Source organism: Streptomyces sp. NPDC048436 (assembly GCF_043200355.1).
GTDB lineage: Bacteria > Actinomycetota > Actinomycetes > Streptomycetales > Streptomycetaceae > Streptomyces.
The window spans coordinates 425,229-480,846 of the sequence record NZ_JBICXP010000005.1; the positions used below are offsets into that span (position 1 = coordinate 425,229).

Genomic DNA, 55,618 nt, shown 5'->3' on the forward strand with positions numbered 1-55,618 from the left:
ATTTTTGGGTTGGGGGCGCGGTTGGGGGGCGCCGGGGGCCGCCCCCCCCCGGCCCGCGGGGGGGGGGGGGGCCCCCCCCCCCCCCCGCCCCCATCTCCGTACGAGAATGCGTGCGCCAGTGCCTACGGCGTCAGCGTCTCGCCCAAGTGGGCCGCCTCCGGAGTGCCCAGCTGCGTACGCCCGTAGTACACGGCGCCCGACGTCGAGACGCCGGAAGCGCCGCTGTCCAGCTGGAGGATCGTGCCGTTGCCCGCGTCCTCGCCGTCCACGCCGATGGCGAGGTCGGCGCGGCCGAAGCCCGACAGGTCCGCGAGCGCGACCGAGGAGCCGAGGCGGTCGGCGGACTCCGTGGAGCCGCTGATGCCCGTGGTGTCCTGGGAGAACGCCTGGGCGCCGGTGCCGGTCAGGCCCGAGGACGAGCCCTTCAGGAGCAGCGAGGTGCCCGCGTCCTTCTTGGCCGCGCCGTCCCGCGTGATGTCCTCGTTCGGGGCGCCCGTGAGGACGTCCGCGTAACCGTCCAGGTCGAAGTCGCCCGCCGAGACGGACCAGCCCATCGCGTCGCCCGACTCGGCGGCGCCCGGGACGCCGCTCGTGTCCTGGTGGACCGTCTTCATGCCGGTCGTCGTGAAGCCCGTCGACGTGCCGGGGACCACGGTCACCTGGCCGCCCGCGAAGGCCCCGGACTCGGCCGTGTACGGCTGGCCGATGACCAGGTCGTCGTAGCCGTTGCCGTTCACGTCGCCCACGGCGAGCGAACGGCCGCCCTTGACGCTCAGCGAACCGACCCTGCTCAGGCCCGACTTGGTGCCCTTGAACCACTGGACCTTGCCGAGTCCGGCCTGGTCGCGGTAGTTGAGGGCCACGTCCGCGTAGCCGTCACGGTTGAAGTCGCCGGATGCGGCGTCGGCGTACGAGATGGCCGTGTCGCCAGACGTCAGGGTGCCGCCCACCTCGTTGCCCGCCTTGAAGCGCGCCGCCCAGGTGCCGCCGGTGCCGGTGGACGCCGCGAAGACGTCCGCCTTGCCGTCCGCGTTGAAGTCGCCGACCGCCACCGCGGAGCCGAACTTGGCGCCGGGGTAGTGGAAGTCGTCCGCGAGCTGCATGTCCGTGCCCGAGGTGAAGTCCGGGCCGTAGAGCATCGTGACGGCGCCACGGTCCTTGTTCGTCGCGTCGTCCTCGCCGGGGGCGCCGATCACCAGGTCCGCGTATCCGTCGCCGTTGATGTCGCCCCAGGCCGTGGCCGCGGCCCAGTTGTCGCCCGCTTCCGAGGCGCCGGGGACGCCGGGGCTCGACTGGGTCAGGGTCTTCTTCGTCGCGCTCACCGGGCCGTCGAGGCCACCGGGGAGGACCGTCAGCGCCCCTACGCCACCCGATGCCTTGGGCGTGCCCGCCACCAGGTCCGTGATGCCGTCACGGTTGAAGTCGGCGGTCGGGAGCGCGGAGTTGCGGCCCGCGCTCGCCGCGTACCGGCGGATCTCGGGGAGCTTGGCGTACAGGTTCTTGCCGGGGCAGGCGGTCGCGAAGCCGTCGCGGTGGCCCGAGACCGTGTTGAGCGACGGGGTGTCGCCCTTCTTCCAGACGCCGGTGTCGTCGGCCGCGGTCAGCGTGACCTTGCCGGTGGGGTCGCCTTCGTACTGGCCGAGTTTCCAGGCCGCGACGCGCGCGACCGACTCCAGGGCGGCGCGGGTCGGCTTGCCCGCGGGCTTGTTCGTGGCCGGGTCGCCCTCGAAGTCGCCGAGGACCGCGATGCCCGCGGACTCGCCGTTGAAGCCGTACGTGTGCGCGCCGCGCACCGGCAGGTCGGTGCCGCCGCCGCGGCCCTCGAAGACCTGGCCGCACTTGTCCACGAGGAAGTTGTAGCCGAGGTCGTTCCAGCCCTCGGTCTCCACGTGGTACGTCATGATGCCGCGGACCAGGGACGCCGACTGGGCGCAGCTGTAGTCGTTCGTGCCGACCGTGTGGTGGACGAAGACCGCCTTGACCTTCTCGATGTACTCCGGCGGGTCCTCGACGAGGGACTCGTCAGCGCCCCAGCCGGCCCGGCTGATCATGGGCGGCTTGGTGACGGTGGACGGCGGAGCCGCCGGAACCGTGGGCTCCGGGTCGGCGGTGGGAGAGCCCGAAGGGGCGGGGGACGTGGGTGGCTCGGAGCCGGTGTCCGTGGGGGCGGGGGCCTCTGTCGGCGCCTCCGATGGTGAGGGTGACGCCGGGGTGCTCGGCTCCGGCTCGCCTGGAGTCGGCGGCACCGTCTCGTCCTCGGCGAACGCCACGGGCGCCATCGCCGAACCGTCGAGCGCCGGGTTCTTCGCCTCCTTGGAGGTCACGCCCGGGTCCACGAGGTTGACCTCAAGTCCCTTGGGCAGCTCGGCACTCGCCGTGCCGTCCGCCGCGACCACGCGGACCTCGACGCCGTCAGACGGGCCCACCCACAGCGGCTCGGAGGCGGCGCGCATGCCCGCTTCCACCTTCTCCGGCAGGTGCAGCTCCAGGTCCAGGTTCTGCCAGCCGGTCCACTTGTCGCTCTCGATGGAGCGCGTACGCACCTGCGCCGTGCCGTCGAGTTCCTTCGTGACGCCGGTCCACGAGACGCCGAGCAGCGAGAACTGCTCGGTCGACGTGCGCGGCAGCTCCCGCTGCTCGGCGCCGTCGGCCTTGAGCGCTATGTCGTGCACGCTCACCGGGCGCTTGTCCCGGGAGGCGTCGTCCGTCGGTACGGCGGACGTGGTGTCCGCCATCGCGTACGTGACGGCCCCCGCGCCCCCCAGTACGACGGCGCCGATCGTCAGCCACGCCCTGCGCTTGAGACTCAGCGGCCTGTACGCATGCGCGTTACGCGCTGATTCGCGCGGTTTACGCGGGCTCAAATGCCCCACCCCTTAGCCGAATTACCGGTTGACCAAAACGAGTTCGTACGACTACCCGACGCACCAAAGGGTTGTACAGGCGCGGGCGGAATGTCGCGTGACGTATGCCGCACTTTTTAGGTGTGACACCTGGGGAGAGCGGTGCGCTGGACCACGTGACAGGTGTGAGCGAGGGGCATGGGTGGGGGCTGTGGTTTCAGTGGTTTCAGTGCGTTCGGTGGGTTCGGTGGCCTCTGTGGTCGGCAAGAGACGCCGGTGGATACGGGGCGTCGCCTGCTGTCTCGTGATGGGGGCGCTGGCGTCCTGCGGTACGCAGGGGAAGGTGTACGAGGGGCTGGTCCAGCGGACGCCGGCGACACCGGTGAAGCCCGCCGCCGAGGAGCGGGGCGATCGGCTCTCCCGGGAGGCCATGGAGTTGCTCCAGGACGCCGAATCGGTGCGTATCGGGGTCGAGATGACCTCGCCCAAGGGGCACCAGGAGATCTCCGTGCACATGGACCGGCGGAGCAACTGCACGGGAACCTTCGACGCCGGGCCCATGAAGAAGGGCGACCTGGTCATGGTCAGCGGCGGGGAGGTCTACTTCCGCTTCTCGGAGGACTCGCTCGACGCGATCCGCGACGCCGCCGTGGCGCGGGGCCCGCAGGTCGCGGCCAGGGCCAGGGAGCGGACGGCACTCGCGCGCGGCAAGTACATGAAGGTGCCCAAGGAGAACGGGCGCCCGGCCGCGGGCACGGAGGCCCTGACGAAGATGTGCGACCTCGACGCGATGCTCAAGCAGTTGGCCGCCGACTCGGGTCCGGAAGCGGGCATAGGCGGTGACGCGCGGGCCCTTCCCGAGAGGCGGTGGCACGGGCAGCGGGTCACGCCGCTCGCCGCGACGGACGGCGGTCAGGAGATGACGGCCTACCTGGCGGCGGGGGACAAGCCGTATCTCGTCGGCATGACGCAGCAGCGGGGCGACGAGCTCATGGAGATGCGGATGTCCGACTACGACAAGCCGGTCACCGCGCGCGCCCCCGACCCGGCCCTGGTTCTCGACCTCGTGGCGCTCGGGATGTGGACCGGGGGCGGCTCGCTGTTCGAGGTCTGAGGGCCTGTGACATTTCTGTGCGGCCCGGCGCTGCTCAGCGTGGGGGCACGGACACGGTGAGCTGTGCCACGCGTGTACGGATGGGAAAGCGTGGGCCGAGGAGGGGAACCCCGTCGCGCGGGAGCGCGGGACGAGGAGCTGGGCGCGGCGGTCGAGCGGGCGCAGGAGGGCGACGAGGCTGCCTTCGCGGTCGCCTACCGCCTGGTGCAGCCCGGGCTCGTCGGCTATCTGCGGGGCCTGGTCGGCCACGACGGTGAGACCGCCGAGGACATCGCGGCCGAGGCCTGGCTGGAGATCGCCCGGGATCTGGGGCGGTTCCGGGGGGACGGGGCGGGCTTCCGCGGCTGGACGGCGACGATCGCGCGGCACCGGGCGCTGGATCATCTGCGGCGCCAGAAGGTGAGGCCGCGGCCGTCCGCGTTCGACCAGGACATGCTGGAGATTCCGGGGCCGCTCAGTACGTCCGCGCAGGCGCTGGAGACGATCTCCACGGAGGCCGCGCTCGACCTGATCGCCGGGTTGCCGCGGGATCAGGCGGAGGCGGTGCTGTTGCGGGTGGTGGTGGGCCTTGACGCCCCTGCCGCGGCGCGGGTCCTGGGCAAGAGGCCCGGGGCGGTGCGGATGGCGGCGTATCGGGGGCTCAGGCGGTTGGCGCGGCAGCTGGGGGCGCCGGGATGAGGGGCCCGGGGGCGGGTTCCTCCTTGCCTCTGGCGGAGATCCTTGCGGAGGCGGTGCGGGGCGGTGGGGTCGACCCTGAGGCCCAGCGGAGGGCGCTAGCGGCGTTCCGCTCTGCGCGGGGGGCGAGGCTGGATCCTCCGCCGACGCGTCCTGCCGATGACTGGCGCCCGGGGGGTGGGTGAGGGGGCCTACGTCGCTTTTCAACCGCGGGCGCGTCGTGGCTGGCCGCGCAGTTCCCCGCGCCCCTGAGGGGCGGCACACGTCGTTGTTTCACCGCGGGCGCGTCGTGGCTGATCGCGCAGTTCCCCGCGCCCCTTTAGGGGCGGCTCGCGTCGTCTTTTGCCTGCACGGTGCGTCGTGGTTGCGCGCGCAGTTCCCCGCGCCCCTGACGGGGCGCCCCCGAAGGGGCGCGAGGAGCTGCGCGATCAGCCACAACGCACCGTCAGCGAAGTCACAAGCGAGGAAGCACCCCCCAGGGGCGCGGGGAACTGCGCGGCCAGCCACAACGTGCCCGCAGGAAGAAAGAAGAGCCGAAGCCTCGGAGAGTGGAGCCAGGCCCCGGGGGACGACACCGGCTGGGCCCCGCCAAGGTGAGCGGCCGGGGTCGCCACCCCCCACAGGAGAGACCCCGGCCGTCACACGGCACGGACCGCGGACGGCCCGTACTCCCTTCAGCGCCGTGGGTGCGTTTTCTGTCACACCGCGTTCTGTCACCCGCTAGTTGCGCGTTGTACCAAACATGGACGTGGGCCCACTTCAGCCCGTACCGTGCTCACTCGCGCCAGGGTGCGGGGGCAGGACCGCAGCCGGTGTAGGCGCATAGGGAGAAGTTGTGCTGGGGGACGACGCGGAACTGACCGCCGCGGTGCTTGCGGCGCAGGACGGGGACGAGGCCGCGTTCCGGACTGTGTACCGCGCCGTGCACCCGCGGCTGCTCGGCTACGTACGCACGCTGGTCGCGGACCCGGACGCGGAGGACGTCACGTCCGAGGCCTGGCTGCAGATAGCCCGGGACCTCGACCGGTTCAGCGGCGACGCGGACCGTTTCCGCGGCTGGGCCGCACGCATAGCGCGCAACCGCGCACTCGACCACATACGCATGCGGGGCCGCCGCCCGGCGATAGGCGGCGACGAGAGCGAGCTGACCGGAAAGCCGGGCGACGCGGACACCGCGGACGAGGCGATGGAGGCCCTGGCCACCGGTGACGCCCTCGCCCTGATAGCCCAGCTCCCGCAGGACCAGGCGGAAGCGGTCGTCCTGCGTGTCGTCGTCGGACTCGACGCCAAGAGCGCCGCCCAGACCCTCGGCAAGCGCCCCGGCGCGGTCCGCACCGCCGCGCACCGCGGCCTGAAACGGCTCGCGGAACTGCTCGGCGCGGAGGGCCCGCCGAGCGAGGGAGCGCTGGACGCCGTTCCGCCCCAGAGGGAGCCGCGCGGGCGCGCGGTGACCCCCGCCGGTGTGACGGATTCTCGTGTCCGGGCGCAGAAGGACATGTGATGGCCGACGAGGACTACAGATGGCTGGACCGCGACGCGGCGGAGCGTTTGCTGAGCGGTGAGCCCATCGACGGCACGGACCATCACGCGCGTGAACAGGCCGCGCAGTTGGCGAAGGCCCTGGCCGCGCTGACCGCGGACGACCGCGCCGGCTCCGTCGTACCCGACGATATTTCGGCTGAACTCCCTGGTGAGGCGGCCGCCCTCGCGGCGTTCCGGGAGGCCCGTGGCCCTGCCGCACGGCCCGCTTCTACGCGCGTGGGAGCGGGCGAAACGGTACGCATCGGGCGCAAGGCCGAGCCCGCCCGCCCCGCCCGCTGGGCCCGCCCCATGCGCTACGGCCTCGCCGCGGTGCTCGCGGGCTGCATGATCGGCGGCGTCGCCGTCGCGGCAAGCACCGGCGTGCTGCCCTCGCCGTTCGGCGACCGGGACAGGCCGGGCCCCGCGGTATCCGCATCGCCCGTCACCTCACCCGAGCCCCTCGCGTCCCCCTCCGGCGGCGGAAGCGACGCCCCGGAGGTGGAGCCCGACGACGTGACCACCACCCCGGAGGAGTCCTCGCGCGAGCCGGGCGGCAGCGCGCCGCCGCAGGGCACCGAGGGCTCCGGTTCCACGTCCAGGGACACCGCGGGCGGCAGCACCAAGCAGCCCGGCTCCGGCAGTTCGGGGCGCGAGGACGAGGCCAAGAACTGGTACCGCAAGGTGGTCTCCGCCTGCCGCGACTACCGCAGCGGAGACCTCCAGGGCGACAAGAGGCGCCGCCTGGAAGAGGCCGCCAAGGGACCGCAGCGGGTGACCGAGTTCTGCGGTCGCGTCCTGGACGGATCGGGCAGTGACCGCGAGCACACCGGCGGCGGCGACGGCGGCACCGGTGGCAGTGGCGGCAGCGACGACGGCGGCAAGGGCGACGACAAGGGCGACGACAAGGGCGACGACGGCGGCAACGACCACGAAGGCAACGGCGGCGCCGACCCCGCCCCGCCGGTCGGCTACCCCACGGTCCCGCAGACGGCACCCGCCCCCACGGCCACGGCCTCGTACAGCGCCCGGCCCGTGCTGCCCGGCAACGGCTCCTGACCTCTGCCGATACCTCTCCTGACCTGCCCGAACGCACCGCCCGCCCCGGGTGTGACGTTTTTCGGAGCAGTGACGCAGTAAGAAGTGAGCCGACTGGTCATCGGCCCGCGCACGAGCCGGGGGTTCCCCCCGTACCTTCGGCTCCGTGCCACCAGCGTGGGCGGGAGACGTTCCCCCGATCCCGCCCACGCTGATTAATCACTTGTAGACCACTACCTTGTCGCCGTTCCTCACCTGCGCGAACAGGCTCGCGATCTTCTTCTTGTCCCGTACGTTCACACAGCCGTGCGAGGCTCCGTTGTAGCCGGTCGCCGCGAAGTCGGACGAGTAGTGCACCGCCTGACCGCCACTGAAGAACATCGCGTACGGCATGGCGGTGTGGAACAGCGTCGAGACGTGGTGCCGGGACTTCCAGTACACGGTGAACGTGCCGTCGCGCGTCGGCGTGTACTGCGAGCCGAAGCGCACGTCCATCGTCGAGACGGTGTGGCCGTCGATCATCCAGGTCAGCGTGCGGCTTTCCTTGCTGATGCACAGGACGCGGCCCGTCATACAGCGCTTGTCGGGCTTCGACGCGGGGATGCCGCCCCCGGAGTAGAGCTCGTACTTCGTCGGCTCGCGCGTCATGCCGACCAGCTTCTGCCAGGTCACGGTGTCCGTCGTGCCCGTACGTGGCAGCCCGCGCTTGCCCTGGAACCCCTTGACCGCGTTGACTGTGGCGGAGCCGTACGAACCTGTGGGATCCGCGAAGAACCAGCTGATCTGCCGCAGCCTGGCCTGCAACTCCCGCACCTCGCCGCCGCTCCGGCCCTGGGCGATCAGGGTCTTGGGGGCGGGCGCCGGCGTCGCGGGCGCCGGCGTTGCAGGCGAGGGCTTCTCCGGCTTCCCGGACCCCGTGTCGGCGCCCGGCGTCGTCTTCGTATCCGTCTTCGTGGGAGAGATCCGCACCGGTCGCGTCTTCCCGTCCGCGTCGGTGGCCTGTGCCTTGCATCCGCCGACCAGGACGACCGCGACCACGGCCCCCACGGCTATCGCACCCTTGTGCACAACGACCCCCGCCATCGCTCGACACACCCACCGGGAATGTTCCCCGTGAGTGACCACCCTTGAACGTTGCCGCATGCTGGTGGGTAACCGCTAGTACCCAGTACCGGCCGAAGGATCACTGGCAGGAGGCGCAGAGCGATGACGCGTGAGTCGGAGTCCGGATTTCCCTTCGAGCCCGTGTACGGGCCCCATGACCTGGAGGGATGGGATCCCGCGACGCGCCTCGGCGACCCCGGCGGCTATCCCTACACGCGCGGCGTCTACCCCTCGATGTATACCGGCCGTCCCTGGACGATGCGCCAGTACGCGGGCTTCGGCACCGCCGTCGAGTCCAACGCCCGCTACAAGCAGCTGATCGCCCACGGCACGGCGGGCCTCTCGGTCGCCTTCGACCTGCCCACCCAGATGGGCCACGACAGCGACGCGCCCCTCGCGCACGGCGAGGTCGGCAAGGTGGGGGTCGCCATCGACTCCGTCGACGACATGCGGGTGCTGTTCGGCGGCATCCCGCTGGACAAGGTCTCGACGTCGATGACGATCAACGCGCCCGCCGCCCTGCTGCTCCTGATGTACCAACTGGTCGGCGAGGAACAGGGAGTTGACGCCGGTGAACTGACCGGCACGATCCAGAACGACGTACTGAAGGAGTACATCGCGCGCGGCACGTACATCTTCCCGCCCAAGCCGTCGCTGCGTCTGATCGCGGACATCTTCAAGTACTGCCGGGCCGAGATGCCGAAGTGGAACACCATCTCCATCTCCGGCTATCACATGGCCGAGGCGGGTGCGACGCCCGCGCAGGAGATCGCCTTCACCCTGGCGGACGGCATCGAGTACGTCCGTACGGCGGTCGCGGCCGGCATGGACGTGGACGACTTCGGGCCGCGTCTGTCCTTCTTCTTCGTGGCGCGTACGACGTTCCTGGAGGAAGTCGCCAAGTTCCGTGCCGCGCGCAGGATTTGGGCCCGTGTGATGCGGGAGGAGTTCGGCGCGCGGAACCCGAAGTCGCTGATGCTGCGCTTCCACACGCAGACGGCCGGGGTGCAGCTGACCGCCCAGCAGCCCGAGGTGAACCTGGTCCGGGTCGCGGTCCAGGGCCTTGGCGCGGTCCTTGGCGGCACCCAGTCCCTGCACACGAACTCCTTCGACGAGGCGATCGCGCTGCCCACCGACAAGTCCGCGCGCCTCGCGCTGCGCACGCAGCAGGTCCTCGCGTACGAGACGGACGTGACGGCCACGGTCGACCCGTTCGCCGGGTCGTACGTCATCGAGAAGATGACGGACGACATCGAGACGGCGATTCTCGAACTCATGGAGCGCGTCGAGGACTTGGGCGGCGCCGTGGCCGCCATCGAGAACGGCTTCCAGAAGAACGAGATCGAGCGCAGCGCCTACCGCATCGCCCAGGAGACCGACTCCGGCGAACGCGTCGTGGTCGGCGTCAACCGCTTCAAGATCGACGCGGAGGAGCCTTACGAGCCGCTCCGCGTCGACCCCGCCATCGAGGCCCAGCAGGCGGCCCGGCTCGCGAAGCTGCGGTCGGAGCGCGACCGGGCGGCGGTGGACGCGGCGCTCACCGCGCTCCGTGCGGCGGCGAAGGGGGACGCCAACGTCCTCTACCCGATGAAGGACGCGCTGCGGGCGCGGGCGACGGTCGGCGAAGTGTGCGACGCGTTGCGGGAGGTGTGGGGGGCGTATGTGCCGTCGGACGTGTTCTGAGCCCCGCGCCAGGCAGCCCGGCCGCCCCGTGCTCACCCGCGCCAGGCCGCCCGGCCGCCCGCGCTCACTCGTGCCAGGCCGCCCCGCCCACGTTGTGGATCATGCGCTGTAGGACCTTGAGGGTCTGGATGTACTCCTCCTCCGTGACGCCCTCGTGGATCTGCGCGCGGAGCTTGTGCTGCCGTGCGCTGATCTCGGCCTGGAGCGCGCGGCCCGCGTCCGTGACGCGAAGGCGGCCACCGGCGTCCTCCGCGAGCAGGCGGCGCTCCCGCAGGGCGTTGATGTCGTGGTTCAGCGGGCCGTCGCCGACACCGAGGTAGCCGCGCAGGGTGGCGAGCACGGCCGCGCGGTCACGGCCCTCGTCCCCGGCCACGAGCTGGCTCAGGATCCACCACTGGGGCTGGGTGACGCCGAGCTCGGCGAGCGTGGTGCGGATGTGGTGGACGACGGCCGAGCCCGCGGCCGATGCCCAGTATCCGATGGGCTGGTCGGGGAGGTCTTCGTCGCTGTGGGAGTACGTGAAAGTGTCCATGCCCGAAAACGTAGGACCTCAAGTCGAGTTGAGGTCAACGCAGTTCGAGGGTGAGCCTGAAGTAGTCCGTCAGGCCCGTCACCGTCGCGTCCACCCCCGCCCAGCCGATGTACCCGTCAGGGCGGACGAGGAAGACGCCATCGCCGTAGGGAGCGTAGGAGTCGATGTGGTGTACGTGCACCAAGTCCGCGTCCAGCGGTGGGAGTTCGGGCGGCGCGCCCACTGTCAGGAGCGTGAAGTGCGGGCCCCTGAACGCGTCGAAGAGCTTTCCCGTGCCGCACGGCCCGTCCGGCGCGCGGTCGCCCGCCCGCAGTGCGTCGTCCGGGAGGCCGGTGCGGGTCTCCACCGCCAGCGAGCTGTCGCGGTAGCCGAGGCCCAGCTGGCTCGTGGCGCCGCCGCGCCGTTCCTCGCCCCGGTGGATGCGGGTGGACAGGCCGAGCATCTGGGCGGCGACGGGCAGCCGCTCGGCCTCGTAGGTGTCGAGGAGGGCCGCGGGAGCGCCGCCGCGCAGCACCGCGCCCAGCTTCCAGCCCAGGTTGTAAGCGTCCTGCACGCTGGTGTTCAGGCCCTGCCCGCCTGCCGGTGAGTGCACGTGCGCCGCGTCCCCGGCCAGGAACACGCGCCCCTCGCGGAACCGGTCCGCGATCGCCGCGCGCGGCCTGAAGTCGGAGGCCCAGCGCACCTCGGTCACCTCGTCGGCGGTGAGATGCGTACGGGCGGCGACGACCTTGCGTACGCCTTCGAGTGAGGTGTCGGGTTCGGTCCCGTCCGTGAACTGCGCCGTCAGCTGGAAGTCCGGCGTACCCGGCAGCGGGCAGATCGCCAGATAGCCTCCGCCGTCCTCGGTGGGCGGGAACATGTGCCAGTTGTCGCGGTCAAGGGTGGGGATGCGGACGTCGGCGACCAGGACCGGGTGCGGGTCCACGGTCTCGCCCGTCATGCCGATGCCGAGCGCCGCGCGCACGGCGGAACGGCCCCCGTCGGCCGCCACGGCGTAGGCGGCGCGGACGGTGCGGCCGTCCGCGAGGTGGGCGGTGACGCCCTCCTCGTCCTGCGCGAGGCCGGTCAGCGCGGCGCCGAACTCGATGTCACGGCCGCCGAGTTCGAGCAGGCGGGCGTACAGGATCTCCTGCGTGCGCCACTGCGGGAGCATCAGTGGCCGGTCGTACGGAGAGTCCTCCGTCGGCTCCTTCACGTCGAACATCCGGTGCTCGCCCTGCTGCTCGCCGTCCTGCCAGACCATGCCGACCGGGTAAGGGCCGCCCGCCGCCTCGGCCGCGTCGATGATCCCGAGGTCGTCGAAGACCTCCTGGGTGCGGGGCTGGATTCCCTTGCCGCGTGAGCCGGGGAAGAGGGCTTCGGCCCGCTCCACGACCAGGGCGGGCACCCCGCGCCGGGCGAGGTCGCAGGCGAGGGTCAGGCCGGTGGGCCCGGCGCCCACGATGAGTACGTCGGTCACGGCAGCCATGACGGATCCGTCCTTAACGCTGTTAAGTTCCATGGTGGGAAGCCTGCGCTTAACGGTGTTAAATTGTCAAGGTGGCTACGACACCCCTGGACCGCACCCGCGTGGCGCGCACCGCCCTGAAGCTCCTGAACGAGACGGGCCTCGACGGGCTCTCCCTGCGCGCCATCGCCAAGGAGCTGGACGTCAAGGCGCCCGCTCTGTACTGGCATTTCAAGGACAAGCAGGCGCTGCTCGACGAGATGGCGACGGAGATGCTGCGCCGCATGACCGAGGAGCTGACGGCCGGCGCGGTGCCGGGCGGCGACTGGTCGGCGGCACTGACCGCCGCCATGCGCGGCCTGCGGCGCCATCTGCTGATGTACCGCGACGGCGCGAAGGTCTACAGCGGCACGCGCTTCACCGACATGTCGTACGCCGCCCCCATGGAGGCCCATCTGCGCACGCTCACCGAAGGGGGCTTCACGCCGCACGGCGCGGCCCGCGCCTGGCTCACGGCGTACAGCTACACGATCGGATACGTGATCGAGGAGCAGTCCATGGGCCCGGACCCCGCGAAGGAGGAGGGCGGTTACGACCTGGAGGCCCGCGCGCGGCGCCTGGCCGCGTATCCGCTCGCGGCGGCGGCAGGCGAGGAGATGTTCCGGGACTACGACGCGGGGTTCGAGAAGGGCCTCACGGCGGTGGTCGCCGGGATCGGGGCGACGATGCCGGCCACGCCGGGCGCCTGATCCTGCGCCTAGTCTTGCCCCATGAACGAAGGCGAGACGTTGGAGCGGCTGGTCCAGGAGCTTGTGGACGCCATAGGGGAGGCCGAGGTCGTCATGGGCGAGGCCATGGACGTGGCCCGCGCGGTGGCGGCGGACCGCCCGGCCGACACCGCGACGGACGGAGTCACTTCCGGGTCATGAGCCCGCCGCGGATGAGCGGCGTGAACCGCTCCTCCACGAACCGGTTCAGGAGCCAGGCCAGCAGCAGCATCGCCGCGATGGTCAGCCCGAAGGTCGCGTACGACGGGAGGCCGAGCCCCCGGTGCAGCGCCCCCACCGCAACCCAGCCCAAGTGCTCGTGCACCAGGTAGAACGGGTACGTCAGCGCTCCCGCCACCGAAAGCCAGCGCCAGTCGACGCGGTGCAGGGCGCCCAGCGCGATCAGCAGGACCGCCGCGAAGCCCGCCGTCACGACGGCGATGATGCCGAACGACGTGCGGTAGGAGAAGAAGTCCGGGTTCGGCGCGTGCCACAGGCGCGAGACGGCGTAGTGCTGGCCGATCAGCCAGCTCACCCCCACGATGCCCCAGGCCGTGAGGTCCTTGCGGTCGCGGTGGACGAGGTAGATGCCGATGCCGCCGATGAAGAAGGGCGCGTACTCGGGCATCAGGACCAGGTCGAGCAGCGGCTCGTTCGCGCCCTCCGCGATCACCGCGGCCAGGGTCCAGACCGCGCAGAACAGGATCACGCGGGCCCTGTTGGCGCCCGGCATGACGACGCAGAGCGCGAACAGGGCGTAGAAGCGCAGCTCGGCCCAGAGCGTCCAGCAGACCCCGAGCACCCGGTCCACGCCGAGCGGTTGCTGGAGCATGGTCAGGTTCACCAGGGCGTCGCTCGGCGAGACCGCCTCGTACGCGACGACGGGCAGCGCGAAGACCGCGGTCACCAGGATGATCGCCGCCCAGTACGAGGGCAGGAGCCGCGAGGCGCGTGAGGCGAAGAACGCGCGCAGCGGACGGCCCCAGCCGCTCATGCAGATCACGAAGCCGGAGATGACGAAGAAGATCTGCACACCGAGGCAGCCGTAGGCGAACCAGTTGTGCGCGGTGGGGAACTGGACCTGCGGCGAACTGCCCCAGGCCTCGCTGATCTCGCCGTCACGGCCGCCGTAGTGGTAGGCCGCGACCATCAGGGCCGCGACGAGCCGCAGCCCGTCAAGGGCTCGGAGCCGTGGTCGCGCACGCCTGGCGACCGCCGGGGCCGCGGGCGCAGGGATCGTGCGCGCGAGGGCGTCCGCCGTGTCTCGCCCCGGGGAGTTCTTCGGGAGCGTCGTTCCGGGAGTGGTCATCCGAGTGCGGTCCGCTTGATGGTGCGCTTGACCGAGCGGGCACGGCGCGCGACCCGGCGTACGGCCGCGTTGCGCGGGATGAACGAGAGCTGCGAGGGCAGCGCTCCGGGCAGGGCGAGTGCCGTGAGGCGGCGCCGTTTGAAGTAGCGCCAGGTGTGCGGGGTGAGGTGCGTCGAGAGATACCGCTCGGCGGCCACGCGCCGGCGCGGGTAGATCTGCGGCTGCATCGCGAAGCCGACGGCGACGAGCAGCTCGCCCAGGTCGTCCGTGGGCATGCCGGGCTGTCGTCCGGTGACCGCGCTCTTGTCCGCGAGGTCGGGCAGCAGCGCGTCCACGATCGTCACCGGGACGCGGTTGCTGTTCTGGTAGGGCGCGAGGCGCTCCAGGAGGGTCTCCGTGCCGGTGCGGGCGACCGGCAGGTTGTACAGCGCGGACGCGGTGAGCAGCGCGGTCGAGAAGCAGCCGATGACCAGGGCGGGGCGCATCCGCTGGTACAGGACCTCGGCGAGGACCGGCGATTCGAGGACGGTCAGCTCGACGCCGATCGCCACGGCCTCCTTCTCCAACAAGCGCGACCAGCGGGCGGGCGCGGTCGGGTGCGGCTTGAACACCACGCGGGTGTGGCCGAGCGCGGCGGCCCCGCGCACCATGCGCACGTGCAGCTCTTCCTCTTCCTCGGCGGTGAGGATGCCGAGGGCGGAGAGGTACTGGCCGAGGAGAAGGGCGGGTTCGTGCAGGTCGGGCAGCTCGTCCTCACCTTCGGCGAGGCGGTCGAGCACCTTCACGAACGCCTCGGTCGGCACGATCTGAGGCTCGACGCCGAACTCGGTCAGGAGCATCGGGGTCAGGCCCGGCACCAGGTCCAGGTGGAGGAGGCGGCGCACCCGCGTGCCGACCAGCGGGTCGATCTTGTTGCGGGTCGGGCCGTAGCTCATCAGGCCGTCCGCGTAGACGTCCACGGGCGCGCCCGTGAAGATCTGCGCGAGCGCGAGCGCGGGGTTGACCTGGATGGACTCGACGGCCAGCTCGATGTCGTCGTCACCGAGGTCCCACAGGAGCCGGATGTACCGCTCCCACATCGGGATGTCGTCCGCGCGGGGCGCCCAACCCCCGGGGTGGAAGGGGGAGATGGCCTCGTTCCAGGAACGTACGTCGTCGAAGCGGTCGCGAAGAGACGCGAAACCCGGCATCTCGTCCACGGAGACGGTCGTCTCCGGAGTCGCCGCGTTGTTGCTGACCAGGAGCAGCCGCCGGTCGGCGGGGCCGAAGCAGTCGGCGTCGATCGCGGCGGCGAGCGTCGCCGTGCCGTACAGCGTGGACGCGAGGAAGATCTGCGTCGTCGCCATTACGCGGCCACCTCCGCCGACACCGGGCGCCGGCGCAGACGGCGCAGGCGCGTGGCCCGCTGTATGTCCATGGAGTCGAGGGCGTCGTCGAGAACGCCCTGCGGCATCCGCTTCAGGGCGGCCGCACTCAGTGACTTCAATTTCCGCGCCACTTGTGGCTCGAACCTTTCGATGGATCCCAGATGGTGGGAAATGATCGCGCAGTAAGTACGGACTGCCTTCGGCAGGAGTTTGTCCGCGTCGCGGTCCTCGGCTGTTTCCCGGACCACCTGGTCGAATGCCCGGATGAAATCGAGCTGTCGTACGTCACCGATCTGGGTCAGTGACGAGGCGACCCCGCGCCGGTAGAACACGCCGAGCAGACCCACCGCGGCGAAGGACTGGGCCTCGCGGTGCAGGCGCCAGATCCACGGCCGGTCCTCCGCGGTGCGAAGCCCGTCCGTGAAATGGAGCAGGCCCTGGTCGGCGAGGCGCCGGTGGTAGATGCCCGCCCAGGCGTAGGCGTAGTCGACGGACGTCGAGCGGTCGGCGGGCAGGATGACGTCACGCGGGGCCATGACGACACCGCGTCTGCCGTGCGGGACACGGTGGATGGTGCGGGCCCGCGCGGTGCACTGCACATGGTCGGTACGGACAAAGTCGCAGCCCAACTCCTCGATGGCAGCGACGAGTTGGCCGTAGTAACCGGGGGCGAGCCAGTCGTCACCGTCCAGGAAGGTGAGGTACTCGCCGCGTGCCGCGTCAAGGCCTGTGTTGCGGGCGGTCGCCAGACCGCCGTTCGTCTCATGACGGAGATGGACGGCACCGGGCAGCTCGCGCGCGGCACGCTCCAGGATTTCTGGAGTCTCGTCCTTCGAACAGTCGTCGACGAGAATGAATTCGAAGTCGTCGCGCGCGTTCGCTCGCAGACTCTTCAAGGTGTCGGGCGCGTATTGCTGCACGTTGTAGAACGGCACGATGACGGAGAGCTTAACCACGTGGGTGACGTTAGGTGTCGGCCCGGCATTCGTCTTGGCCGAAGGTGAGATGCCAGGTGAACGAAGCGTGGCGGAATGGTTAACCGGCCTGCCGGCCGACCGTTTACCGGGCTGATTCGCCATTCGTCGGCGCGCTGTTAACCGTTTGTTGCACCTGAGTTGGGCCGCCAATCTCAATGCCTTCCTAGCGTCCTTCCTGTGCCAGTAAGCAACAGCGGGACGACACGGATCACCGTGCTCGCCGACTCCGACACCCGGTGGAAATGGGGTGCGCTCACCGCGAGCCGCCTCGCCGGTGAGGGCTCCATGGACGAGCCGGGATCACCCCTCCACCTGGACGGACGCCTCCTCCGAGGACGGGCCACGCCCACCGTCCGCCAGCTCGAAGAGGTCGGTGTGCGCGCGGACTCCCTCCGCGAGGTCACGGCCGTCGAGTTCCTGCGCGAGGTGGAGCGCGAAGCACCCGACGTGATCGTGCTCGCCCTGGTGGGCGGCGCGGTCCAGGCGGTGCTGCACGGGCTCGCCAGGATCGCGGGCGCCTCGGGTGAACGGCCCGTCGTCGTCACCGGTTATGTCGGCGTCGTCTACGAGAAGCTCGCCGACGGACTGCTCCTGAGGCACGGCGCGGACGTCGTCCTCGCCAACTCCCGCCAGGACGCGGAGCGTTTCCGCGCCGTGTACGAGGGAGTGGGCGCCGACGCCTCGGGCGTCGTGGAGAGCGCGCTGCCCTTCCTCGGCGGGGCCGCCTATCTCGAAAAGGGCCAGCGGCACGACCCCTACACCGTCGTCTTCGCCGCGCAGCCCTCCGTACCGGACAGCCGCGCCCACCGCACGTACCTCCTGCGCCGCATGGTCCAGCACGCACGGATGCACCCGGACCGCGAGGTCCTGATCAAGCTGCGCAGCAAGCCCGGCGAGCACACCACGCACATCGAGGAACTGCCCTACCAGAAGCTCGCCAAGGGCGAGGACCTGCCGCCCAACTGCCGTCTCGTGTACGGGAACATGGGCGAGGTCCTCGACCGCACCGATCTGCTCGTCACGGTCAGCTCCACCGCCGCGCTCGAATCCCTGCACCGCCGTATCCCCACCGCGGTCCTCACCGACCTCGGGGTGCGCGAGGCGCTCGGCAACCACCACTTCGTCGGCTCCGGATGCCTGGCGTCCTGGGACGAGATCGACGCGGGGCACAGCCCCGAGGCCGCTCCGGAGTGGGTCGTACGGCAGGGCGTCGCGCCCGACGGGACGTACGAGACGGCCTTCGACGCGGCACGTGAACGCGTCGCGAGCCTGCTCGCGCAAGGCCAACTGCCGCCCATCGCCCCGTACTACAGCCTCACCACCGCCCCCGGATACCTTCCCGGCATCCTGGCCCGCCACCACCTCGGCCCGGACGGCGCCCCGCTGCCCGGCGCACCCGCCGCGGACCGCGAGCCGGGGCCCGTGCGCCAGGCCGTCCGCAGCGCGGCACGCGGCGCCTACCGGCACGGGGTGCAGCGCGTGGCCCCCGTCATCCGGCGGATGGGCGAGCTGTGAACCGCGGGCGAGCTGTGAACCGCGGGCGAGCTGTGAACCGTCGGCGAGCTGAGATCCCCCACCCCTCTCAAGGAGTTCCTATGTCCCACTCCGCCCCAGGGAGCGCGCCCGTACGCCGTGTCCTCGCCGTCATCCCGGCCCGCGGCGGCTCCAAGGGCGTGCCCGCCAAGAACCTCGCCCCGGTCGGCGGCGTGCCCCTGGTGGCGCGCGCCATCCGCGAGTGCCTGGCCGCGCGGCTCGTCACGGACGTCGTGGTCTCCACGGACGACCACGTGATCGCCGAGGCCGCCCGCTCGGCCGGCGCCGAGGTCGTCCTGCGGCCCGCGGCGATCGCGGGGGACACCGCGACAAGCGAGGCGGCGGTGCTGCACGCGATGGACGCGCACGAGGCGCTGCACGGCAGGGCCGTGGACGTGGTCCTGCTCGTGCAGTGCACCAGCCCCTTCATAGTCCGCGAGGACGTCGACGGCGTGGTCGGTTCGATCGTGGACGGCGGCGCGGACACGGCACTGACCGTGGCGCCCTTCCACGGCTTCGTGTGGCGCGACGCCGACGACGAGCCCGCGGCCCTTGACGCGCGCCGCACCGGCGAGGTCGGCGGCACCACGAAGCTCGCCACGGCCACCGCCACAGACGGCGGTTACGGCGTCAACCACGACAAGTCCTTCCGCCCGCGACGCCAGGACCGCCCCCAGGACCTCCTGGAGACGGGCGCGGTCTACGCCATGGACGTGGCCGGCTTCCGCGAGCACAAGCACCGTTTCTTCGGGCGCACCGAGCTGGTCCGCACGGACCCCGCGCGCGTCCTGGAGATCGACGACCCGCACGACCTCGCCCGGGCACGGGCGCTCGCGCCGCTCTTCGACGGCGGCCGGGGCGACGCCCTGCCGACCCGCGAGGACATCGACGCGGTCGTACTCGACTTCGACGGCACCCAGACAGACGACAGGGTGCTGATCGACTCCGAAGGACGGGAGTTCGTCTCCGTGCACCGCGGGGACGGCCTCGGCATCGCGGCCCTGCGGGACTCGGGCCTGCCGCTGCTGATCCTGTCCACGGAACAGAACCCGGTCGTCGCCGCCCGGGCCAGGAAGCTCAAGATCCCGGTCCTGCACGGCATCGACCGCAAGGACCTCGCACTCAAGCAGTGGTGCGAGGAGCAGGGCATCGCTCCCGAGCGCGTGCTCTACGTCGGCAACGACGTCAACGACCTGCCGTGCTTCGGCCTCGTCGGCTGGCCCGTGGCGGTCGCGAGCGCCCACGACGTCGTACGCGGCGCCGCACGCGCGGTCACCGCTCTCCCCGGTGGTGACGGCGCGATCCGAGAGATCGCCGCATGGATCCTCGGCCCCTCCCTCAACAAGTAAGGAACGTTCCTGTCATGAGCTCTACGATCTCCAACTCCCGTCTGCGCACCTTCGGTTCGAAGACCGCCGGACCCGGCCGGCCCGTCTACATCACCGGCGAGATCGGCATCAACCACAACGGCGAGCTCGACAACGCCCTCGCCCTGATCGACGTGGCCGCCGACGCCGGCTGCGACGCGGTCAAGTTCCAAAAGCGCACCCCGGAGATCTGCACCCCGCGCGACCAGTGGGACATCGAGCGCGACACCCCCTGGGGCCGCATGACGTACATCGACTACCGCCACCGCGTGGAGTTCGGCGAGTCCGAGTACCAGGCCATCGGCGAGCACTGCAAGAAGCGCGGCATCGACTGGTTCGCGTCCCCGTGGGACACCGAGGCCGTCGCCTTCCTTGAGAAGTTCGACGTCCCCGCCCACAAGGTCGCCTCCGCGTCGCTGACGGACGACGAGCTGCTGCGCGCCCTGCGCGCCACGGGCCGCACGGTCATCCTCTCCACCGGCATGTCCACCCCGAAGCAGATCCGCCACGCGGTCGAGGTGCTGGGCTCCGACAACATCCTGATGTGCCACGCCACGTCGACGTACCCGGCGCAGGCGGAGGAGCTCAACCTCCGCGTCATCAACACCCTCCAGGCCGAGTACCCGAACGTCCCGATCGGCTACTCCGGCCACGAGACGGGCCTGCAGACCACGCTCGCCGCGGTCGCGCTCGGCGCCACCTTCGTGGAGCGCCACATCACCCTCGACCGCGCCATGTGGGGCTCGGACCAGGCCGCGTCGGTCGAGCCGCAGGGCCTGACCCGCCTGGTCCGCGACATCCGCACCATCGAGGCCTCCCTCGGTGACGGCGTCAAGAAGGTCTACGAGTCGGAGCTCGGCCCGATGAAGAAGCTGCGCCGCGTGGCGGGCGTCGTCGCCGAGGCGGACGCGGCCGAGGCGGCCGACCGCGAGCCGGTCGCGGTCTGAGCGGCGGGCTGACGCTCTTAACGGGTCCTCTCAGCGGAACCCCTCACAAGGACAGGACACGGACATACGACGATGAGTCCCCGACCCGGGCCGACGGCCCCCACCGCTGCGGCGCCCACCACCCTGGCGTTCGTCGAGAGCCCTGTGCAGCTCCTGAACGTCCTTGAGTGGGCGCACTCGGCGGGGGCGACCGGCCCGGCCGGGGGTCTCACCGTCGTCGTCCTCTCCCCGAACGACCCGATGACCCGTGGCCAGCTGCGCCGCATGGCCCAGCTGGCCCGCGACGAGGGCCTCACCGTCCGCTGGGAGGAGGCACGCGGCGGCGCGGCGGCTCCCTTCCACACGATCGGCGGCCTGCGGGCCGCGCTGCGCAAGGCGGACCGGATCGTCATAGGCGACCCGTTCTCACGCTACGTACAGCTCCTCCTGACGATCACCCGGGCACGCACCCTGGTGGTCGTCGACGACGGCACCGCCACCATGGAGTTCATCTCCCAGCTCGCCTCGGGCGAACGCCTGGTGCGCTGGCACCGCCGCGGCGGCCGTCCCGGCGTACGGGACCTCGCCTTCGCCCCCGTATCGGCCTCCGCGCGCCGCCGCCTGACCCCCGGCTCCAAGCGCACCGTGGAGGTCTTCTCCTCGATGCCGATCGACTCGGCCCCCGACGGCGTCCGCGTCACCCCCAACACCTTCGACTGGACCCGCTCCCGCTTCGGCCCGCCGCGCGTGGCCAAGGGGGCGGATCTGGTCGGCACGTCGCTGGTGGAGACGGGCGTGGTGGACCTGGACCGCTACGTGGAAGCGGTCCGTTCGCTGTCCCGCGCGCACGGCGCCACCCGCTACTTCGCGCACCGCCGCGAGAGCTCCGAGAAACTGCACCGCCTGGCCGTCGAGACGGGCCTCCAGGTGGTCCGCCCCGACCTCCCCCTGGAGCTGATAGCCCGCCGGGGCCCCATCGGCCGCACGATCCTGAGCTTCCCCTCGACGGTCGTCCACACCCTGCCGCTCGCCCTGGCGGGCACGGAGGTCCGCGTCTCGGTCTGCGACATCGACCCGGCCTGGCTGACGGAGACGGCGTCCCCACGGGCCCAGGGCTTCCTCTCGGGCGTCACGGGAACGGCCCGGGACGTGCACCGCCTGACGTCGGTGGCTGCCCCGACACAGGGGGTCTCGGCTACGGCGTGACGCCCGCCTTGATCGCTGCGATGAGGGTGGCGAGTTGGGGGCGGGTGGTGGTGAGGATTTCCTGGGGGGTGTCGCTTTCCCGGAGGTGGATGGTGTTTTGGGGGCCGGGGGCTATGTATACGCAGGAGGAACCTTCCTCGCTGTAGGTGGACTTCTGCCAGTTCAGCGTCGAGCTCGGCTCGGTCATGGGCGTGCCTTTCACAGGTCCTGGGCGATGCGGTGGATGAGCTCGCGGGACGCGGCAGGTTCCAGGGAGACCTTCTCCATGCGGTCCAGTACGAGTCGGTACTTTTCCAACTGACCAACAGTGTCGATGAGTTCGCTCCCGTGTGCAGTATCGAGCTGGACGGTGTCGAGCGTCGTGACGGGACCGTAGGCGTAGTCGACCCCGTGCCCGGTGGTGGGGAACGACGTGCCCCCGAAGGGGATGACGCGAAGCGTCAGAGCGGGTCGGCGGCTGACCTCGGTGAGGTGGTCGAGCTGGCCGCGTGCCACATCCCGGCCGCCGAACTGCATCCGCAGCGCGGCTTCGTGGACGATCGCGGTATACGGGAGCGGCGTCTCCCGATGCAGTACGGCCTGCCGCTTGATGCGGTGAGAGATGCGGTACTCGATCTCGTGCGGCCGCAGGGCGGGAACGACTTCACGGAAGAGCGCGCGGGCGTGCTCGGGGGTCTGGAGAAGTCCTGGGATGTTGATCACCTGCGCCACGCGCAGCGCGGTGGCGTACTGCTCCATCTCCGAGAGGTCCAGGAGGCGGGCGGGGAGCGTGTTCCGGTACTCCTCCCACCAGCCGCGTGTGCGGTCGGCGGCCATTTCGGCGAGTGAGTCGACAAGGGGCTGGTCGGCACAGTCGTAGATCTGGGCCAGCGTATGTACGCGGTCGGCGCTGACCCCGAATCGATTGGCCTCGATATTGCTGACCTGGGCCTGGGTGGTGCCCAGTGCGCGCGCGGCCTCGACGGCGGTCATGCCCGCGCGCTCGCGCATCCGGCGCAGCTCGACGCCGATGCGGAGGCGGCGGGCTGACGGGGCAGTCCTGGGTGCCATGTCCTCGCTCCGTTTCGTACTTCTGACGGGGTCGTCACCCACACGAGGGCAATTGCTGAAGGTTTTGCTGAGTAATGCAAAACCTTCAGTCCCCACAGTCTACGGTTTGACCAAGCCGCCCAACTGGCCCTGCCGGTAAGCCGGAAGCGCATCGCCCGGTCACTCGCGACATGCCACCGCCCGGCACGGCTCCGAAGGGCGAACCGACCCAGCCGCACAGGAGGCGCCCATGGTCACCGTCACCGTATCCCCGCCCACGAGCCCCAACTGGCCCGCACCCGAGGCCTGGTCCTACGCCCTCCACTTGCCCCACGACCCCCGCGCCCCGCGCATCGCGCGGCAGACGTTGCGGGCGGTGCTGTCCGGGTACGGCCTCGGGGAGCTGGCGGACACCTCTGAAATCCTGACCTCCGAGCTGGTGACGAACGCCTACCGGCATACGGAAGGTCCCGCCGCGCTACGCCTCTGGGGGCTGCCGGGCGGACGCGGCGTACGGGTCGGCGTATGGGACACGGACCCGCACATTCCACCCCCTTTCGCCGGCCCACCCACAGGCTTGCCGCCCCTCGCCGAGGGAGCCGAAGGCGGCCGGGGGCTGCGTCTGGTGGCGGAGTGGGCGACGGCGTGGGGTGGGTTCCCGCTGGGCGATGACTTGTTCGGCCAGCGGGGGAAGGTGCTGTGGGTCGAGTGTCATCGCCCGGGGTTGCCGGGGCGGGGCACGGGGGTGCGCTGCACCGGCGGTTGAATGGGCGCCGGGGCCGCCCGGTTGTCCCGAGGCTGGCGGCTCCGGGCCGGGAGTAAAGGGCGCTCCTGCGTCGCGTCGGCTGCGCCGATGCCCCTTCGGGCCACCCTTGACACCCGTCCCTCCACCGCGCGAGGGAAGACGACCGGACGGCCCGAGGGGCGGGACTCTCGACCACTGCCGTCGGGACATCGGGTCTCACTGTCGGGTGCGGACTGGTTCGTCGAGGTGGCCGGAGGGGTGGAAGGGTGCGCGGTCGCTTCGGGGGTGGGTCCCGGTTTCGTCAAGCGACTGCGGACTGGTTCGTCGAGGTGGCCGCCAGGGGGAGGGGGGAGCGCGGGCGGCCTGGGGACGGCTGCCGGTCTCGTCAGGCGACTGTCGGCCGGACGCAAGGGGTGCAGTAACTTGCGGCCGACATGTGGCGGCTGGCCCTGAGCTGGGTGTCCGGTACCTAATTTCGAGAAGGCGCATTACGCAACGCGTGCGCCCCCCTTCTGCCAGAACGCAACTTCGCCAAAGTAGGTGCGCTGCCCCTGGATGCACAAAAGTCCGCCGCCCCCGCCACCCACACGGCGTGTCGTGGAACTTTCCTGCAAACGGGCTCAAACCTTACCCGTGACGCCCACTCCAGAAGATCCGGTCCGCAGTCGCTTGACGAAACCGGGGCCCTCCCCGAAGCGACCGCGCACCCCTCCACCCCTCCGGCTACCCCCGACGAACCAGTCCGCAGTCGGCACGCAACCGATCGAGGTGGCGGCCCCGGTACCAATTCAGCCGCCGGCCCAGCAAAGCCTCCGCCACCCGCCCCCGCCCCGTGTGACCAGCTCCTTATCTCCTCAAAAGCCGGAGAGTTTACCCACCCCGACCAGCAGCCATGCGCCACGCAGTCAATTTTTCTTACCCTATCGGGCTGAACTTTTGTTGATCGTGGGTTAGTTGGCACCCGCGTCGCCCTACCCTTGAGAGGGTGAACCAACTGATGTCACGAGAGTTCGAGCGAGAGTCCGGGTCAGGGTCCGGGCCGGGGTCCGACGCAGGGTCCGGATCGGCATCCGAGGCGGATCAGCCCGGCGAAGCACCCGGGGCGGTGGCCGCTTCGGCACTGCCCGGCGCGCTCCCGGACGCCCTGCGCTCCGAACTCGTCGCCTTCCGGCGCGACTTGCACATGCACCCCGAGCTGGGCAACCAGGAGTTCCGTACGACCGCGGCCCTCAAGGCCCGCCTCGAACAGGCAGGTCTGGAACCCCGCGTACTGGACATCGGCACGGGGCTTATTTGTGACATCGGCACCGGGCAAGGGGACGCGGGGCGCCCCATGCTCGCCCTGCGCGCCGACATCGACGCGCTGCCCATCCCGGACACCAAGCTCGGCGTCCCCTACCGCTCGACCGTGGCCGACCGCGCCCACGCCTGCGGCCACGACGTGCACACCACCGTGGTCCTCGGGGCCGGTCTCGTCCTCGCCGAGCTCGCCGCCAAGGGTCAACTGCCGCAGCCCGTACGGCTGATCTTCCAGCCCGCGGAGGAGGTCCTGCCGGGCGGTGCGCCCGACGCCATCGAGTCGGGTGTGCTCGACGGCGTGGGCCGCATCATCGGCGTGCACTGCGACCCCCGCGTCGACGCGGGCCGCATCGGGCTGCGGCAGGGCGCCATCACCTCCGCCTGCGACCGGCTCGAAGTCTCGCTCGACGGGGCAGGGGGCCACACCGCGCGGCCCCACCTCACCACCGACCTCGTGACCGCGGCGGCCAAGGTCGTCACCGAGGTCCCGGCCCTGGTCGCGCGCCGCATCGACGCCCGCTCCGGCCTCTCGGTCACCTGGGGACGCATCGAATCCGGGCACGCCTGCAACGTCATCCCGCAGCACGCCGAGCTGTCCGGGACCGTCCGCTGCCTGGACCTCGGAGCCTGGCGGAAGGCGCCCGACCTGGTGCACGGCGCGATCCAGGAGATCGCCGATCTCTACCGCGCCAAGCCCGTGGTGAACTACATCCGCGGTGTCCCGCCCGTGGTCAACGACCCCGCGGTGACGGACCTGTTGCGCGAGTCCATGGAGCTGCGGTTCGGACCGCACTCCGTCGAGGACACCGAACAGAGCCTGGGCGGCGAGGACTTCTCCTGGTATCTGGAGCATGTGCCGGGCGCCATGGCCCGCCTGGGCGTCCGTACGCCCGGTGAGCGCACAGTCCGCGACCTCCACCAGGGCGACTTCGACGCCGACGAGTCGGCGATCACGGTGGGCGTCGAACTCTTCACCGCTGCCGCGCTGCTCGACGGCGCACAGTAGGTGACGGCGCACAGTAGGTAAAGGCCGGTATCGGCCGGTTACGACGGACCCGTTCACCCGGACGTAACCGGCCCTCGGCACGAATAGGTAACGGCAGCGCGAAACCCCGTTCCCCTCCCTTTCTACGCGCGTTACTGTGCGCCGAAATCAGTGCCGTCAACGGTGCTTTGGGGAACGTAAGGGGTGCGTCCTATGCGTCTTCGTCGTGGAACTCGCGGAACTCGCGGATCGAGGCTTTCCCAAGTGGCCGTGGTGGTGGCGTCCCTCGCCCTCGCGGCCTCGGCGTGCGGCAAGACCAGCAACGAGGCATCGCAGGACGAGGGCAAGGACGACAAGTCCTCGGGGTCCTCGAAGTACAACGGCAAGGGCATAGGCCTCGCGTACGACATCGGCGGCAAGGGCGACCAGTCCTTCAACGACGCCGCGTACTCCGGTTACGAAAGGGCGCGCAAGGACTTCAAGGTCGGCGGCGTCGACATGGAGCCGGGCGACGGCGAGTCCAGCGCCGACAAGGTGCAGCGCCTGGAACAGCTGGCGCGGCAGGGCTACAACCCCGTGGTCGGCGTCGGCTTCGTCTACGCCCCCGCGGTGAAGGAAGCCGCCAAGAAGTTCCCGAAGACCACCTTCGGGATCATCGACGACAGCACCGTGAAGGCGGACAACGTCGCCGACCTGGTCTTCCACGAGGAGCAGGGCTCGTATCTGGCCGGTGTGGCCGCCGCCAAGGCGACCAAGGCCGACCACGTCGGATTCATCGGCGGCGTCGACATCAACCTCATCCACAAATTCGAGGCCGGCTTCGTGCAGGGCGTGAAGTCCGTCGACCCGAAGATCAAGATCGAGAAGCGCTATCTGACCGAGAAGCCCGAAGAGGGAGGCTTCTCCAGCCCCGACAAGGGCCAGAACGCGGCGAGCGGTCAGATCGAGGCGGGCGCCGACGTGATCTACCACGCGGCGGGGCTCTCCGGGCAGGGCGTGATCCAGGAGGCCGGTTCGCAGAAGGTGTGGGCGATCGGCGTCGACTCCGACCAGTACAAGCAGAAGGCCCTTGCCAAGTACAAGGACTACATCCTCGGCTCGGCCTTCAAGGACGTCGGCGGCGCGGTCTACGACCTGACGAAGTCGGTCGTCCAGGGCAAGCCGATGAAGGGCGAGCAGCGCTACGACCTGAAGTCGGAGCGGGTCGGCTTCTCCGACTCCAACCCGAAGTACACGGCGATGAAGGACGTGGTCGCCGCCGTGGAGAAGGCCAAGAAGGACATCATCGACGGCAAGGTGACGGTCGAGACCGTTCCGTAGCCGGACCGTACGAAGCCCTGGGGCGCCCCGCTGTGTGCGGGGCGCCCCACGCTGCGTACACGCTCCCGACACCCCGCGGCCACAGCTCGATAACGGACGGGACAGAAGGGTTCTTATGTCAGGTCTACGCGCGTTACGCTGCGGCGAAATCAGCGCCAGGTGAGGCGCTCGTACGTGCTTGTGCTTGCTTGTACATAAGGAGTTCCTCTCTATGCGCCGGGTTTCCAAAATCGCCGCCGCGGGCATCGCGACCGCCGCTCTCGCCTTCTCCGCCACCGCTTGCGGCGGCACGTCCAGCGACGCCGCCGGCTCCAAGAGCGACGGCAAGGGCAAGGGCGTCGCCATCGCGTACGACGTCGGCGGCAAGGGCGACCAGTCCTTCAACGACGCCGCGACCGCCGGTATGGACAAGGCCGCCAAGGACCTGAAGATCGGCAAGAAGGCCGTCGAGCCGACGGACGGCGAGTCCGACGCCGACAAGGCCCAGCGCCTCACCGAGCTCGCCAAGCAGGGCTACAACCCTGTGATCGGCATCGGCTACGCCTACGCCCCCGCCGTGAAGGAGGTCGCCGCGAAGTTCCCGAAGGTGACCTTCGGCATCGTCGACGACGCCACCATCAACGCGGACAACGTCTCGGACCTGGTCTTCAACGAGGAGCAGTCCTCGTATCTGGCGGGCGTCGCCGCGGCCAAGGCCACCAAGAAGAAGAGCGTCGGCTTCATCGGCGGCGTGAACAACAACCTGATCCGCAAGTTCGAGGCGGGCTTCGTCCAGGGCGTCCAGGCCACCGACAAGTCGGTCAAGATCAAGCGCCAGATGCTCACCGAGAAGGCCGAGGACGGCGGCTTCTCCAGCCCGGACAAGGGCAAGGAAGGCGCCAGCGGCCAGATCGAGGGTGGCGCCGACGTGATCTATCACGCGGCGGGTCTCTCGGGTCAGGGTGTCATCGAGGCGGCTGCCGCGAAGAAGGTCTGGGCGATCGGCGTCGACTCCGACCAGTACAAGCAGAAGGCGCTTGCCAAGTACAAGAAGTACATCCTGACCTCGGCGACCAAGGACGTCGCCGGAGCGGTGTACAACCTGACGAAGTCGGTCCAGGATGGCAACGCCAAGGGCGGCGTGGTCCGTGCGGACCTGGCCTCCGGCGGCGTCGCGCTCGCCGACTCGAACCCCGAGTTCAAGGCGATGAAGGACCTGCAGGCCGAGCTGAAGAAGGCCAAGCAGGACATCATCAGCGGCAAGATCAAGGTCAAGACCACGCTGTAACAGCGAAGTCATCGCCGCGGAACGGGGTGTGGGGGACGATGGTTTCCCCCGCGCCCCGTTCGCGCGGCCGACTGCCCAACTCCCGTCGAACCAGGGGCGCTACGCGCGTAGGTGACCCCTTTCCTGAGGATTCCCGAGGAGAGTGCGCCATCGACGCGTCCACCACCCCCGACAAAGGCGGGACCACCGCCCAGGCCGTTGCCGTCGAACTCGACGGCATCACCAAGCGTTTCCCGGGCGTCGTGGCCAACCATGACATCCGCCTGAGTGTCCGCAAGGGCACCGTGCACGCCCTCGTGGGCGAGAACGGCGCGGGCAAGTCGACCCTGATGAAGATCCTCTACGGCATGCAGAAGCCGGACGAGGGCACCATCACCGTCGACGGCGAGCAGGTCACCTTCTCCAGCCCCGCCGACGCCATCGCGCGCGGCATCGGCATGGTGCACCAGCACTTCATGCTCGCCGACCAGCTCACGGTCCTGGAGAACATCGTCCTCGGCAGCGAGAAGCTGCACGGCATCGGCGGCGCGGCCCGCCGCGCGATCGCGGAGATATCCGAGCGCTACGGCCTCGGGGTGCGCCCCGACGCGATGGTCGAGGACCTCGGCGTCGCCGACCGGCAGCGCGTGGAGATCCTCAAGGTCCTCTACCGCGGCGCCACCACGCTGATCCTTGACGAGCCGACCGCGGTCCTCGTACCGCAGGAGGTCGACGCGCTCTTCGACAACCTGCGCGAGCTGAAGTCCGAGGGCCTGTCCGTCATCTTCATCTCCCACAAGCTGGGCGAAGTGCTCTCCGTCGCCGACGACATCACCGTCATCCGGCGCGGCACGACCGTCGGCACGGCCATCCCGTCCGAGACGACCCCCCGCCAGCTCGCCGAGCTGATGGTCGGCAGTGAGCTGCCGACGCCGGAGACCGCCGAGTCGACGGTCACCGACCGGCCGATGATCGAGGTCGAGGGGCTCAAGCTGCTCGCCGGAGGCGAGTCGGGCCGCGCCCTCCTGGACGACATCTCCTTCACCATCCACGAGGGTGAGGTGCTCGGCCTCGCGGGCGTCGAGGGCAACGGCCAGACCGAGCTGATCGACGCGCTCATCGGCCTCAAGCACGCCGACTCCGGTGTCATCCGCATGGTCGGCAAGGACATCACCGCGCTGCCCACGCGCCACCGCCGCGAGCAGGGCGTCGGCTACATCCCCGAGGACCGCCACCGCCACGGCCTCCTCCTGGAGTCGCCGCTGTGGGAGAACCGCATCCTCGGCCACGTCACCGAGAAGCCCAACTCCCGCGGCCCGGGCGGCTTCTGGCTCGACCCCAAGGGCGCCCAGGCCGACACCCGGCGCATCGTCGAGCAGTACGACGTGCGCACCCCGGGCATCGACGTGACGGCCGCGTCCCTCTCCGGCGGCAACCAGCAGAAGCTGATCGTCGGCCGCGAGATGAGCCACAAGCCCCGCTTCCTGATCGCCGCCCACCCCACCCGCGGTGTGGACGTCGGCGCGCAGGCCCAGATCTGGGACCAGATCCGCGAGGCACGGCGTGAGGGACTCGCCGTACTGCTGATCTCCGCGGACCTGGACGAGCTGATCGGCCTCTCCGACACCCTCCGCGTGATCTACCGCGGACGGCTCGTCGCGGACGCCGACCCGGCCACCATCACGCCGGAGGAGCTGGGTTCGGCCATGACCGGCGCCGCGTCCGGACACCTGGAACACGTCGAGTCCGCAGGCGGCTCCGAGGAGGACGAGACCCGATGAAGAAGTTCGACAAGGAGCGCGTGCTCCTCGCGGTGGCCGGACCGGTCATCGCCCTCATCGCGGCCGTGGCACTGACCTCGGTCGTGCTCATCGCGTCGGGCAAGAACCCGATCGAGCCGTACAGCCTGATGTTCGAGCAGGCCACCTTCTCCGACATCCAGGTCCTGATCATCAACCAGGCCGGCATGTACTACCTGGCCGCGCTCGCGGTCGCCGTCGGCTTCCGGATGAACCTCTTCAACATCGGAGTGGACGGCCAGTACCGCCTCGCCGCGATGGCCACCGCCGTCGTCGGCGCTCACGTGGCGCTCCCGGCCCCGCTCCAGATCCCGCTCCTGATCCTGGTCGCCATGCTCACCGGCGCCTTCTGGGCGGGCATCGCGGGCATCCTCAAGACCACCCGCGGGGTCAGCGAGGTCGTCGCGACGATCATGCTCAACGCCATCGCGACGAGCGTCATCGGCTATATGACCCTCACCGAGAACTTCGGCGTCCCGGTCGGCAACAACCAGACCACCGGCGAGATGAGCAAGTCCGGCTGGTTCCCCGGCATCAGCATGGGCGAGTCCGGCGAGATCTACGGCTTCGTGGTCATCGCCGCGCTCGCGGGCGTCCTGTACTGGCTGATCCTCAACCGCACCCGCTTCGGCTTCGACCTGCGCGCCACCGGCGCCTCCGAGTCGGCCGCCGCGGCCTCTGGTGTCAACGCCAAGCGCATGGTGCTCAGCGCGATGCTGATCTCCGGCGCGGTCGCGGGCCTCGCGGGCATGCCGATCCTGCTCGGCGACGTCCACACCTACAGCCTCAGCTTCCCCACCGGCCTCGGCTTCACCGGCATCACCATCGCCCTGCTCGGCCGCAACAACCCGGTCGGCATCGCCTTCGCCGCGCTGCTCATCGCCTTCCTCGACAAGGCGTCGCCCGCTCTCGACTACGCCACCCCGGTCGCGTACGACAAGGAGATCGCGGTGATCATGCAGGGCCTCATCGTGATCGCGGTCGTCGTCTCCTACGAGGCCGTACGCCGCTGGGGGCTCCGCCGCCAGCAGCAGCGCGTCGGCGAGGAACTGGCCGCGGCAGCCCGTGCCGGCGGCAACGGCAACAACGACACCGTGAAGGAGGTGGCTGCCCGATGAGCTCGGCAACCGTGACCAAGCCCCCGGCCAAGCAGCCCGCGCCGGGCCGCCGCCGCATCTCGCTCCCCGTCCTCCTGCTGATCATCGCGGGCGTCCTCGTACTGACGTCCGTGGTCCGGCTGATCACCGACGCGAACGGCATCACCTCCACCGGCCAGATGTCGACCGCTCTGCGGCTCGCCGTGCCGATCGGCCTCGCGGGCCTCGGCGGCCTGTGGGCCGAGCGCGCGGGCGTGGTCAACATCGGCCTTGAGGGCATGCTCATCCTCGGCACCTGGTTCGGCGCGTTCGCCGGATACCAGTGGGGCCCGTGGGTCGGCATCCTCTTCGGCATCCTGGGCGGCGCGCTCGGCGGTCTGCTGCACGCGATCGTCACGGTGACCTTCAACGTCAACCACATCGTCTCCGGTGTGGCCCTGAACATCCTCGCCCTGGGCGCCACCCGCTACCTCTCCACCTTCGCCTTCGAGGGCAAGGAGGGCGGTACGTCGAAGCAGTCACCGCCGGTGGACTCCCTTGGCAGCTTCTCCGTACCGGGGCTCTCCGACTGGCTCCAAGATCTCAACGAGAAGCACTGGTTCCTCGTCTCGGACGTCGCGGGCCTGCTCGGCGGCCTGTTCACGGAGCTCTCGCCGCTCACGGTCATCGCCGTCGCGATGGTGCCGCTGAGCTGGTGGGTCCTGTGGCGCACGTCGTTCGGTCTGCGCCTGCGCTCCTGCGGCGAGAACCCGGTCGCGGCGGAGTCCCTCGGCGTCAACGTCTACAAGTACAAGTACCTCGCGGTGATCATCTCCGGTGGTCTCGCGGGTCTGGGCGGCGCGTTCCTGTCCCTGGTCGCCTCCAACATCTACCTGGAGGGCCAGACCGGCGGGCGCGGCTACATCGGCCTCGCCGCGATGATCTTCGGCAACTGGATGCCGGGCGGACTCGCGCTGGGCGCCGGCCTGTTCGGTTACACCGACAGCCTGAAGCTCCGGGGCGGCGGAACGAACGTCCACGCACTGCTGCTGCTCCTGGCGATCCTGCTGGTCATCGGCGCGGCGTACTTCGTATGGCGCAAGCGTTACGTGCCCGCGGCGATCACCGCGGCCGTCTCGGCGCTGATGTTCGCGTGGTACGGCTTGACCGACGAGGTGCCCAACCAGGTCGTCACGGCGACGCCGTACGTCGTCACGCTGCTCGTGCTCTCGCTCTCCGCCCAGCGGCTGCGGATGCCGAAGGCGGACGGCCAGCCCTACCGAAAGGGACAAGGAACGTGACCGAGACCGACTGGGACGCGCTGCGGGATGCTGCGCGCGAGGCCATGTCCCGTGCGTACGCGCCCTACTCGGGCTTCCCGGTCGGTGCCGCGGCCCTCGTGGACGATGGCCGCACGGTGTCGGGCTGCAACGTCGAGAACGCCTCGTACGGCCTTGGCCTGTGCGCCGAGTGCGGCTTGGTCTCGCAGCTCCAGCTCACCGGCGGGGGCCGCCTCACGCACTTCACCTGCGTGGACGGCAAGGGCGAGATCCTGATGCCGTGCGGCCGCTGCCGCCAGCTCCTGTACGAGTTCGGCGGCGCGACGCTCCTCCTGGACACGGCTTCGGGCATCCGCTCACTGGCGGACATGCTGCCGGACGCGTTCGGCCCGGAGCACTTGAACTGACCGTCGGCTCCTGCCCGTTGTCGCACGACGGGCAGGAGCATCTTCATCTCACGGCTCTATGCGCGTAGAGTTTCGTGATCACCGTTTTAGGCGCGAAGAGGGGTTATGCCATGGACGTCATCTCCGTCATCCGTACGAAGCGGGACCGAGGCGAGCTGAGCGACGCTCAGATCGACTGGGTCATCGACGCGTATACCCGCGGCGAGGTCGCCGACGAGCAGATGTCGGCGCTTGCCATGGCGATCCTGCTGAACGGCATGAACCGCGGCGAGATCGCCCGCTGGACGGCCGCGATGATCGCGAGCGGCGAGCGCATGGACTTCTCGTCCCTGTCCCGCCCCACCGCCGACAAGCACTCCACGGGCGGCGTCGGCGACAAGATCACGCTGCCGCTCGCCCCGCTGGTCGCCGCGTGCGGCGCGGCGGTCCCGCAGCTGTCGGGCCGGGGCCTCGGCCACACCGGCGGCACCCTGGACAAGCTGGAGTCGATCCCGGGCTGGCGCGCGCTCCTCTCCAACGAGGAGATGCTCTCGGTCCTGGACGGCGCGGGCTCGGTCATCTGCGCGGCGGGCGACGGCCTGGCCCCCGCGGACAAGAAGCTGTACGCGCTGCGGGACGTGACGGGCACGGTGGAGGCGATCCCCCTGATCGCTTCGTCGATCATGTCGAAGAAGATCGCGGAAGGCACGGGCTCCCTGGTCCTGGACGTGAAGGTGGGCACCGGCGCCTTCATGAAGACCTTGGAGGACGCCCGCGAACTGGCTTCCACGATGGTCGGCTTGGGCACGGACCACGGCGTACGCACGGTGGCCCTGCTCACGGACATGTCCACGCCGCTGGGCCTGACGGCGGGCAACGCGCTCGAGGTCCGCGAGTCGGTCGAGGTCCTCGCGGGCGGCGGCCCGGCGGACGTCGTCGAACTCACCCTCGCCCTGGCGCGCGAGATGCTGGACGCGGCGGGCCTGAAGGACGTCGACCCGGCGAAGGCGCTGGCCGACGGCTCGGCGATGGATGTCTGGCGTCGGATGATCTCCGCCCAGGGCGGCGACCCGGACGCGAAGCTGCCGGTGGCACGCGAGACGCACGTGGTGAAGGCGCCGTCGTCCGGCGTCCTGACCCGCCTCGACGCGTACGACGTCGGCGTGGCCGCGTGGCGGCTCGGCGCCGGGCGTGCGCGCAAGGAGGACGTGGTGCAGGCGGGAGCGGGCGTCGAACTCCACGCGAAGCCGGGCGCTCAGGTCCGCGCGGGGGAGCCGCTGATGACCCTGCACACGGACACTCCGGAGCGCTTCGACTACGCCCTGGAGGCGGTAGCGGGCTCCTTCGACATCGCTGCCGAGGGCACGGAGTTCACGGCAACGCCGATCGTCCTGGACCGCATCGCGTAGCCCGAAGCCTCGCGCACCGCAAGCACCGGCTCCGCCGAGTTCGCCCTCAATCGCCGGGCGGGCTGAAATTCAGCCCGCCCGGCGTTTGAGGGCTTCCTGTTGCCTGCCTTAGCGGGTGCCGATCACGTCATCGGGTGTTGGTCCCGCCCCGAGCGTCACGGCGTGTTCGGGGCATGCGTAGAGGGTGGTTCCGGGGCCGCTGTTGCTCTGTATGTAGCGGACGGGGATCGGGGCGCGGGTGAGGGTCTTGCACTCGACGCAGAGCGCGACGTGACCCGCAATGACGACGGGGAACAGATCTTCTGCGGTCATACGGCCGCCCCCGCAGCGGCGAACGCGGACCGGGGGAACGGGGCCCCCTCGTATGTGTATGGGTAGTCCACGCCGAGCGCCGCGAGAGCTGCCGCGCGTCGCCGTTCATGAATCAGGCGAAGTTCCATCGCAAATCCGGCTTGTTGCCGGAAGATCGCGGCGGCTTCCTCTTTGGTGGGCCCGGTGAACGGGCGGGACCACGGGTTGACCGGTGAGGGGGCGGGGACGGGCCGCTCGGCGAAGAATGCGGCGGAGTGGCGTCCGGGTCGGCGGGGAGCAAGGACCGAAAAGGTCCATGCGAGGGCTCGGGCGATACGATCACGCATAGTCGTTCAGCTCCTGTAAAGCTGTTCGGCGGAGCCCCGGCGGACCGGTCCTAAGCGGTCTGTCGGGGCGTTTTCATGCCTGACGTTAGAGCAACCGGTATAGCCCCGTCTAGGGCGGTCCAGTCCGGTACAGCAATGACCGGTTGTCTACGCTTCACGTCATGGCAGCGCTCGAAATTGATCACCAGGCACCGGAGCCCCCGTACCGGCAGATCGCTGCCGATCTGACGGGCCAGATCGAGCGGGGAGAACTCGCCGCCGATCGCCCCATCCCCTCGGAGAAAGCACTCACGGACCGATACGGCGTCGCCCGGAACACGGTCCGGTCCGCGATTTCCGTACTCAGGGAAAACGGGCTCGTCTACACCGTGCCGAACCGGGGAACCTACGTGCGCGACCCCAGCGCTTCCGACAACGCATAGCCCCGCCCGAACGCCACGGGAGCAGCGCACGTGGCGAGTTGAAGCTCGCCGAGCGGTGTGCTGACAGATGCCCTTCGCAGTGCCTCGTCCCTATGGCGGAGCGCGCGTGGTGGCGTCGCCGGTGATGACGACGCCCCGGTCTGGCGAAGCGCTATCGGGCGTTCAGCGCGCGCCTGGCTGAGCTGATGGCGTTGTGGGCGTCGGCCCCGTACACCGCTGACTCCCGGAGGGTATTCCAGACCTTCGAGTACAAGGTGATGTTGTCGGCGTCGTCCAACCACATTTCGGCGTGCCAGTCCTCCGCAACAACCAGGCGGTCGTCAAGGACCCAGAAGCCGTTGGCGGGCACGATCTTCACCGGCGCCGTGAACGGGATGACGCCCAGTTCCACCGTGTCCATGCCGATCATGCCGGCGAGGCGGTCGAGCTGGGCGGCCAGCACGGAGGGAGGGCAGATCAGCGAACGCAACGCGGCTTCCCACATCAGGACGTGCAGCTTGCGGCCGGGCCGGTACAGCCACTCCTGTCGCCGCACCCTGGAGCGCACCGCGTCCTCAATATCGCTGGCCCCGCCCAGCAGCTCCGAATAGCGCTGGATGACGTGGCGCGCGTACTCGGGGGTCTGCATCAACCCGGGAATCACCGACTCTTCCCAGATCCACATTTCCGAGGTGCGGTCGATCTCGGCACTCAGTCCCTCATGCAGCGGCTTGAAGCCGTTCGCCAGGGTTCTTCGCCATGACCTGATGTGGAACTCGAACCCAGCCAGCTGGGCGGCCAGCTCGGGGTACACGCCCGGCTGCTCGGTCGCGTCGGCCCACGCCCGAAGGTCCTCGGGGGTAGCCGTCTGCCGGCCGTTCTCCAGCTTGCTGACCTTGGAACCTTGCCAGCCAAGCCGCTGTGCCAGCTGCTGACCGGTGAGCCGACCACCGGGGCACGAGAAGCGCAGTTCGCGCAGGCGTGCGCCCAGCGCCAGCCGTGCGTGCTGATAGTCGGTGCTCACAGGGCGCGCGCTATTCGGCCGTGGCCACCTGCGCGGCGAACTGGTCGAACGGAACAGCGTGGTGCATCGCCGCGTCACGCACGATGGCGTATCGCACGACCTCCGCCGGTTCCGTGATCAGTTCGAAGCTGAGCAGGTTGTCTTGGTCGTCGAAGTGCAGCAGGGCCACGATGCGCGAGTCGAAGATCCAGAAGTCTTCGGCAGGAAGAGCCACCCGGTCGGCGTCCTCGCGCCACAGGTAGCGGATGTCCTCGCCGACAGCCGCGTTGTGGCGGGCGTAGTCGAGCAGGAACAGTTGCCCGGTGGTGGGCGGGTTTGTCGGCGATGCGGACACGGCCGACCGTCTTGCCTGCGTCCGTTTGCGCCTTGATGTTGACGAACCAGGGCTCGTTGGGGTCGCAGGGCGACGAGCCGGTGGCCAGGAACGCCTGGAAGTCGGGGTCCTGTCAGTCGGACGCGTAACCGCGCCGCGTCTCCAGTCGCCAAGCGGTGTGCTCGAAGGTCTCGAAGAGACGCCGGAAGGTGGCCCGGTCGACCAGTTCCGGCACCCGCTCCATTTCCTTCGGCCCCAGTTGACGAGCAATTCGCGCGGGACTGCCACCGCTGCCTCGTCCGGCCCGAAGTGCTGGAGCTGGGCAAGGTCTCCGGGATCGGTCACGGGCGTGCCCTGAACGATGATCTCGCCGGTGCCCTCGTCCGTGTGCAGCGCGGGGCAACCGTCGACCTTGCTGTCTGTCCCGGTGAAGCGCAACTGACGAGTCATGGACGCTCTCCCTTCCAGGGGTCTTGATCCAACAGCATGGCCGGGGCCCCGGCGCGGCACTACAGGGTCGGGCGGGGCCCAGAAGAAAACTCCAGCAATCCGTGTCGCCAGTCGAGAAAATTCGAGAAAACAGCATACCGCCGGACAACTGCCCGCTCCTAGCGTGCCGTTCATGGCAACCAAGGAACAGCAGGGCGTCGACCCCTCTGCGGCGATGGAGTCCCTGAGAACAGCGCTGTACGAAGTAGGGATCGTCCTCCCTTCGCTCAGAGTGGACCCGGCGTCCCCGGCTCTGAACCTCGTTGAGCTGGGGCGCGTGCGCGCCGACGTGGCCATCGGCCTAGCGGAAGCACTTCAGCGAGGGGGCCGTGGATGACGCGGAACGAGAACCCTCCGACGATGTTGAGCCACGGCAAGCTGCCCTATCCGGTGGGAACCCTGGTCGAGGACACCGTCTCGGAGCGCACGGGCCACTTGGTGGGCGTGATCGAGGAGCGCACCAAAGAGGGCCAGAAGTTGGTCAGCCGTCAGGCGTTCATGCGTCCCGAGGGAGGCGGCCTGGAATGGGACGTACCCCTGGAGCGCGTGAAGCCCGTCGAGGGACAGGAGTAATGACGGCGCCCAAGGCCCCAGCACCAGCCCCCGCAGGGCGAGGACCCGCTACCGATGAATTCCCGGCCCCCGGGCAGTCTCCCCCCACATGGAAGCCATCGAGCCCGCAGCCCTGACCCTCACCGGCACCCTCGACCGAGAGGCCACGCGCCGCCTCTGCGAGGAGGCCAGGACACTGCTGCGCGCCACCGGCGCCGACGTCCTCGTATGCGACGTGGCGGACCTGGGGCCACCCGTCCTCGCAGCCATAGACGCCCTGGCCCGCCTCCAACTCACCGCCCGCCGCGCGGGCGGCCGGATCCGGCTGCGGGACCCGGCCCCGCACTTGACCGAACTACTGCACCTCGTCGGGCTTTCCTTCGAGGTTGAGGTGGAGCGGGAGGCCGAACAGCGGGAACCAGCGGGGCGTGTCCAGGAAGCAGTGGAAGCCCGCGATCCGCCCCTCTGAGATCTCGATGACCTGAACCGCCCACGGCGTGAACCCGCCCTTCTCGGGGTCGGGCTTGTAGTGGGCGAAGCCCGGCGTGCCGTTGACCTCGACCGGCACCAGACGGCTGTCGGCGCAGGACGCGCCCATCGTCGACATGAAGCCGGTGATGTCGGCCGTGCCCCGCAGCCACAGGTCGAACGGGGGCATCGTCATGATGGCGTCTTCGTGCAGCAGTGCCGTGAGCGCCGCCATGTCATAGCCCTCGAACGCCGCCACGTACCGCTCGAGGAGCTTCTGCTGCTCCTCGTCGAGTGGGTCGGACGTGGCGGTGTCGTCGCCAGGCCCCTCGGCCAGCGTCGCCCGCGCCCGCTGCAACGCGCTGTTGACGGAGGCCACCGAGGTGTCGAGGAGCTCGGCCGCCTCGCTGGCCTTCCAGGCGAGGACCTCGCGCAGGATAAGCACCGCCCGCTGCTTGGGCGGCAGTTGCTGGAGAGCGGCGACGAAGGCGAGCCGCACGGACTCCTTGGCGACCGCGGCCTCGGCGGGGTCGCTGATGGACGGCAGCACACGCGCGTCCGGCATCGGCTCCAGCCATACGTTGTCGGGCCGTGGCGTGAGCGCGGCCTGGGCCAGCGGGGCCGCGGCCGTCAGGTCCATCGGGCGGGCGCGGCGGTTGCCCGCGTTCAGCATGTCCAGGCAGACGTTCGTCGCGATGCGGTAGAGCCACGACCGCAGGCTGGAGCGGCCCTCGAACTTGTCGTGGCTCCGCCAGGCGCGGACCATCGTGTCCTGCACCGCGTCCTCGGCCTCGAAGGCGGAGCCCAGCATGCGATAGCAGTACCCGGTCAGCTCGACCCGGTGCTTCTCCAACGTGACGTCAAGATCCGACGTCGTACCTGCGATGTCACTCATACCGACCCACCCCTGCGGCTGCCCCGAAAGTCCCGGCACATCGGAAGCTACCGCAGCCCACTGACAACGGCCCCCGGAGTGCGAAAACCCGCAGGCGGGAGTGGTCGTCCGGGAGAGCTCAGTGCGCCGCCACGAGCCCCCGTCGTTCCTGGACCCGCGCCGCGTGCGACCCCCACACGGTGAGCGAGACGACCCCCGTCACCGCGAGGAGCCCGAGGCCCACCGTCCCGGCCCAGCCCCCCGCGTGGAAGGCGACCGCGCCGAGCGTGCCGCCCGCACTGGAGCCCAGGTAGTACGCGGACTGGTAGAGCGCCGAAGCCTGTGCCCGCCCCGTGGTCGCCGTACGGCTCACGGAAGAGGAGGCGACCGCGTGGCCCGCGAAGAAGCCCGCGGTGATCAGGACGAGCCCGAGCAGGACCATGACCAGCGCGTCGGAGAGGGAGAGCAGCAGCCCGCCCGCCGTCGTGCTCACCGCCAGGTACAGCGCCCCGCGCCGCCCGAGCCGCGCCACCAGCTTCCCCGCGCCGGCCGAGGAGACCGTACCGACCAGGTAGACGAGGAAGATCGAGCCGATGATGCCCTGCGGGAGCGAGAAGGGGGCCTCGGTGAGGCGGTAGCCGATGACCGTGTAGATCGCGCCGAACACGGTCATGAACAGGGCGCCGATCGCGTACAGCCTGCACAGGAGCGGGTTGGAGAGGTGCGAACGGATCGTCCGGCCAAGGGCCTTGGGGTTGAGCGACCCGGCCGTGAAGTGGCGCGGCGCGGGAAGCAGCGCGCGGAAGGCGAGGGCGCACAGGACGGCCACGACGCCCACCACACCCACGGCCACGCGCCAGCCCCAGAGCTGCGCGACCCAGCCGGTGATGATGCGCCCGCTCATGCCGCCGATCGAATTGCCCGCCACGAACATGCCGATCGCGGCGACCAGCGCCTTGGGCCGCACCTCTTCCGCGAGGAAGGCCATCGCGGACGCCGGGAGCCCGGCGAGCGCGGCGCCCTGCACGGCGCGCAGCGCGATGAGTACGCCGATGGAGGGCGCGAAGGGAACGAGGAGCCCCACGGTCACGGCGACCGCCAGCGACGCCGTCATCAGCGTCCGCCGCCCGAACCGCTCGGACAGCGCGCTCAGCGGCAGTACGAAGAGGGCGAGCGCGCCCGTGGCCGCCGACACCGTCCAGCTCGCCGAGCTCGCGCTCACGCCGAAGTCGGCGGAGACGAGGGGGAGCAGCGCCTGCGTCGAGTAGAGGAGGGCGAAGGTGGCCACGCCCGCGAGGAAGAGGGCGAAGCTCATCCGGCGGTAGCCGGGCCCGCCGGGCGTCAGGCGCGTCTCGGCGGGCTCGGCGGACTCAGCGGCGGGGGACGACGGCGTGAGGGCGACCGCATGGGTGGCGGACGCCCCGCTACTGGCAGGAGGCATGTGTCGAACGTAGGCACACATGACTCATCCGTCCAATGCATGGATTGGCGATAATCGTTCCCATGGTGCATGAGCGCAGTTCAGGGCGGCGTCTGTCGCAGAGCAGTTACGTAGGAGACATCACGACGGCCACCACGCCGGCGCCCGCCGGGCTGACCCCCGAGTCGTGGTCGGCGCTCCTTTCGCCCCGGCTCGCGTACTTCGCCGGGGTGGCCCGCACGGAGCACGTGACGCGGGCCGCGCAGGAGATGCAGGTGCCGCAGTCGACGCTTTCCCGTGCGCTGGTACGGCTCGAACAGGACCTGGGTGTCGACCTGTTCGCACGGCACGGCAGGACGGTGTCACTGACCCCCGCGGGCCGTACGTTCCTCGCGTCCGTCGAACGGGCCCTAGGCGAGGTGGAGCGGGCCGCGGAGTCCGTGCGGGCGGACGCGGACCCGGCGTCGGGCAAGGTGGCCTTCGGGTTTCTCCACACGATGGGCTCGGAGACCGTCCCCGGCCTGATCCGCGCCTTCCGCGCCGATCACCCCCGGGTCCGCTTCAGCCTCGTACAGAACTACGGCGAGGCGATGATCGAGCGGCTGCGCGCCGGGGAGCTCGACCTGTGCCTGACCTCGCCCGTGCCGGACGCGCCCGACCTCGTGGCCCGGCGTCTGGACGAACAGCGGCTGCGGCTCGTGGTGCCCGACGACCACCGGCTCGCGGGGCGCAAGCGGGTCCGCCTCACGGAGGCCGCCGACGAGGCCTTCGTGACCCTCGAACCGGGCTACGGCCTGCGCCGCATCACCGACGACCTCTGCCAGGAGGCCGGGTTCAGACCGCGGATCGCCTTCGAGGGGGAGGAGGCGGAGACGCTGCGGGGTCTGGTGGCGGCGGGCCTGGGAGTGGCTTTGCTGCCCCCGCCGGCCGTGCCGCGCCCGGGAGTCGTGGAGCTGACGGTGACGGGCCAGAGGGCGGTACGCGAGATCGGCGTCGCCTGGCTGGACGGGCATCCGGATACACCGCCGGTCGCGGCGTTCAAGAAGTTCCTGCTGGGGCGGAGGGGAAGGCTGCTGCCGGAATGAGCCGCTCTCTCACCGCCCCGAGGACCGCCCGAAGCCGGCGGCAAGCGGCATCCGCAGCCCCAGCGGGGGAGGCGCCGCCAACGCGTCCTCCAGGGGACGCGCGTAGGCGTGGCCGAACAGCGAACCCATCACGAAGTCCCCGGCAAGCGCGAAGACTTCGGACTGATGCTGATGCAACCGGTGCCCGTCGGAGTGGACTTCGAACCGGCACACATCGCGGTTCGCCTTCTTCGCCCGCTCCGCGAGCCGGAAGGAGAGTTCGGGATCGGTCCGCTCGTCGTTCGTGCCGTGCACGATCAGGACCCGCCGCCCCACGAGCTGTTTCACCGGCTCGGGCGGCGCCGCCACATCGTCCTCGGGCAGCCAAGGGGCAAGCGCGAGCACGGAGTTGACCGCGTCGTGCCCGCTCGCCCGCAGCGCCGCCCGGCCGCCCATGTCCATGCCGACGAGGCAGATGGAGACATCGCCGTAGAGCCGTACGATCTCGTCCGCCGCCCACCGGGCGTCCCGCGCGAGCTCGGCCTGCGCCCCGTTCCAGCCGCGGCAGCGGTAGTGCACGACATGCGCGGCGAGCCCCTCCGCGCTGCCGTACTGGGCGAGCCTGCGCCCGAGCGCGCGCATCGCGGTCGCCGCGAACGGGGACGGCTTGCGGGCGGAGGTCTCGTGGCCGCCGGGCAGGAGCAGCACCGCTCCGCTCACCGACGATGGCCGCGTACCGATCACCCGCCCGAGCCTGGCCGCGCGCGCGGAATCGGGCGTCGCTTGCTGTGCCATGACAGAACAGTGTCAGAAGCGATGGTGTACGCCACCCGTCCGCCGGGTCACTGTTACGTATCGACCCGCGAGATCCAACCGGTGATCTACGCGCGTAGGCGCTAGAGTGCCGAGATGACGAGCCAGACCACCAAAGCCGGTCAGACGGACCGCGAAACGCCCAGCGCCGAACAGATCCGCCGCGCCCCCAAGGTGCTCCTGCACGACCACCTCGACGGTGGCCTGCGCCCGGGCACGATCGTCGATCTCGCCCGTGAGTCGGGGTACGAGGGGCTGCCCGAGACCGATCCCGACAAGCTGGGGATCTGGTTCAGGGAAGCCGCCGACTCCGGTTCGCTGCCGCGCTACCTGGAGACCTTCGCGCACACCTGCGCTGTCATGCAGACGAAGGAGTCCCTCAAGCGCGTCGCGGCCGAGTGCGCCGAGGACCTCGCCGAGGACGGCGTCGTCTACGCCGAGATCAGGTACGCCCCCGAGCAGCACCTGGAGAACGGCCTCACCCTCGAAGAGGTCGTCGAGGCCGTCAACGAAGGCTTCCGGGAAGGCGAGCGGCGCGCCAAGGCGAACGGCCACCGCATCCGCGTCGGCGCCCTGCTCACCGCGATGCGGCACGCGGCCCGCGCCCTGGAGATCGCCGAACTCGCCAACCGCTACCGCGATCTCGGCGTCGTCGGCTTCGACATCGCGGGCGCCGAGGCGGGCTTCCCGCCCACCCGCCACCTGGACGCGTTCGAGTACCTCAAGCGCGAGAACAACCACTTCACCATCCACGCCGGCGAGGCCTTCGGCCTCCCGTCCATCTGGCAGGCCCTGCAGTGGTGCGGCGCCGACCGGCTCGGGCACGGCGTGCGCATCATCGACGACATCCAGGTCGCCGACGACGGCACGGTGAAGCTCGGCCGCCTCGCCAGCTACGTACGCGACAAGCGCATCCCGCTGGAGATGTGCCCGAGCTCCAACCTCCAGACGGGCGCCGCCGACTCGTACGCCGAGCACCCCATCGGTCTGCTCCGCAAGCTGCACTTCCGGGCCACGGTGAACACCGACAACCGGCTGATGTCCGGCACCAGCATGAGCCGCGAATTCGAGCACCTGGTCGGCACATTCGGCTACACGCTCGACGACATGCAGTGGTTCACAGTCAATGCGATGAAATCAGCGTTCATTCCTTTCGATGAACGCCTGGCCATGATCAGTGACGTGATCAAGCCCGGTTATGCCGAGCTGAAGTCCGAATGGCTGTTCCGTCAGACCGCTTCCACCAGGGCTTCTGTCGGTTCGTAACGATAATTTAGGCATAGCGGGCGCGGCCGGGAACATTAATTCCCGGCCGCGTTTTCGCTGTTTCGCTGTTTGCGGACTGCCCCTTCACATGTTTACGGTCATGGGCCGCTCAAAAGTCCCCGTCATCAAGGACGCATTGAAGATGAAGCAGTCTGCCGTCAAGACTCTCGGTGTCGCCGCTCTCGGCGCCGCCTTCGCCGCCGCGGGTGCGGGTGCCGCCACCGCCGCTCCCGTCGAGCCCGGTGCCGCTGCCGCCCTGGCCACCACTGCCTCGACGCTGCCCCTCGACGGCGTCGCGAGCACCCTGCCCCCCGGTGGCCCCGAGGCCGTCTCCGCCGGTCAGAACGCGGTCGGCAGCGGCCTCACCGCCGCCGCGCCGACCGTCGACAGGCTCGTCGAGAGCACCAAGCAGGACAAGGGAGACCAGGGCGCCGCGGCAGCCGAGCCCGCGGCAGCCAAGCCCGCCGCCGGCCCGCTCGAGGGCCTCCTCGGCGGCCTGCCGCTCGCCAAGGGGCTGCCCTTGCAGGGTCTGCCGCTGAATGGTCTGCCGCTCGGCTGACCTTCGCGCACGTGCGTGTACGCCGATGGGGCGCACCCTTCTTCAAGGGGGCGCCCCATCGGCGTATGCCGCTGTCGGCGTGAACCGCCTGGTCACCGGGTTCACCAGGCCGCTTGCCGGGCCTTGCCCTCGGAGGGGAGCAGGAACCAGAGGGCTATGTAGAGCAGGAACTGCGGTCCGGGAAGCAGACACGAGAGCACGAAGATCACGCGCATCGTGGTCGCCGATGTGCCGAAACGCTTGGCGAGGGCGGCGCACACTCCGCCGATCATCCGGCCGTTGGTGGGGCGGGCAAGGGCGGTCATGGTGGCTCCTTCGTGAACCGTTCGGAATGAGGTCCGGGGGCGTTTCCCCGATGACTCAAAGCTACGTTCACGAAGCGGGCAAAGCGTCGCTCTAGGGTGCGATACCGACCCTGGGAATCGTCGGGGTCGGACCCTGAGAGGTGTCCTCCCGCAGGAGGGCCGACCGGTGGTCCACGTCAGTACGGCGGCGGAGCCTGGCCCGGGCCGCGGGCACCACCGCGAGGTGCGCGAGGGCCACCCCCACGGTGTTCAGGAACAGCGAGTCGATGTCGACGACCTGTCCTGGGACCCCGGTCTGCAGCAGCTCGATGCCGAGCGAGAGCAGCGCCCCCGCCGCGATCGTCCGCACCAGCGAACCGAGCGGCGAGACATGGACACGCCCACCGGCCAGCGGAAGCAGCAGGCCGAGCGGGGAGAGGAGCAGCAGGCTGCCGCCTATCTGCCGGGCCGCCTGGACAGGACCGAGCGCCAGATCCGCCTTGATGCCGGCGAAGGGCTGAAGGTTCGCCGCGCTGACCCAGGGCACGTCCAGTGGACGCAGAGTGAGCCAGCCGACGAACAGGAGATGCGCGACGAGGAGGAATCCTCCGGCCGCGCGGAAGCGGATGGCGGCCCCGTGGCCGCCCGAGCCTTGACGCACGCACCCCAAGACGCGCCTAACGGCAGGATCGGTTCCGCGCGTCTTCTCCCGGTCTGTGGCACTGTCCTGATCGCACAGGGTGACTGTCTTGTTCGGTCACCCCGGCGATCACTCCGGCGATCACCCAGCCGGGCACCTCACCTGCGTCCTCACCGGCGTCCACACCGGCGTCCACACCGGTCACTTCACCGTCTCCGTCGGCGGAGCCACCGTGCCGGGGCGCTGGCGGACCGCCTGCGTGCATTCGTAGCGGCGCAGCGGGTCGTCGCCCGGGCCGCCCAGGAGGACCTCGCGGTCGTCGCCCGCCGCCGCGCTGTCCGCGAACGTGCAGACGATCTGCGCCAGCGCGAACGCCGAAAGAGCCTCCGGTGACGTACTGAACCGCAGCGCGTCCTCGGGGTCGCCCTTGCCGGGGCCGCTGACGGCCGTGCCGCCGCGTACGTCCGTCGCGAAGCCCGCCTGCTTCTCCGGACCCGACGGATCGCGCGCCAGCTCGTCCAGGAGCGCCTGGGCGATGCGGACCCGGTCCGTCGTCGCCTTGTCCGTGGGGATCCGCACCGACCGGTCGACGGTCACCAGCTGCGCCGCGCACACCAGGAAGACCTGCACCGGGACCCCGCTGGTGGACTGCGACGCGATGCTCGACCCGGACATCACGCACGGCACGCGGGAGGGACCTGGACCGAAGTCCGTGGGCACTTCCGTCGAGCGGATCCCGCATCCGGCGAGCGTCGCGGTCAGCGCGGTGGCGAGGAGTGCGGCGCGCAGCCGCCGGCGGTTCATGGTCGATCTCCCTTGACGGCCTCTTCGCCATCCGTGCAGTCGCCGTCATCGGTGTCGTCGGCGTCGTCCGTGTCGCGCGGCAGCCACAGCGTGAACACCGCGCCGCCGTCGGGCGAGTTCGCGGCGGTGATCTCACCGCCGTGGATATGGGCGTTCTCCAGGGCGATGGAAAGACCGAGGCCACTGCCCTCCGAACGCGGCCGGGACGCGCTCGCCTTGTAGAAGCGGTCGAACACGTGCGGCAGTACGTCCTCGGGGATGCCGGGGCCTCCGTCGCGTACCGCGATGACGAGCCTCTCGCCGTCGAGCCGCACCGAGACCTTCACCGGGGAGCCACCGTGCTTGAGGGCGTTGCCGATGAGGTTGGCCAGGATGACGTCGAGGCGCCGCGGGTCGAGCCGCACCGTGATGCCGCGCTCCGCGTCGAGCTCGACCGCGTCGAGCCAGGCGCGGGCGTCGATGCAGGCGGTGATCTGGTCGGCGATGTCCACGGCGTCCAGGACGAGCCTGGCCGTGCCCGCGTCGAAGCGGGTGACCTCCATCAGGTTCTCCACCAGGTCGTTCAGCCGCCGGGTCTCACTGACCACGAGCCGTACGGCGGGCTCGATCATCGGGTCGACCGAACCGGTCTCGGCGTCCAGCTCCTCCTCCAGGACCTCGGTCACCGCGGTGATCGCGGTCAGCGGCGTACGCAGCTCGTGCGACATGTCGGCGACGAAGCGCCGCGACGCCTCGTCACGGGCGCTCATGTCGTCGACCTTCTTCTCCAGGCTCTCCGCGGTCCGGTTGAACGTCCGTGACAGATCGGCGAGTTCATCCGTGCCCGACACCCGCAGCCGCGTGTCCAGCTTCCCCTCGCCGAGCCGCCGCGCGGCGACCCCGAGCCGGTGCACGGGTTTGAGCACGGTGGTCGCCGCGGCCTGCGCGAGCAGCGCGGAACCGATCAGGGCGAGCCCCGTGGCGATCGCGAGCGACCAGCCGAGCGAACTCAGGTCCTTCGCCTCCGGTTCGAGCGACTTGAGCATGTAACCGGTCGGCCCGCCGCCGATGACCTTGGCGCCGCCCACGAGATACGGGGTTCCGTTGTCGACGGTCCGCTGCCAGTACAGGTGGTACGGGCTCTTGTTGCTGGAAGTGAGCGGCTGTTCCTTGTTCACCGTCTTGCGCAGCGACTTCGGTACGTCGGCCAGCGTGAAGGCGTCCAGGTCGGAGTAGCCCACGATGCTGTCGCCGTCGGGGTTCTCCCCGATGAGCAGCACGCTGTAGCGCTGGCTGCTGTTGGCCATCGTCCCCGCGGCCTGCTGGAGTTCGTCCTGCGTCGGATTGGGCGGCAGCGCGCCCGCGCGGGTCTGCATCTCCTGCTGGAAGTCCTTCAGGGCCGCGTCCTGCGCCCGCGTCAGGACCGCCTCGCGGTTCAGCCAGTACGCGATCCCGGACGCCGTCACGGCGGCGGTGAGCGCCACGAGACCGAACACCACGACAAGCCGCAGCCGCAGGCTCGTGAAGCGCAGCCCCGCCATTATCGCCTTGCGCGCCGCGGCCCAGCCGCGGAGCTTGTCCTGCGGTTTGGTCACTGAGGGGTGTCCAGCCGGTAGCCGACCCCACGCACCGTACGGATCAGTGTCGGCGAGGACGGCACGTCCTCCACCTTCGCGCGAAGGCGCTGCACGCACGCGTCGACGAGCCGGGAGTCGCCGAGGTAGTCGTGCTCCCACACCAGGCGCAGCAACTGCTGCCGCGACAGCGCCTGTCCGGGCCTGCGGCTCAGCTCCAGGAGCAGCCGCAGCTCCGTCGGCGTGAGCTGGAGGTCCTCGCCGTTCTTCGTCACCGTCATGGCGGCGCGGTCGATGACGAGCGAACCGAACGTCGCCGCGTCGTTGGCCTCGCGCTCACCACGGCGCAGCACCGCGCGGATACGGGCGTCGAGCACCCGCCCCTGAACGGGCTTGACCACGTAGTCGTCGGCACCCGACTCGAGTCCGACGACCACGTCGATGTCATCGCTGCGCGCGGTCAGCAGGATGATCGGCAACTGGTCGGTGCGCCGGATGCGCCGGCACACCTCGAATCCGTCGATGCCCGGCAGCATCACATCCAGCACGATCAGGTCCGGCCGCTGCTCACTGAGCAGCTTCAGACCGTCCTCGCCGGTGGCAGCAGCAACCACCCGATGCCCTTGGCGGGTGAGCGAAAGCTCAAGGGCCGTACGGATGGCGTCGTCGTCCTCGATCAGCAACAGGGAAGGCACGGACGCCATTCTGTCCCATCGTGCGGGCACAGTTCGACTGTTGGAGTGGTGAGGTAGCGCTCCCACACTTCCTCCCCACAACCAGAAGCGCTGTTGCAGGCCTGTGACAGTCGGCGGACACCGCCATGAAGTGGGTCCGGCAGAGTTCTGGTCACACGGGAAAAGCCAGACTCCACCGACGGGGGGCGCGAGATGAACACACTGCACAGCACCAGCTCAAGCGCAGTAATCACGCGTCTCCACGACGTGGTCCGGACTGCCGAGAGGCACGAGAAGTCCGGTGCCGTGAGCGGGCGGGGGTGCGCTCGCGGCACCGGGCGTCAGCACACGTCGTACATGACGGTGGTTGACACGTTCTCCGGGGAAACCCGCGGGGACAACGGGGGAACTGACGGGGGAGCTCACGGGGGAGCCGCGTACAGGGAGGACACGGGGGAGCGCGCATCGGTCTCGGAGGCGGAGTTCACCGCCTACGTCCAAGAGCGTCGTGCCTCCCTGTACGCAACCGCCTACCACCTGACCGGTGACCGCTTCGAGGCCGAGGACCTGCTGCAGAGCGCCCTCTTCTCGACGTACCGGGCGTGGGAGAGGATCAGCGACAAGGCCGCGGTCGGCGGGTACCTCCGCCGCACCATGACCAATCTGCACATCAGCGCCTGGCGGCGCCGCAAGCTCAACGAATACCCGACCGAGGAACTGCCGGAGACGGCGGGCGACACGGACGCGATGCGCGGCACGGAACTCCGTGCGGTTCTCTGGCAGGCCCTGGCCCGCCTCCCCGAACTGCAGCGGACGATGCTGGTCCTGCGCTACTACGAGGGGCGCACGGACCCCGAGATCGCGGACATCCTCGACATCAGCGTGGGCACGGTGAAGTCCAGCATCTGGCGCTCATTGCGTCGGCTGCGCGAGGACGAGGTCCTCAGCTTCGGCCGTGACCAGGAGGAGTCCTTCGGCGAGTTGGTCGCCTAGGGATCACGGGGGCCGCCGCTCCCGGGGGGAAGCGGTGGTAGCACGGGGGATTCAGGGGGGAAGTAGGTGGCGGGACCGGAAGGCCGGGGGGTCTTTCCGGTCCTCGCTGCTGTGCGGGGGCAGTTACGCGGCTCTGTGCGTGTCCGCGCCGGCGCGTGTGTGCTTACACCGCGCCTGCGCGCGCCTTCACGCAACGGCCGGCCGCCGCGGCGGCGACCCGCCCCAGCGCCTCGTCCTTCCCGCAGGGATACGCGCCAAGAGCGGTCTGCCGGGCCACGATCGCGCGCTCGGCGCGCATGAGCCGCCAGCCGCGCCGCAGCAGGAACGCCACGGACTTGCGGCCCTCGCGCAGATCACGCAGCAGCCGGCGCCGGAACGTGACCGACGGCCGCCCGCGCAGGCACAGCGCGTCCGCGAGGACACCCATCTCACGGCAGCGCTCCACGATGTCCGCCGCGAAGATGCCCTCCGCGATGAAGAGGGGTGTGCGCTCGATGTCCATCGCACTCTCGCCCGTACGCGAACTCGTGGCGATGTCGTAGACGGGAACGCGCGTGCGTCCCGTGCGGCACAGCTGGTCGATGGAGGCGAGGGCGGCCTCCGCGTCCCAGGACGCGGCGGAGTCCCAGTCGATGTCCGTGCTGCCGGGGACCTGTGGCAGTGTCGGGTCGTCGCCCTCCTTGTAGAAGTCGTCGAGACACAGGACGGGCAGTCCTGAACGGACGGCGAACGACGACTTGCCTGAGCCGGAGGGGCCGGCGAGCAGCACGACTCGGGTGGGTATCGGGGGATGGGAACTCACGAGAGAACAGTGTGCGGCATTGAGCCGCCCAGGCGACCCGAAGGGTAGGGCTTTGGTGCCCGCATCACACGTCAACTACGCTACGTGTGCATCTGATTACTCCATACAGATACGGGCGGTACCCATGGCACGGCACGCAACAGCCTCCAAGCAGCTCACCCGCGCCCTGCTGCGCGCAGGTCTGACGGTCACCGTCGCGGGGGTCGCGCTCGGTGTCGGCGGCGCGGCGACGGCGAGCGCCGCACCGGCCGCGGCGCCGCAGGCCTCCGACGATCTGCCGGTGACCGGGGCGGCGCTCGGCCGGGCGCTGCACGAGGCCACGTCGGGCGGTCTCGCGCCCCTCAAGGGGATGCAGCTCAACCCGCTCGCCGGCACGGGCGTCGACCCGCTGGACAACGTGGTGGGCACCCGGATCGCGGACTTCAAGCCGATCTCGACGGCGGCGGTCACGGGGCCGCTGGCCGGCGGCGCCTCCCTGGACGAGCTGCCGCTGGTGGGTTCTGTCACGAGGCTGCTGCCCTGATGCCGATCATGGGCATACACATGGGCGAAGCCCCGGCCCTCCTGGACGGAGGAGGGCCGGGGCTTCGCCGCGCGGGGAGTGGTTCCAGTGGCTCAGTACGAGGAGCCGGACGCGCCCAGTGAACCCGTCGGGTGCCAGACGGTCTTCGTCTCCAGGAAGGCCGTCAGGCGGTGCGTGCCGGGATCGGCCGACCAGTCCACAGGCTGTGGACGGAGGACGCGCTTGAGGTTGTCCGCCGCCGCGATCTCAAGCTCCTTCGCCAGTACGTCGTCGTCCTCGACTCCCGTGAGGTCGATCGCGTTCACGTCCTGGTGCGCGGCGAGCGACGGCGTGATCTCCGCCGTACGGCCGGACAGGATGTTCACGACGCCGCCCGGCAGGTCGGAGGTGGCAAGGACCTCGCCCAGGGAGAGCGCGGGGAGCGGGGAGTCCTCGCTCGCGATCACCACGGCGGTGTTGCCCGTCGCGATCACCGGGGCGATGACCGAGACCAGGCCGAGGAACGACGACTTCTGCGGGGCGACGACCGTCACCACGCCCGTCGGCTCGGGCGATGAGAGATTGAAGAAGGGTCCCGCGACGGGGTTTCCGCCGCCCACGAGCTGGGCGATCTTGTCGGTCCAGCCCGCGTACCAGACCCAGCGGTCGATCGCGGCGTCCACCACGGCGGCGGCCTTCGACTTCGAAAGGCCCTCCGCCTCGGCCACCTCGCGGACGAACTGGTCCCCCCGGCCCTCCAGCATCTCCGCGACGCGGTAGAGGATCTGCCCGCGCAGGTAGGCCGTCTTGCCTGCCCAGCTGCCCTGCGCCTTGCGCGCGGCGACGACCGCGTCACGCGCGTCCTTGCGGGAGGAGAGGGGGGCGTTGGCCAGCCACTTGTTCTTGGAGTCCGTCACCTCGTACACCCGGCCGCTCTCGCTGCGGGGGAACTTGCCCCCTACGTACAGCTTGTAGGTCTTGAAGACACTCAGTCGGTTATCGGACATCGAGGTACGCCTCCAGGCCGTGGCGACCGCCCTCGCGGCCGTAACCCGATTCCTTGTAGCCGCCGAAGGGCGAGGTCGGGTCGAACTTGTTGAACGTGTTGGCCCAGATCACGCCCGCGCGCAGCCGCTCGGCGACCGCGAGGATGCGCGAGCCCTTCTCCGTCCAGATGCCGGCGGAGAGGCCGTACTGCGTGTTGTTGGCCTTGGCGACGGCTTCTTCCGGCGTACGGAAGGTCAGCACCGAGAGCACCGGGCCGAAGATCTCGTCGCGGGCCACGGTGTGTGCCTGCGTGACGTTCGTGAAGAGCGTCGGCGCGAACCAGTAGCCGGACGAGGGCAGTTCGCACGGGGCGGACCAGCGCTCGGCACCCTCCGCCTCGCCCGTCTCGGTGAGCGCGGTGATGCGGGCGAGCTGCTCGGCGGAGTTGATCGCGCCGATGTCCGTGTTCTTGTCCAGCGGGTCGCCCAGGCGCAGGGTCGTCAGGCGCCGCTTGAGCGCGTCGAGCACCTCGTCCTTGACCGACTCCTGTACGAGGAGGCGCGATCCGGCGCAGCAGACCTGGCCCTGGTTGAAGAAGATGCCCGTGACGATGCCCTCGACGGCCTGGTCGATGGGGGCGTCGTCGAAGACGATGTTGGCGCCCTTGCCGCCCAGTTCGAGCGTGACCTTCTTGTCCGTGCCCGCGACCTGGCGGGCGATCGCCTTGCCGACGGCGGTCGAGCCGGTGAAGGCGACCTTGTTCACGTCGGGGTGGGCGGTCAGGGCCGCGCCCGCGTCGCCGTACCCGGGAAGGATGTTGACGACGCCCTTGGGCAGGCCCGCCTGGCGGCAGATGTCCGCGAAGAACAGGGCGCTCAGGGGCGTGGTCTCGGCGGGCTTCAGGACGACCGTGTTGCCCGTCGCGAGCGCCGGGGCGATCTTCCAGGCGAGCATCAGGAGCGGGAAGTTCCAGGGGATGACCTGGCCCGCGACGCCCAGCGGCCGCGGGTTCGCGCCGTACCCCGCGTGGTCGAGCTTGTCGGCCCAGCCCGCGTAGTAGAAGAAGTGCGCGGCGACCAGCGGGAGGTCGGCGTCGCGCGTCTCCTTGATGGGCTTTCCGTTGTCGAGCGTCTCCAGGACGGCCAGTTCGCGGCTGCGCTCCTGGATGATCCGCGCGATGCGGAAGAGGTACTTGGCGCGCTCGGCGCCGGGCAGCGCCGACCACTTCTCGAAGGCCCTGCGGGCGGCCTTCACCGCGCGGTCGACGTCCTCGGAGGAGGCCTGCGCGACCTCGGAGAGGACCTCTTCGGTGGAGGGCGAGACGGTCTTGAAGACCTTGCCGTCTGCGGCCTCCACGAACTCGCCGTCGATGAACAGGCCGTATGACGGCGCGATGTCGACGACGGAGCGGGACTCCGGAGCGGGTGCGTACTCGAAAGGCGTGGAAGTCATAGGTCAGTCCACCGTGACGTAGTCGGGGCCGGAGTAGCGGCCCGTGGCCAGCTTCTGGCGCTGCATCAGCAGGTCGTTGAGGAGTGATGAGGCGCCGAAGCGGAACCAGTGGTTGTCCAGCCAGTCCCCGCCCGCGGTCTCGTTCACCAGGACGAGGAACTTGATCGCGTCCTTGGAGGTGCGGATACCGCCCGCGGGCTTCACCCCGATCTGTACCCCGGTCTGCTCGCGGAAGTCGCGTACGGCTTCCAGCATCAGGAGGGTGTTGGCGGGGGTCGCGTTGACGCCGACCTTGCCGGTCGAGGTCTTGATGAAGTCCGCGCCCGCGAGCATGCCGATCCACGAGGCGCGGCGGATGTTGTCGTACGTCGACAGCTCACCGGTCTCGAAGATGACCTTGAGCCGGGCCGCGCCGGAGGCTTCCTTCACGGCGCGGATCTGCTCGAACACCGTCATGTAGTCACCCGCGAGGAAGGCGCCGCGGTCGATGACCATGTCGATCTCGTCGGCACCCGCGGCGACCGCCTCGCGCACGTCACCGAGCTTCACGCCGATGGCGGCGCGGCCCGCGGGGAAGGCGGTCGCGACGGAGGCGACCTTGACGCCACTGTCGCCGACGGCCTCCTTGGCGGTGGCCACCATGTCCGGATAGACGCAGACCGCGGCTGTTGTCGGCGTGCCGCGGTCGGTCGGATCGGGGTTCACGGCCTTCGCGCCGAGCGCCCGGACCTTGCCCGGGGTGTCGGCGCCCTCAAGCGTCGTCAGGTCGATCATCGAGATGGCGAGGTCGATGGCGTACGCCTTCGCCGTGCTCTTGATCGAACGGGTGCCGAGCGCCGCGGCGCGCGCCTCAAGGCCGACCGTGTCGACGCCGGGCAGCCCGTGGAGGAAGCGGCGCAGCGTGCCGGCCGACGCGGTGGCGTCGGACAGTGCGTGTGCGGTGTTTGCGGGTGCAGTGGGCATGGTCACGAGGGGAGCATATCTACGCGCGTAGCGGCTGTACAGGGGGCGGATCCGTCATGGCACCCGGGCGGTCCGGCAGGACCCGTGGGCCCCCGGCGCCGGGCCTCAGGCAGAATCAGGGTATGACCGACCCCCAGCCCCCCGTGGCGGAGCCCGAGGACCCCAAGTACAAGGACCGGACGTTCCGGTCGTCCGGCGGTATCGCCGGAGGCGTCCTGCTGCTCGCCCTCGGCGGCTGGCTCGGCATCGACGCGATGATCCGGGGCGAGGGCCGCACCCCGTGGCTCGCGCTCGCCGGGCTGCTCCTGGCGGTGCCGCTCGTCGTCGCCTTCACCGTGCGCCCGGCCGTGTACGCCAACGACGACCGGCTCCGCATCCGCAACCCCTTCCGCACCATCTCGCTGCCGTGGGCGTCCGTCTCGGGGCTGCGCTCCGGGTACTCGAACGAGGTCTTCACCCAGTCCGGCGCCAAGTACCAGCTCTGGGCCATCCCGGTCTCCCTCCGCGGCCGCAAGAAGGCTTCCCGGAGGAAGTCACAGGGGGTGGCGGCCGGGGATCCGAGCGGCGGCGCCTCGCGGCGGCCGGGTCAGTCGGCTCAGCCGGAGTCCTTGCGCGCGGCCGGGGACCAGATCATGGACGACCTGCGCGAACTGTCCGAGCAACGCGCCGGGGCACAGTCCGCGCAGGGCGAGCCCGTGGTGCGCTGGGGCTACGAGATCCTCGCGCCGGCTGTGGCAGGGGCGGTGCTGCTCGCGGTGGTTCTCGCCGTCGCTTAAGGGGCCCGGCCGGTCAAGGCGGGCCCATCCACTCACGGCGGGCCCATCCACCTACGGCGGGCCCATCCACGCCAGCAGCATGTGGCCGCCGAACGCCGCCGACGTGACCGCTGCCGCCACCATCACCGTGACGGCGACATGCGTCCGCGCGCGTGCCAGCGCCGCCGCGAGCGGCAGCAGCAGAGGGAACGCGGGGAGTACGAAGCGGGCGCGGGGGAAGTAGACGCCCTTGCTGCCGAGCACGATCAGGAGCAGCAGCCCCGTGAAGACCAGCAGCGGCAGGGGCTGCCGGTCGCCCACCGACAGGACGAACAGCGCCACCGAAGCCAGCAGCGTGGCCGTCACCATCGTCAGGAACAGCTGCGGCCGCTGGACCGCGAGCAGGTCGTACATGACCCGCAGGGTTCCGACGCCGCCGTCCCACTCGTTGCGCCACAGCTTCTGTACGGCGAAGTAGCCGTCCCAGCGACCGAGCCGGAACCCCACCCAGGCGACGTACGAAAGCCAGCCGAGCGGGGCGAGCAGGGCGCCCACAAGGATGCGTACGCGGTTGTGGCCGCCCTCTTCCTGGCATGCGCGCTGCCGTGCGCGCCACAGCGTGAGCAGCGCGCTCAGGGACACCGCTGCCGCGAGCGCGGCACCCGTGGGGCGGGTCAGGCCCGCGAGCGCGGCCAGGGAGCCCGCCCAGATCCAGCGGCCGGTGAGCACCGCGTACAGCGCCCACGCGGTGAGTGCCGTGAAGAGCGACTCCGTGTAGCCCATCCACTGGACCAGGGCGACGGGCAGTGAGCCCCAGAGGGCGGCGAGCAGGACGCCGGTCCTGCGCCCGTACAGGCGGTCGCCCACCGCGAAGATCCCCCACGCGGCGAGGAACGCGCAGCTGACGGAGATCGCGAGCCCCACGCTCCCGCGCGGCTCCGGGGCGATGACGCCGCCCGCCCTGATGAGCAGGGGGTACAGGGGGAAGAAGGCGAGGTTGTTGGCGTCGACCTGGGTGCCCAGGGTGTGCGCGTAGCCGTTGCCGGCGATCTTCAGGTACCAGTCGCAGTCCCAGGACTCCGCGAGCAGATGCCACACGCCCCGGTGCTCCCCGCGCGACCAGAGGACGAGGACCAGCAGGCCGAAGAGCCGTACGGCGCCGTAGGCGAGGAGTGCGGGTGCCGCGTACCGGAGGGCGCGTGCGGGGCGGTTCGGGCGGGGGGACGGGGGGATGATCCGGGGCGTGGTGGCGGGCGGCGCCTGGGCGGTCGAGGTCTCAGGGGTCGGTCCGTACGGCACTGCGGCGGCTCCCGGAACGTGATCGTGCGCTGCCGCCCACCCTTCCTGG

The 55,618-nt window shown here is 70.2% G+C and carries 54 protein-coding genes and 1 pseudogene; 30 read left to right on the forward strand and 25 right to left on the reverse strand.

Annotated elements, in window-relative coordinates; translation table 11 throughout:
* Positions 1-122: 122 nt before the first annotated feature.
* Entirely contained in the window at positions 123-2,873 is a 2,751-nt protein-coding gene (locus tag ACGFX9_RS20480; protein WP_393473490.1) for an FG-GAP-like repeat-containing protein, read from the reverse strand.
* A 226-nt stretch (positions 2,874-3,099) separates the two neighbouring features.
* Here ACGFX9_RS20480 and ACGFX9_RS20485 point away from each other — a divergent pair, with 226 nt between their 5' ends.
* The 4 genes from ACGFX9_RS20485 to ACGFX9_RS20500 all read left to right on the forward strand — a co-directional run bounded on the left by ACGFX9_RS20485 (position 3,100) and on the right by ACGFX9_RS20500 (position 7,209).
* A complete protein-coding gene (locus ACGFX9_RS20485) occupies positions 3,100-3,957 on the forward strand; it encodes a hypothetical protein (protein ID WP_393473493.1) in 858 nt (285 codons plus the stop codon).
* Positions 3,958-4,047: 90 nt separating this feature from the next.
* Positions 4,048-4,635: an RNA polymerase sigma factor gene (locus tag ACGFX9_RS20490; RefSeq protein WP_393473496.1), complete on the forward strand. Its 588-nt coding sequence runs from the start codon at positions 4,048-4,050 to the stop codon at positions 4,633-4,635.
* 832 nt (positions 4,636-5,467) lie between these two features.
* On the forward strand, positions 5,468-6,133 hold the full coding sequence (locus tag ACGFX9_RS20495) for an RNA polymerase sigma factor (RefSeq protein WP_393473499.1): 666 nt from the start codon (positions 5,468-5,470) through the stop codon (positions 6,131-6,133).
* The gene (locus ACGFX9_RS20500; RefSeq protein WP_393473502.1) at positions 6,133-7,209 is read left to right on the forward strand and encodes a hypothetical protein; all 1,077 of its coding nucleotides are present in this window, start codon (positions 6,133-6,135) and stop codon (positions 7,207-7,209) included. The genes ACGFX9_RS20495 and ACGFX9_RS20500 overlap by 1 nt, the downstream gene beginning before the upstream one ends.
* Positions 7,210-7,407: 198 nt before the next feature.
* On the opposite strand, the gene ACGFX9_RS20505 is transcribed toward ACGFX9_RS20500, so the two are convergent.
* Positions 7,408-8,271: a L,D-transpeptidase family protein gene (locus ACGFX9_RS20505; RefSeq protein ID WP_393473504.1), complete on the reverse strand. Its 864-nt coding sequence runs from the start codon at positions 8,269-8,271 to the stop codon at positions 7,408-7,410.
* A gap of 123 nt (positions 8,272-8,394) precedes the next feature.
* Here ACGFX9_RS20505 and ACGFX9_RS20510 point away from each other — a divergent pair, with 123 nt between their 5' ends.
* Positions 8,395-9,975: a methylmalonyl-CoA mutase gene (locus tag ACGFX9_RS20510; protein ID WP_393473507.1), complete on the forward strand. Its 1,581-nt coding sequence runs from the start codon at positions 8,395-8,397 to the stop codon at positions 9,973-9,975.
* Between the two features lie 64 nt (positions 9,976-10,039).
* Here the strand turns inward: ACGFX9_RS20510 and ACGFX9_RS20515 are convergent, their stop codons facing one another.
* Positions 10,040-10,507 (reverse strand): MarR family winged helix-turn-helix transcriptional regulator, encoded by a 468-nt coding sequence (locus ACGFX9_RS20515; protein WP_393473510.1) that lies wholly within the window; start codon positions 10,505-10,507, stop codon positions 10,040-10,042.
* A 34-nt stretch (positions 10,508-10,541) separates the two neighbouring features.
* Positions 10,542-12,008 (reverse strand): FAD-dependent oxidoreductase, encoded by a 1,467-nt coding sequence (locus tag ACGFX9_RS20520; RefSeq protein WP_393473513.1) that lies wholly within the window; start codon positions 12,006-12,008, stop codon positions 10,542-10,544.
* Between the two features lie 29 nt (positions 12,009-12,037).
* Here ACGFX9_RS20520 and ACGFX9_RS20525 point away from each other — a divergent pair, with 29 nt between their 5' ends.
* A complete protein-coding gene (locus tag ACGFX9_RS20525) occupies positions 12,038-12,703 on the forward strand; it encodes a TetR/AcrR family transcriptional regulator C-terminal domain-containing protein (RefSeq protein WP_393474005.1) in 666 nt (221 codons plus the stop codon).
* Positions 12,704-12,724: 21 nt separating this feature from the next.
* Positions 12,725-12,883, forward strand: a complete 159-nt coding sequence (locus tag ACGFX9_RS20530) for a hypothetical protein (protein ID WP_393473515.1) — start codon at positions 12,725-12,727, stop codon at positions 12,881-12,883.
* Here the strand turns inward: ACGFX9_RS20530 and ACGFX9_RS20535 are convergent.
* The 3 genes from ACGFX9_RS20535 to ACGFX9_RS20545 are packed head-to-tail and all read right to left on the reverse strand — an operon-like array spanning position 12,867 to position 16,353.
* On the reverse strand, positions 12,867-14,030 hold the full coding sequence (locus ACGFX9_RS20535) for an acyltransferase family protein (protein WP_393473518.1): 1,164 nt from the start codon (positions 14,028-14,030) through the stop codon (positions 12,867-12,869). The genes ACGFX9_RS20530 and ACGFX9_RS20535 overlap by 17 nt on opposite strands.
* Positions 14,027-15,376 carry an alpha-2,8-polysialyltransferase family protein gene (locus ACGFX9_RS20540; protein ID WP_393473521.1) on the reverse strand — a complete coding sequence of 450 codons (1,350 nt, stop codon included), beginning with the start codon at positions 15,374-15,376 and terminating at the stop codon, positions 14,027-14,029. Before ACGFX9_RS20540 ends, ACGFX9_RS20535 begins: the two co-directional genes overlap by 4 nt.
* Complete coding sequence (locus ACGFX9_RS20545; protein WP_393473524.1) at positions 15,376-16,353, reverse strand: glycosyltransferase family 2 protein; 978 nt, start codon at positions 16,351-16,353, stop codon at positions 15,376-15,378. The genes ACGFX9_RS20540 and ACGFX9_RS20545 overlap by 1 nt, the downstream gene beginning before the upstream one ends.
* Positions 16,354-16,551: 198 nt before the next feature.
* Here ACGFX9_RS20545 and ACGFX9_RS20550 point away from each other — a divergent pair, with 198 nt between their 5' ends.
* The 4 genes from ACGFX9_RS20550 to ACGFX9_RS20565 all read left to right on the forward strand — a co-directional run bounded on the left by ACGFX9_RS20550 (position 16,552) and on the right by ACGFX9_RS20565 (position 21,406).
* On the forward strand, positions 16,552-17,889 hold the full coding sequence (locus ACGFX9_RS20550; protein WP_393473527.1) for a DUF6716 putative glycosyltransferase: 1,338 nt from the start codon (positions 16,552-16,554) through the stop codon (positions 17,887-17,889).
* 80 nt (positions 17,890-17,969) lie between these two features.
* The gene (locus ACGFX9_RS20555) at positions 17,970-19,256 is read left to right on the forward strand and encodes a cytidylyltransferase domain-containing protein (RefSeq protein ID WP_393473529.1); all 1,287 of its coding nucleotides are present in this window, start codon (positions 17,970-17,972) and stop codon (positions 19,254-19,256) included.
* A 26-nt stretch (positions 19,257-19,282) separates the two neighbouring features.
* Positions 19,283-20,221 (forward strand): N-acetylneuraminate synthase family protein, encoded by a 939-nt coding sequence (locus tag ACGFX9_RS20560; protein WP_393474008.1) that lies wholly within the window; start codon positions 19,283-19,285, stop codon positions 20,219-20,221.
* A gap of 72 nt (positions 20,222-20,293) precedes the next feature.
* Positions 20,294-21,406, forward strand: a complete 1,113-nt coding sequence (locus ACGFX9_RS20565; RefSeq protein WP_393473532.1) for a hypothetical protein — start codon at positions 20,294-20,296, stop codon at positions 21,404-21,406.
* On the opposite strand, the gene ACGFX9_RS20570 is transcribed toward ACGFX9_RS20565, so the two are convergent.
* Together ACGFX9_RS20570 and ACGFX9_RS20575 are read right to left on the reverse strand one after the other, a co-directional pair.
* Positions 21,396-21,593, reverse strand: a complete 198-nt coding sequence (locus tag ACGFX9_RS20570; RefSeq protein ID WP_393473535.1) for a DUF397 domain-containing protein — start codon at positions 21,591-21,593, stop codon at positions 21,396-21,398. The genes ACGFX9_RS20565 and ACGFX9_RS20570 overlap by 11 nt on opposite strands.
* Positions 21,594-21,604: 11 nt before the next feature.
* Complete coding sequence (locus ACGFX9_RS20575) at positions 21,605-22,456, reverse strand: helix-turn-helix domain-containing protein (RefSeq protein WP_393473538.1); 852 nt, start codon at positions 22,454-22,456, stop codon at positions 21,605-21,607.
* Positions 22,457-22,685: 229 nt separating this feature from the next.
* Here ACGFX9_RS20575 and ACGFX9_RS20580 point away from each other — a divergent pair, with 229 nt between their 5' ends.
* The 9 genes from ACGFX9_RS20580 (at position 22,686) to ACGFX9_RS20620 (ending at position 33,980) form a co-directional block, all read left to right on the forward strand.
* Positions 22,686-23,201, forward strand: coding sequence for an ATP-binding protein (locus ACGFX9_RS20580; RefSeq protein WP_393473540.1), 516 nt, complete (start codon positions 22,686-22,688; stop codon positions 23,199-23,201).
* Positions 23,202-24,177: 976 nt separating this feature from the next.
* Positions 24,178-25,485 carry a M20 family metallopeptidase gene (locus tag ACGFX9_RS20585; protein ID WP_393473543.1) on the forward strand — a complete coding sequence of 436 codons (1,308 nt, stop codon included), beginning with the start codon at positions 24,178-24,180 and terminating at the stop codon, positions 25,483-25,485.
* 192 nt (positions 25,486-25,677) lie between these two features.
* The gene (locus ACGFX9_RS20590) at positions 25,678-26,784 is read left to right on the forward strand and encodes a BMP family protein (protein WP_393473546.1); all 1,107 of its coding nucleotides are present in this window, start codon (positions 25,678-25,680) and stop codon (positions 26,782-26,784) included.
* 211 nt (positions 26,785-26,995) lie between these two features.
* Complete coding sequence (locus tag ACGFX9_RS20595) at positions 26,996-28,051, forward strand: BMP family protein (RefSeq protein WP_393473549.1); 1,056 nt, start codon at positions 26,996-26,998, stop codon at positions 28,049-28,051.
* Positions 28,052-28,089: 38 nt separating this feature from the next.
* On the forward strand, positions 28,090-29,811 hold the full coding sequence (locus ACGFX9_RS20600; protein ID WP_393473552.1) for an ABC transporter ATP-binding protein: 1,722 nt from the start codon (positions 28,090-28,092) through the stop codon (positions 29,809-29,811).
* Positions 29,808-30,947 carry an ABC transporter permease gene (locus ACGFX9_RS20605; RefSeq protein ID WP_393473554.1) on the forward strand — a complete coding sequence of 380 codons (1,140 nt, stop codon included), beginning with the start codon at positions 29,808-29,810 and terminating at the stop codon, positions 30,945-30,947. The genes ACGFX9_RS20600 and ACGFX9_RS20605 overlap by 4 nt, the downstream gene beginning before the upstream one ends.
* Entirely contained in the window at positions 30,944-32,206 is a 1,263-nt protein-coding gene (locus ACGFX9_RS20610; protein ID WP_393473557.1) for an ABC transporter permease, read from the forward strand. Before ACGFX9_RS20605 ends, ACGFX9_RS20610 begins: the two co-directional genes overlap by 4 nt.
* Entirely contained in the window at positions 32,203-32,592 is a 390-nt protein-coding gene (locus tag ACGFX9_RS20615; RefSeq protein ID WP_393473560.1) for a cytidine deaminase, read from the forward strand. Before ACGFX9_RS20610 ends, ACGFX9_RS20615 begins: the two co-directional genes overlap by 4 nt.
* A gap of 110 nt (positions 32,593-32,702) precedes the next feature.
* Complete coding sequence (locus ACGFX9_RS20620) at positions 32,703-33,980, forward strand: thymidine phosphorylase (protein WP_393473563.1); 1,278 nt, start codon at positions 32,703-32,705, stop codon at positions 33,978-33,980.
* 108 nt (positions 33,981-34,088) lie between these two features.
* On the opposite strand, the gene ACGFX9_RS20625 is transcribed toward ACGFX9_RS20620, so the two are convergent.
* Positions 34,089-34,292, reverse strand: a complete 204-nt coding sequence (locus tag ACGFX9_RS20625) for a hypothetical protein (RefSeq protein ID WP_393473565.1) — start codon at positions 34,290-34,292, stop codon at positions 34,089-34,091.
* A gap of 487 nt (positions 34,293-34,779) precedes the next feature.
* On the opposite strand from ACGFX9_RS20625, the gene ACGFX9_RS20630 reads away from it, so the two are divergent.
* Positions 34,780-35,040 carry a GntR family transcriptional regulator gene (locus ACGFX9_RS20630; protein WP_393473568.1) on the forward strand — a complete coding sequence of 87 codons (261 nt, stop codon included), beginning with the start codon at positions 34,780-34,782 and terminating at the stop codon, positions 35,038-35,040.
* Positions 35,041-35,191: 151 nt separating this feature from the next.
* Here ACGFX9_RS20630 and ACGFX9_RS20635 read toward each other — a convergent pair whose 3' ends face one another.
* Together ACGFX9_RS20635 and ACGFX9_RS20640 are read right to left on the reverse strand one after the other, a co-directional pair.
* On the reverse strand, positions 35,192-36,043 hold the full coding sequence (locus tag ACGFX9_RS20635; protein ID WP_393473570.1) for a helix-turn-helix domain-containing protein: 852 nt from the start codon (positions 36,041-36,043) through the stop codon (positions 35,192-35,194).
* Between the two features lie 10 nt (positions 36,044-36,053).
* Positions 36,054-36,806, reverse strand: a pseudogene (locus ACGFX9_RS20640) (DUF6879 family protein).
* Positions 36,807-36,978: 172 nt separating this feature from the next.
* Between ACGFX9_RS20640 and ACGFX9_RS20645 the strand changes: the two are divergent.
* From ACGFX9_RS20645 to ACGFX9_RS20655, 3 genes are all read left to right on the forward strand, one after another.
* Positions 36,979-37,182 carry a hypothetical protein gene (locus tag ACGFX9_RS20645; protein ID WP_393473572.1) on the forward strand — a complete coding sequence of 68 codons (204 nt, stop codon included), beginning with the start codon at positions 36,979-36,981 and terminating at the stop codon, positions 37,180-37,182.
* Positions 37,179-37,418, forward strand: coding sequence for a hypothetical protein (locus tag ACGFX9_RS20650; protein ID WP_393473575.1), 240 nt, complete (start codon positions 37,179-37,181; stop codon positions 37,416-37,418). The genes ACGFX9_RS20645 and ACGFX9_RS20650 overlap by 4 nt, the downstream gene beginning before the upstream one ends.
* Before the next feature lie 88 nt (positions 37,419-37,506).
* Positions 37,507-37,866 (forward strand): STAS domain-containing protein, encoded by a 360-nt coding sequence (locus tag ACGFX9_RS20655; protein WP_393473577.1) that lies wholly within the window; start codon positions 37,507-37,509, stop codon positions 37,864-37,866.
* Here the strand turns inward: ACGFX9_RS20655 and ACGFX9_RS20660 are convergent.
* Complete coding sequence (locus ACGFX9_RS20660) at positions 37,753-38,760, reverse strand: sigma-70 family RNA polymerase sigma factor (protein WP_393473580.1); 1,008 nt, start codon at positions 38,758-38,760, stop codon at positions 37,753-37,755. The genes ACGFX9_RS20655 and ACGFX9_RS20660 overlap by 114 nt on opposite strands.
* A gap of 118 nt (positions 38,761-38,878) precedes the next feature.
* Positions 38,879-40,180, reverse strand: coding sequence for an MFS transporter (locus ACGFX9_RS20665; RefSeq protein ID WP_393473582.1), 1,302 nt, complete (start codon positions 40,178-40,180; stop codon positions 38,879-38,881).
* A 62-nt stretch (positions 40,181-40,242) separates the two neighbouring features.
* Here ACGFX9_RS20665 and ACGFX9_RS20670 point away from each other — a divergent pair, with 62 nt between their 5' ends.
* Positions 40,243-41,244 carry a LysR family transcriptional regulator gene (locus ACGFX9_RS20670; protein ID WP_393473585.1) on the forward strand — a complete coding sequence of 334 codons (1,002 nt, stop codon included), beginning with the start codon at positions 40,243-40,245 and terminating at the stop codon, positions 41,242-41,244.
* Between the two features lie 9 nt (positions 41,245-41,253).
* Here the strand turns inward: ACGFX9_RS20670 and ACGFX9_RS20675 are convergent, their stop codons facing one another.
* Positions 41,254-42,018, reverse strand: a complete 765-nt coding sequence (locus tag ACGFX9_RS20675) for an alpha/beta hydrolase (protein WP_393473588.1) — start codon at positions 42,016-42,018, stop codon at positions 41,254-41,256.
* 114 nt (positions 42,019-42,132) lie between these two features.
* On the opposite strand from ACGFX9_RS20675, the gene ACGFX9_RS20680 reads away from it, so the two are divergent.
* Both ACGFX9_RS20680 and ACGFX9_RS20685 read left to right on the forward strand, forming a co-directional pair.
* On the forward strand, positions 42,133-43,302 hold the full coding sequence (locus ACGFX9_RS20680) for an adenosine deaminase (RefSeq protein ID WP_393473591.1): 1,170 nt from the start codon (positions 42,133-42,135) through the stop codon (positions 43,300-43,302).
* A 142-nt stretch (positions 43,303-43,444) separates the two neighbouring features.
* On the forward strand, positions 43,445-43,861 hold the full coding sequence (locus ACGFX9_RS20685; protein ID WP_393473594.1) for an ATP-binding protein: 417 nt from the start codon (positions 43,445-43,447) through the stop codon (positions 43,859-43,861).
* A 101-nt stretch (positions 43,862-43,962) separates the two neighbouring features.
* Here the strand turns inward: ACGFX9_RS20685 and ACGFX9_RS20690 are convergent, their stop codons facing one another.
* From ACGFX9_RS20690 to afsQ1, 5 genes are all read right to left on the reverse strand, one after another.
* Positions 43,963-44,166, reverse strand: coding sequence for a PspC domain-containing protein (locus tag ACGFX9_RS20690; protein WP_393473597.1), 204 nt, complete (start codon positions 44,164-44,166; stop codon positions 43,963-43,965).
* Between the two features lie 91 nt (positions 44,167-44,257).
* A complete protein-coding gene (locus ACGFX9_RS20695; RefSeq protein WP_393473600.1) occupies positions 44,258-44,806 on the reverse strand; it encodes a VanZ family protein in 549 nt (182 codons plus the stop codon).
* Between the two features lie 180 nt (positions 44,807-44,986).
* A complete protein-coding gene (locus ACGFX9_RS20700) occupies positions 44,987-45,589 on the reverse strand; it encodes a hypothetical protein (RefSeq protein WP_393473603.1) in 603 nt (200 codons plus the stop codon).
* Positions 45,586-47,109 (reverse strand): ATP-binding protein, encoded by a 1,524-nt coding sequence (locus tag ACGFX9_RS20705; RefSeq protein ID WP_393474011.1) that lies wholly within the window; start codon positions 47,107-47,109, stop codon positions 45,586-45,588. Before ACGFX9_RS20705 ends, ACGFX9_RS20700 begins: the two co-directional genes overlap by 4 nt.
* 50 nt (positions 47,110-47,159) lie before the next feature.
* A complete protein-coding gene (gene afsQ1, locus ACGFX9_RS20710) occupies positions 47,160-47,837 on the reverse strand; it encodes a two-component system response regulator AfsQ1 (protein ID WP_393473606.1) in 678 nt (225 codons plus the stop codon).
* Between the two features lie 192 nt (positions 47,838-48,029).
* Between afsQ1 and ACGFX9_RS20715 the strand changes: the two genes are divergently transcribed.
* On the forward strand, positions 48,030-48,809 hold the full coding sequence (locus tag ACGFX9_RS20715) for a SigE family RNA polymerase sigma factor (protein WP_393473609.1): 780 nt from the start codon (positions 48,030-48,032) through the stop codon (positions 48,807-48,809).
* A gap of 163 nt (positions 48,810-48,972) precedes the next feature.
* On the opposite strand, the gene ACGFX9_RS20720 is transcribed toward ACGFX9_RS20715, so the two are convergent.
* Positions 48,973-49,611 carry a uridine kinase gene (locus ACGFX9_RS20720; RefSeq protein WP_393473612.1) on the reverse strand — a complete coding sequence of 213 codons (639 nt, stop codon included), beginning with the start codon at positions 49,609-49,611 and terminating at the stop codon, positions 48,973-48,975.
* 124 nt (positions 49,612-49,735) lie between these two features.
* Between ACGFX9_RS20720 and ACGFX9_RS20725 the strand changes: the two genes are divergently transcribed.
* Positions 49,736-50,134, forward strand: coding sequence for a hypothetical protein (locus ACGFX9_RS20725; protein WP_393473614.1), 399 nt, complete (start codon positions 49,736-49,738; stop codon positions 50,132-50,134).
* Between the two features lie 92 nt (positions 50,135-50,226).
* Here ACGFX9_RS20725 and ACGFX9_RS20730 read toward each other — a convergent pair whose 3' ends face one another.
* The 3 genes from ACGFX9_RS20730 to deoC are packed head-to-tail and all read right to left on the reverse strand — an operon-like array spanning position 50,227 to position 53,515.
* Positions 50,227-51,120, reverse strand: coding sequence for an aldehyde dehydrogenase family protein (locus ACGFX9_RS20730; RefSeq protein ID WP_393473617.1), 894 nt, complete (start codon positions 51,118-51,120; stop codon positions 50,227-50,229).
* A complete protein-coding gene (locus tag ACGFX9_RS20735; RefSeq protein ID WP_393473620.1) occupies positions 51,110-52,552 on the reverse strand; it encodes an aldehyde dehydrogenase family protein in 1,443 nt (480 codons plus the stop codon). The genes ACGFX9_RS20730 and ACGFX9_RS20735 overlap by 11 nt, the downstream gene beginning before the upstream one ends.
* 3 nt (positions 52,553-52,555) lie before the next feature.
* The gene (gene deoC, locus ACGFX9_RS20740; RefSeq protein ID WP_393474013.1) at positions 52,556-53,515 is read right to left on the reverse strand and encodes a deoxyribose-phosphate aldolase; all 960 of its coding nucleotides are present in this window, start codon (positions 53,513-53,515) and stop codon (positions 52,556-52,558) included.
* Between the two features lie 122 nt (positions 53,516-53,637).
* Between deoC and ACGFX9_RS20745 the strand changes: the two genes are divergently transcribed.
* Positions 53,638-54,291 (forward strand): PH domain-containing protein, encoded by a 654-nt coding sequence (locus ACGFX9_RS20745; protein WP_393473623.1) that lies wholly within the window; start codon positions 53,638-53,640, stop codon positions 54,289-54,291.
* Positions 54,292-54,342: 51 nt separating this feature from the next.
* Here ACGFX9_RS20745 and ACGFX9_RS20750 read toward each other — a convergent pair whose 3' ends face one another.
* Positions 54,343-55,569: a hypothetical protein gene (locus ACGFX9_RS20750; RefSeq protein ID WP_393473626.1), complete on the reverse strand. Its 1,227-nt coding sequence runs from the start codon at positions 55,567-55,569 to the stop codon at positions 54,343-54,345.
* Positions 55,570-55,618: the final 49 nt, after the last annotated feature.

Coding starts and splice junctions, on each gene's coding strand:
- ACGFX9_RS20500 (WP_393473502.1), top strand. CDS start 6,133: ATGGCCGACGAGGACTACAGATGGCTGGACCGCGACGCGGCGGAGCGT.
- ACGFX9_RS20505 (WP_393473504.1), bottom strand. CDS start 8,271: ATGGCGGGGGTCGTTGTGCACAAGGGTGCGATAGCCGTGGGGGCCGTG.
- ACGFX9_RS20510 (WP_393473507.1), top strand. CDS start 8,395: ATGACGCGTGAGTCGGAGTCCGGATTTCCCTTCGAGCCCGTGTACGGG.
- ACGFX9_RS20515 (WP_393473510.1), bottom strand. CDS start 10,507: ATGGACACTTTCACGTACTCCCACAGCGACGAAGACCTCCCCGACCAG.
- ACGFX9_RS20520 (WP_393473513.1), bottom strand. CDS start 12,008: ATGGAACTTAACAGCGTTAAGGACGGATCCGTCATGGCTGCCGTGACC.
- ACGFX9_RS20530 (WP_393473515.1), top strand. CDS start 12,725: ATGAACGAAGGCGAGACGTTGGAGCGGCTGGTCCAGGAGCTTGTGGAC.
- ACGFX9_RS20535 (WP_393473518.1), bottom strand. CDS start 14,030: ATGACCACTCCCGGAACGACGCTCCCGAAGAACTCCCCGGGGCGAGAC.
- ACGFX9_RS20540 (WP_393473521.1), bottom strand. CDS start 15,376: ATGGCGACGACGCAGATCTTCCTCGCGTCCACGCTGTACGGCACGGCG.
- ACGFX9_RS20555 (WP_393473529.1), top strand. CDS start 17,970: ATGTCCCACTCCGCCCCAGGGAGCGCGCCCGTACGCCGTGTCCTCGCC.
- ACGFX9_RS20565 (WP_393473532.1), top strand. CDS start 20,294: ATGAGTCCCCGACCCGGGCCGACGGCCCCCACCGCTGCGGCGCCCACC.
- ACGFX9_RS20570 (WP_393473535.1), bottom strand. CDS start 21,593: ATGACCGAGCCGAGCTCGACGCTGAACTGGCAGAAGTCCACCTACAGC.
- ACGFX9_RS20575 (WP_393473538.1), bottom strand. CDS start 22,456: ATGGCACCCAGGACTGCCCCGTCAGCCCGCCGCCTCCGCATCGGCGTC.
- ACGFX9_RS20580 (WP_393473540.1), top strand. CDS start 22,686: ATGGTCACCGTCACCGTATCCCCGCCCACGAGCCCCAACTGGCCCGCA.
- ACGFX9_RS20585 (WP_393473543.1), top strand. CDS start 24,178: ATGTCACGAGAGTTCGAGCGAGAGTCCGGGTCAGGGTCCGGGCCGGGG.
- ACGFX9_RS20590 (WP_393473546.1), top strand. CDS start 25,678: ATGCGTCTTCGTCGTGGAACTCGCGGAACTCGCGGATCGAGGCTTTCC.
- ACGFX9_RS20595 (WP_393473549.1), top strand. CDS start 26,996: ATGCGCCGGGTTTCCAAAATCGCCGCCGCGGGCATCGCGACCGCCGCT.
- ACGFX9_RS20600 (WP_393473552.1), top strand. CDS start 28,090: ATGGTTTCCCCCGCGCCCCGTTCGCGCGGCCGACTGCCCAACTCCCGT.
- ACGFX9_RS20605 (WP_393473554.1), top strand. CDS start 29,808: ATGAAGAAGTTCGACAAGGAGCGCGTGCTCCTCGCGGTGGCCGGACCG.
- ACGFX9_RS20610 (WP_393473557.1), top strand. CDS start 30,944: ATGAGCTCGGCAACCGTGACCAAGCCCCCGGCCAAGCAGCCCGCGCCG.
- ACGFX9_RS20620 (WP_393473563.1), top strand. CDS start 32,703: ATGGACGTCATCTCCGTCATCCGTACGAAGCGGGACCGAGGCGAGCTG.
- ACGFX9_RS20625 (WP_393473565.1), bottom strand. CDS start 34,292: ATGACCGCAGAAGATCTGTTCCCCGTCGTCATTGCGGGTCACGTCGCG.
- ACGFX9_RS20630 (WP_393473568.1), top strand. CDS start 34,780: ATGGCAGCGCTCGAAATTGATCACCAGGCACCGGAGCCCCCGTACCGG.
- ACGFX9_RS20645 (WP_393473572.1), top strand. CDS start 36,979: ATGGCAACCAAGGAACAGCAGGGCGTCGACCCCTCTGCGGCGATGGAG.
- ACGFX9_RS20650 (WP_393473575.1), top strand. CDS start 37,179: ATGACGCGGAACGAGAACCCTCCGACGATGTTGAGCCACGGCAAGCTG.
- ACGFX9_RS20655 (WP_393473577.1), top strand. CDS start 37,507: ATGGAAGCCATCGAGCCCGCAGCCCTGACCCTCACCGGCACCCTCGAC.
- ACGFX9_RS20660 (WP_393473580.1), bottom strand. CDS start 38,760: ATGAGTGACATCGCAGGTACGACGTCGGATCTTGACGTCACGTTGGAG.
- ACGFX9_RS20665 (WP_393473582.1), bottom strand. CDS start 40,180: ATGCCTCCTGCCAGTAGCGGGGCGTCCGCCACCCATGCGGTCGCCCTC.
- ACGFX9_RS20670 (WP_393473585.1), top strand. CDS start 40,243: ATGGTGCATGAGCGCAGTTCAGGGCGGCGTCTGTCGCAGAGCAGTTAC.
- ACGFX9_RS20675 (WP_393473588.1), bottom strand. CDS start 42,018: ATGGCACAGCAAGCGACGCCCGATTCCGCGCGCGCGGCCAGGCTCGGG.
- ACGFX9_RS20680 (WP_393473591.1), top strand. CDS start 42,133: ATGACGAGCCAGACCACCAAAGCCGGTCAGACGGACCGCGAAACGCCC.
- ACGFX9_RS20685 (WP_393473594.1), top strand. CDS start 43,445: ATGAAGCAGTCTGCCGTCAAGACTCTCGGTGTCGCCGCTCTCGGCGCC.
- ACGFX9_RS20690 (WP_393473597.1), bottom strand. CDS start 44,166: ATGACCGCCCTTGCCCGCCCCACCAACGGCCGGATGATCGGCGGAGTG.
- ACGFX9_RS20700 (WP_393473603.1), bottom strand. CDS start 45,589: ATGAACCGCCGGCGGCTGCGCGCCGCACTCCTCGCCACCGCGCTGACC.
- ACGFX9_RS20705 (WP_393474011.1), bottom strand. CDS start 47,109: ATGGCGGGGCTGCGCTTCACGAGCCTGCGGCTGCGGCTTGTCGTGGTG.
- ACGFX9_RS20715 (WP_393473609.1), top strand. CDS start 48,030: ATGAACACACTGCACAGCACCAGCTCAAGCGCAGTAATCACGCGTCTC.
- ACGFX9_RS20725 (WP_393473614.1), top strand. CDS start 49,736: ATGGCACGGCACGCAACAGCCTCCAAGCAGCTCACCCGCGCCCTGCTG.
- ACGFX9_RS20730 (WP_393473617.1), bottom strand. CDS start 51,120: ATGTCCGATAACCGACTGAGTGTCTTCAAGACCTACAAGCTGTACGTA.
- ACGFX9_RS20735 (WP_393473620.1), bottom strand. CDS start 52,552: ATGACTTCCACGCCTTTCGAGTACGCACCCGCTCCGGAGTCCCGCTCC.
- deoC (WP_393474013.1), bottom strand. CDS start 53,515: ATGCCCACTGCACCCGCAAACACCGCACACGCACTGTCCGACGCCACC.
- ACGFX9_RS20745 (WP_393473623.1), top strand. CDS start 53,638: ATGACCGACCCCCAGCCCCCCGTGGCGGAGCCCGAGGACCCCAAGTAC.